This is a genomic window from Clavibacter sp. VKM Ac-2873, from assembly GCF_015351075.1.
In the GTDB taxonomy this organism is placed as follows: Bacteria; Actinomycetota; Actinomycetes; order Actinomycetales; family Microbacteriaceae; genus Clavibacter.
Window position 1 is genome coordinate 56,049 of sequence record NZ_JADKRS010000002.1, and the last position, 56,958, is coordinate 113,006.

General features: G+C 71.6%; 52 protein-coding genes and 3 tRNA genes (2 of these 55 running past the window's edge). 26 read left to right on the forward strand and 29 right to left on the reverse strand.

Features of this window, described 5'->3' with window-relative positions:
* Positions 1-187, forward strand: the 3' portion of a protein-coding gene (locus ITJ44_RS07400) for a hypothetical protein (RefSeq protein WP_194634206.1). 167 nt of this gene lie to the left of the window's left edge; the window shows 187 of its 354 coding nt (coding positions 168-354); the start codon falls outside the window, past its left edge; its stop codon occupies positions 185-187.
* Between the two features lie 10 nt (positions 188-197).
* On the opposite strand, the gene ITJ44_RS07405 is transcribed toward ITJ44_RS07400, so the two are convergent.
* Positions 198-947: a copper homeostasis protein CutC gene (locus ITJ44_RS07405; RefSeq protein ID WP_194634207.1), complete on the reverse strand. Its 750-nt coding sequence runs from the start codon at positions 945-947 to the stop codon at positions 198-200.
* Positions 948-1,105: 158 nt separating this feature from the next.
* Between ITJ44_RS07405 and ITJ44_RS07410 the strand changes: the two genes are divergently transcribed.
* From ITJ44_RS07410 to ITJ44_RS07430, 5 genes are read left to right on the forward strand one after another with little or no spacing between them, the layout of a single operon-like run.
* The gene (locus ITJ44_RS07410) at positions 1,106-2,392 is read left to right on the forward strand and encodes an extracellular solute-binding protein (RefSeq protein WP_194634208.1); all 1,287 of its coding nucleotides are present in this window, start codon (positions 1,106-1,108) and stop codon (positions 2,390-2,392) included.
* 7 nt (positions 2,393-2,399) lie between these two features.
* On the forward strand, positions 2,400-3,362 hold the full coding sequence (locus ITJ44_RS16145; RefSeq protein ID WP_194634210.1) for a carbohydrate ABC transporter permease: 963 nt from the start codon (positions 2,400-2,402) through the stop codon (positions 3,360-3,362).
* Positions 3,359-4,297, forward strand: coding sequence for a carbohydrate ABC transporter permease (locus ITJ44_RS07420; RefSeq protein ID WP_194634212.1), 939 nt, complete (start codon positions 3,359-3,361; stop codon positions 4,295-4,297). The genes ITJ44_RS16145 and ITJ44_RS07420 overlap by 4 nt, the downstream gene beginning before the upstream one ends.
* A complete protein-coding gene (locus ITJ44_RS07425; RefSeq protein ID WP_370551649.1) occupies positions 4,294-5,304 on the forward strand; it encodes an ROK family protein in 1,011 nt (336 codons plus the stop codon). Before ITJ44_RS07420 ends, ITJ44_RS07425 begins: the two co-directional genes overlap by 4 nt.
* Positions 5,301-6,575 (forward strand): ROK family transcriptional regulator, encoded by a 1,275-nt coding sequence (locus ITJ44_RS07430; RefSeq protein WP_194634214.1) that lies wholly within the window; start codon positions 5,301-5,303, stop codon positions 6,573-6,575. The genes ITJ44_RS07425 and ITJ44_RS07430 overlap by 4 nt, the downstream gene beginning before the upstream one ends.
* 31 nt (positions 6,576-6,606) lie before the next feature.
* Here the strand turns inward: ITJ44_RS07430 and ITJ44_RS07435 are convergent, their stop codons facing one another.
* Positions 6,607-8,103: a M81 family metallopeptidase gene (locus tag ITJ44_RS07435; protein ID WP_194634216.1), complete on the reverse strand. Its 1,497-nt coding sequence runs from the start codon at positions 8,101-8,103 to the stop codon at positions 6,607-6,609.
* A 212-nt stretch (positions 8,104-8,315) separates the two neighbouring features.
* Between ITJ44_RS07435 and ITJ44_RS07440 the strand changes: the two genes are divergently transcribed.
* On the forward strand, positions 8,316-9,176 hold the full coding sequence (locus tag ITJ44_RS07440) for a sugar phosphate isomerase/epimerase (protein ID WP_194634218.1): 861 nt from the start codon (positions 8,316-8,318) through the stop codon (positions 9,174-9,176).
* Complete coding sequence (locus ITJ44_RS07445; protein WP_194634220.1) at positions 9,173-10,249, forward strand: Gfo/Idh/MocA family protein; 1,077 nt, start codon at positions 9,173-9,175, stop codon at positions 10,247-10,249. The genes ITJ44_RS07440 and ITJ44_RS07445 overlap by 4 nt, the downstream gene beginning before the upstream one ends.
* Positions 10,250-10,267: 18 nt before the next feature.
* Here the strand turns inward: ITJ44_RS07445 and ITJ44_RS07450 are convergent, their stop codons facing one another.
* A complete protein-coding gene (locus ITJ44_RS07450; RefSeq protein WP_194634222.1) occupies positions 10,268-12,112 on the reverse strand; it encodes a RecQ family ATP-dependent DNA helicase in 1,845 nt (614 codons plus the stop codon).
* Between the two features lie 127 nt (positions 12,113-12,239).
* On the reverse strand, positions 12,240-13,310 hold the full coding sequence (locus tag ITJ44_RS07455; RefSeq protein ID WP_194634224.1) for a GTP-binding protein: 1,071 nt from the start codon (positions 13,308-13,310) through the stop codon (positions 12,240-12,242).
* Positions 13,311-13,354: 44 nt separating this feature from the next.
* Here ITJ44_RS07455 and ykgO point away from each other — a divergent pair, with 44 nt between their 5' ends.
* On the forward strand, positions 13,355-13,477 hold the full coding sequence (gene ykgO / locus ITJ44_RS07460; protein WP_011931244.1) for a type B 50S ribosomal protein L36: 123 nt from the start codon (positions 13,355-13,357) through the stop codon (positions 13,475-13,477).
* A 25-nt stretch (positions 13,478-13,502) separates the two neighbouring features.
* Here the strand turns inward: ykgO and ITJ44_RS07465 are convergent, their stop codons facing one another.
* The 4 genes from ITJ44_RS07465 to ITJ44_RS07480 all read right to left on the reverse strand — a co-directional run bounded on the left by ITJ44_RS07465 (position 13,503) and on the right by ITJ44_RS07480 (position 17,879).
* The gene (locus ITJ44_RS07465) at positions 13,503-14,669 is read right to left on the reverse strand and encodes a sensor histidine kinase (protein WP_194634226.1); all 1,167 of its coding nucleotides are present in this window, start codon (positions 14,667-14,669) and stop codon (positions 13,503-13,505) included.
* Positions 14,670-14,676: 7 nt separating this feature from the next.
* The gene (locus tag ITJ44_RS16150; protein ID WP_194634228.1) at positions 14,677-15,363 is read right to left on the reverse strand and encodes a response regulator transcription factor; all 687 of its coding nucleotides are present in this window, start codon (positions 15,361-15,363) and stop codon (positions 14,677-14,679) included.
* Positions 15,360-17,606 (reverse strand): DUF2156 domain-containing protein, encoded by a 2,247-nt coding sequence (locus ITJ44_RS07475; protein ID WP_194634230.1) that lies wholly within the window; start codon positions 17,604-17,606, stop codon positions 15,360-15,362. Before ITJ44_RS07475 ends, ITJ44_RS16150 begins: the two co-directional genes overlap by 4 nt.
* A gap of 186 nt (positions 17,607-17,792) precedes the next feature.
* Positions 17,793-17,879, reverse strand: a tRNA-Leu gene (locus tag ITJ44_RS07480).
* A gap of 191 nt (positions 17,880-18,070) precedes the next feature.
* Between ITJ44_RS07480 and ITJ44_RS07485 the strand changes: the two genes are divergently transcribed.
* From ITJ44_RS07485 to pknB, 7 genes are all read left to right on the forward strand, one after another.
* On the forward strand, positions 18,071-18,793 hold the full coding sequence (locus ITJ44_RS07485) for a DUF3662 and FHA domain-containing protein (RefSeq protein WP_194634231.1): 723 nt from the start codon (positions 18,071-18,073) through the stop codon (positions 18,791-18,793).
* Positions 18,790-19,374 carry an FHA domain-containing protein gene (locus tag ITJ44_RS07490; protein WP_194634233.1) on the forward strand — a complete coding sequence of 195 codons (585 nt, stop codon included), beginning with the start codon at positions 18,790-18,792 and terminating at the stop codon, positions 19,372-19,374. The genes ITJ44_RS07485 and ITJ44_RS07490 overlap by 4 nt, the downstream gene beginning before the upstream one ends.
* Positions 19,375-19,378: 4 nt before the next feature.
* A complete protein-coding gene (locus tag ITJ44_RS07495) occupies positions 19,379-20,641 on the forward strand; it encodes a PP2C family serine/threonine-protein phosphatase (protein ID WP_194634235.1) in 1,263 nt (420 codons plus the stop codon).
* Positions 20,634-22,031, forward strand: coding sequence for an FtsW/RodA/SpoVE family cell cycle protein (locus tag ITJ44_RS07500; RefSeq protein ID WP_194634237.1), 1,398 nt, complete (start codon positions 20,634-20,636; stop codon positions 22,029-22,031). Before ITJ44_RS07495 ends, ITJ44_RS07500 begins: the two co-directional genes overlap by 8 nt.
* On the forward strand, positions 22,028-23,479 hold the full coding sequence (locus ITJ44_RS07505) for a penicillin-binding transpeptidase domain-containing protein (protein WP_194634238.1): 1,452 nt from the start codon (positions 22,028-22,030) through the stop codon (positions 23,477-23,479). Before ITJ44_RS07500 ends, ITJ44_RS07505 begins: the two co-directional genes overlap by 4 nt.
* Positions 23,476-25,374 carry a protein kinase gene (locus ITJ44_RS07510; protein ID WP_194634240.1) on the forward strand — a complete coding sequence of 633 codons (1,899 nt, stop codon included), beginning with the start codon at positions 23,476-23,478 and terminating at the stop codon, positions 25,372-25,374. Before ITJ44_RS07505 ends, ITJ44_RS07510 begins: the two co-directional genes overlap by 4 nt.
* Before the next feature lie 134 nt (positions 25,375-25,508).
* Complete coding sequence (pknB, locus tag ITJ44_RS07515) at positions 25,509-27,257, forward strand: Stk1 family PASTA domain-containing Ser/Thr kinase (RefSeq protein WP_194634242.1); 1,749 nt, start codon at positions 25,509-25,511, stop codon at positions 27,255-27,257.
* An 88-nt stretch (positions 27,258-27,345) separates the two neighbouring features.
* Here the strand turns inward: pknB and ITJ44_RS07520 are convergent, their stop codons facing one another.
* Genes ITJ44_RS07520 through ITJ44_RS07530 form a run of 3 tightly spaced genes read right to left on the reverse strand, consistent with a single transcriptional unit; the run spans position 27,346 to position 28,942 of the window.
* Positions 27,346-27,984 (reverse strand): gamma-glutamyl-gamma-aminobutyrate hydrolase family protein, encoded by a 639-nt coding sequence (locus ITJ44_RS07520; RefSeq protein ID WP_194634244.1) that lies wholly within the window; start codon positions 27,982-27,984, stop codon positions 27,346-27,348.
* A complete protein-coding gene (locus ITJ44_RS07525) occupies positions 27,981-28,139 on the reverse strand; it encodes a hypothetical protein (RefSeq protein ID WP_194634246.1) in 159 nt (52 codons plus the stop codon). Before ITJ44_RS07525 ends, ITJ44_RS07520 begins: the two co-directional genes overlap by 4 nt.
* 2 nt (positions 28,140-28,141) lie before the next feature.
* Positions 28,142-28,942: a class E sortase gene (locus ITJ44_RS07530; protein WP_194634248.1), complete on the reverse strand. Its 801-nt coding sequence runs from the start codon at positions 28,940-28,942 to the stop codon at positions 28,142-28,144.
* Between the two features lie 106 nt (positions 28,943-29,048).
* On the opposite strand from ITJ44_RS07530, the gene ITJ44_RS07535 reads away from it, so the two are divergent.
* Positions 29,049-29,288: a cell division protein CrgA gene (locus ITJ44_RS07535; RefSeq protein ID WP_015488825.1), complete on the forward strand. Its 240-nt coding sequence runs from the start codon at positions 29,049-29,051 to the stop codon at positions 29,286-29,288.
* Positions 29,289-29,681: 393 nt separating this feature from the next.
* On the opposite strand, the gene ITJ44_RS07540 is transcribed toward ITJ44_RS07535, so the two are convergent.
* Positions 29,682-30,545 carry a rhomboid family intramembrane serine protease gene (locus tag ITJ44_RS07540; RefSeq protein WP_194634250.1) on the reverse strand — a complete coding sequence of 288 codons (864 nt, stop codon included), beginning with the start codon at positions 30,543-30,545 and terminating at the stop codon, positions 29,682-29,684.
* On the reverse strand, positions 30,545-31,084 hold the full coding sequence (locus ITJ44_RS07545; RefSeq protein ID WP_194634251.1) for a peptidylprolyl isomerase: 540 nt from the start codon (positions 31,082-31,084) through the stop codon (positions 30,545-30,547). Before ITJ44_RS07545 ends, ITJ44_RS07540 begins: the two co-directional genes overlap by 1 nt.
* 122 nt (positions 31,085-31,206) lie before the next feature.
* Here ITJ44_RS07545 and ITJ44_RS07550 point away from each other — a divergent pair, with 122 nt between their 5' ends.
* Positions 31,207-31,833 carry a hypothetical protein gene (locus ITJ44_RS07550; protein ID WP_228494839.1) on the forward strand — a complete coding sequence of 209 codons (627 nt, stop codon included), beginning with the start codon at positions 31,207-31,209 and terminating at the stop codon, positions 31,831-31,833.
* Between the two features lie 172 nt (positions 31,834-32,005).
* Here the strand turns inward: ITJ44_RS07550 and ITJ44_RS07555 are convergent.
* From ITJ44_RS07555 to dnaA, 10 genes are all read right to left on the reverse strand, one after another.
* A tRNA-Ala gene (locus ITJ44_RS07555) sits at positions 32,006-32,078 on the reverse strand.
* A gap of 79 nt (positions 32,079-32,157) precedes the next feature.
* A tRNA-Ile gene (locus tag ITJ44_RS07560) sits at positions 32,158-32,234 on the reverse strand.
* Positions 32,235-32,282: 48 nt separating this feature from the next.
* Complete coding sequence (locus ITJ44_RS07565; RefSeq protein WP_011931227.1) at positions 32,283-32,690, reverse strand: DUF3566 domain-containing protein; 408 nt, start codon at positions 32,688-32,690, stop codon at positions 32,283-32,285.
* Positions 32,683-35,370: a DNA gyrase subunit A gene (gene gyrA, locus ITJ44_RS07570; protein WP_194634254.1), complete on the reverse strand. Its 2,688-nt coding sequence runs from the start codon at positions 35,368-35,370 to the stop codon at positions 32,683-32,685. The genes ITJ44_RS07565 and gyrA overlap by 8 nt, the downstream gene beginning before the upstream one ends.
* 82 nt (positions 35,371-35,452) lie before the next feature.
* Positions 35,453-37,498, reverse strand: a complete 2,046-nt coding sequence (gene gyrB / locus ITJ44_RS07575) for a DNA topoisomerase (ATP-hydrolyzing) subunit B (RefSeq protein WP_228494840.1) — start codon at positions 37,496-37,498, stop codon at positions 35,453-35,455.
* A 188-nt stretch (positions 37,499-37,686) separates the two neighbouring features.
* Complete coding sequence (locus tag ITJ44_RS16155; RefSeq protein ID WP_063070915.1) at positions 37,687-38,199, reverse strand: DUF721 domain-containing protein; 513 nt, start codon at positions 38,197-38,199, stop codon at positions 37,687-37,689.
* A complete protein-coding gene (gene recF, locus ITJ44_RS07585) occupies positions 38,196-39,398 on the reverse strand; it encodes a DNA replication/repair protein RecF (RefSeq protein WP_194634273.1) in 1,203 nt (400 codons plus the stop codon). The genes ITJ44_RS16155 and recF overlap by 4 nt, the downstream gene beginning before the upstream one ends.
* Before the next feature lie 7 nt (positions 39,399-39,405).
* The gene (gene gnd / locus ITJ44_RS07590; protein ID WP_194634275.1) at positions 39,406-40,293 is read right to left on the reverse strand and encodes a phosphogluconate dehydrogenase (NAD(+)-dependent, decarboxylating); all 888 of its coding nucleotides are present in this window, start codon (positions 40,291-40,293) and stop codon (positions 39,406-39,408) included.
* A 20-nt stretch (positions 40,294-40,313) separates the two neighbouring features.
* Positions 40,314-41,465 (reverse strand): DNA polymerase III subunit beta, encoded by a 1,152-nt coding sequence (dnaN, locus tag ITJ44_RS07595; RefSeq protein ID WP_194634277.1) that lies wholly within the window; start codon positions 41,463-41,465, stop codon positions 40,314-40,316.
* Between the two features lie 540 nt (positions 41,466-42,005).
* Positions 42,006-43,436, reverse strand: a complete 1,431-nt coding sequence (gene dnaA, locus ITJ44_RS07600) for a chromosomal replication initiator protein DnaA (protein WP_194634279.1) — start codon at positions 43,434-43,436, stop codon at positions 42,006-42,008.
* Between the two features lie 478 nt (positions 43,437-43,914).
* Between dnaA and rpmH the strand changes: the two genes are divergently transcribed.
* From rpmH to ITJ44_RS07640, 8 genes are all read left to right on the forward strand, one after another.
* The gene (gene rpmH / locus ITJ44_RS07605) at positions 43,915-44,052 is read left to right on the forward strand and encodes a 50S ribosomal protein L34 (RefSeq protein ID WP_012039665.1); all 138 of its coding nucleotides are present in this window, start codon (positions 43,915-43,917) and stop codon (positions 44,050-44,052) included.
* A gap of 3 nt (positions 44,053-44,055) precedes the next feature.
* Positions 44,056-44,397 carry a ribonuclease P protein component gene (rnpA, locus tag ITJ44_RS07610; protein ID WP_194634281.1) on the forward strand — a complete coding sequence of 114 codons (342 nt, stop codon included), beginning with the start codon at positions 44,056-44,058 and terminating at the stop codon, positions 44,395-44,397.
* A complete protein-coding gene (gene yidD, locus ITJ44_RS07615; protein WP_194634283.1) occupies positions 44,394-44,705 on the forward strand; it encodes a membrane protein insertion efficiency factor YidD in 312 nt (103 codons plus the stop codon). The genes rnpA and yidD overlap by 4 nt, the downstream gene beginning before the upstream one ends.
* A gap of 10 nt (positions 44,706-44,715) precedes the next feature.
* Complete coding sequence (gene yidC / locus ITJ44_RS07620) at positions 44,716-45,678, forward strand: membrane protein insertase YidC (RefSeq protein WP_194634285.1); 963 nt, start codon at positions 44,716-44,718, stop codon at positions 45,676-45,678.
* Positions 45,675-46,199 carry a R3H domain-containing nucleic acid-binding protein gene (locus ITJ44_RS07625; protein ID WP_194634287.1) on the forward strand — a complete coding sequence of 175 codons (525 nt, stop codon included), beginning with the start codon at positions 45,675-45,677 and terminating at the stop codon, positions 46,197-46,199. The genes yidC and ITJ44_RS07625 overlap by 4 nt, the downstream gene beginning before the upstream one ends.
* Before the next feature lie 542 nt (positions 46,200-46,741).
* Positions 46,742-47,377 carry a 16S rRNA (guanine(527)-N(7))-methyltransferase RsmG gene (gene rsmG, locus ITJ44_RS07630; protein WP_194634289.1) on the forward strand — a complete coding sequence of 212 codons (636 nt, stop codon included), beginning with the start codon at positions 46,742-46,744 and terminating at the stop codon, positions 47,375-47,377.
* 145 nt (positions 47,378-47,522) lie between these two features.
* On the forward strand, positions 47,523-48,404 hold the full coding sequence (locus ITJ44_RS07635; RefSeq protein WP_228494842.1) for a ParA family protein: 882 nt from the start codon (positions 47,523-47,525) through the stop codon (positions 48,402-48,404).
* Positions 48,404-49,405 (forward strand): ParB/RepB/Spo0J family partition protein, encoded by a 1,002-nt coding sequence (locus ITJ44_RS07640; protein WP_194634291.1) that lies wholly within the window; start codon positions 48,404-48,406, stop codon positions 49,403-49,405. Before ITJ44_RS07635 ends, ITJ44_RS07640 begins: the two co-directional genes overlap by 1 nt.
* Positions 49,406-49,459: 54 nt before the next feature.
* Here the strand turns inward: ITJ44_RS07640 and ITJ44_RS07645 are convergent, their stop codons facing one another.
* The 6 genes from ITJ44_RS07645 to ITJ44_RS07670 form a co-directional block, all read right to left on the reverse strand.
* A complete protein-coding gene (locus tag ITJ44_RS07645; RefSeq protein ID WP_194634293.1) occupies positions 49,460-50,425 on the reverse strand; it encodes a D-alanine--D-alanine ligase in 966 nt (321 codons plus the stop codon).
* 43 nt (positions 50,426-50,468) lie between these two features.
* Positions 50,469-51,791 carry a PLP-dependent aminotransferase family protein gene (locus tag ITJ44_RS07650; protein ID WP_194634294.1) on the reverse strand — a complete coding sequence of 441 codons (1,323 nt, stop codon included), beginning with the start codon at positions 51,789-51,791 and terminating at the stop codon, positions 50,469-50,471.
* Between the two features lie 170 nt (positions 51,792-51,961).
* Positions 51,962-52,285: a thioredoxin gene (gene trxA, locus ITJ44_RS07655; RefSeq protein WP_043667755.1), complete on the reverse strand. Its 324-nt coding sequence runs from the start codon at positions 52,283-52,285 to the stop codon at positions 51,962-51,964.
* 81 nt (positions 52,286-52,366) lie between these two features.
* Positions 52,367-53,404, reverse strand: coding sequence for a thioredoxin-disulfide reductase (trxB, locus tag ITJ44_RS07660; RefSeq protein ID WP_194634296.1), 1,038 nt, complete (start codon positions 53,402-53,404; stop codon positions 52,367-52,369).
* 156 nt (positions 53,405-53,560) lie between these two features.
* Positions 53,561-55,192, reverse strand: a complete 1,632-nt coding sequence (gene murJ, locus ITJ44_RS07665) for a murein biosynthesis integral membrane protein MurJ (RefSeq protein ID WP_194634298.1) — start codon at positions 55,190-55,192, stop codon at positions 53,561-53,563.
* Positions 55,193-55,228: 36 nt separating this feature from the next.
* A protein-coding gene (locus ITJ44_RS07670; protein WP_194634300.1) for a DUF6049 family protein crosses the window boundary here: on the reverse strand, positions 55,229-56,958 show its 3' portion. It continues 562 nt past the right edge of the window; only the last 1,730 of its 2,292 coding nucleotides appear in the window; its start codon lies off the right edge, out of view; the stop codon is at positions 55,229-55,231.

A 56,958-nucleotide genomic window follows, 5' to 3' on the forward strand; every position in this document is an offset into this window, starting at 1 on the left:
GGTGCCCATCGAGCTGCTGTCGCTGGTGAGCGCCGCGTTCGCGATCGTCGCCCTCGCGCTGCGGCAGGGCAGGACGGCCGGAACCGTCGCGATCCTGGTCGCCGACGTCATGTTCGTCGTGATCTCGCTCCCGACTCTCTGGTACGGCGAGGTCCCGCTCTACCTCCTCGCGCCGGGCTCCGCCTGACGGGACGGCGTCACCGCGTGGACGCGCGCACCGCGGCGACCGCCGCCGCGACGAGCGCTCCGTCGGCCACGTCGTGCGCGGCCTCGCCGCCGCCCGGGCCCACGCGCGACGCGGCCACGCGCCGCCGGGCCGAGAGGTGGATCGCGTCGACGCCCGCGCGCACGAGCCCCGGGATCGCGTCGACCGTCACTCCCCCGCCGGCCTGGATCTCGAGCCGCGCCTCCGCGCGCGCCACCAGCTCGGCGAGCGCCGAGACCCCGTCACCGGCCCGCGCGGCGCCGCCGGACGTGAGCACGCGGCCGACCCCCGCGTCGAGCAGCGCGTCGAGCGCCGCGAGCCGGTCGTCGACGGCGTCGATCGCGCGGTGGAACGTGAGGACGGCGTCGCCGGTCGCGTCGACGAGCCGCGCGAGGAGGTCCTGATCCACCCGCCCGTCCTCCGTGAGTCCGCCGGAGACGACGCCCGCGGCCCCCGCGGCGAGCGCCGCCCGCACGTCGCGCAGCATGACGGCGCGCTCGTCCGCGTCGTGCACGAACCCGCCGGGACGCGGCCGGATCAGCACGTGCACGGGCAGTCCGACGGCGACCACGGCCTCCACCAGCCCGATGCTCGGGGTCACCCCGCCCGTCGCGGCGAGCGCGGAGCACAGCTCGACGCGGTCGGCGCCGGCATCCCGGGCGGTGCGCGCGGAGGCTGCGTCCTGCACGGCGATCTCCACCGCCACGCGTCGATCGCGGGACGGGTCGGCGGGGCGCGGCATGGGCCCATGGAAGCACGGGCGCGCGGATCCGCCGGCCCCGCAGATGAAGAACATGTTTATGCAGGCGCGATTTAACACACCGCGTGCCTGCGCGGCCTCTCGCGCTCGCACGATGGGGTCCACCCGACCCCGCACCGCGACCCCCAGGAGACACCGTCATGGCCGACATCACCCGCCGCACCGCCATCGGCCTCGGAGGGGCCTTCGGCCTCACCGCGCTCCTCGCCGCCTGCGCCTCCGGATCCAGCGGCGGCGGCGGCCCCGCCACCGCCGACCTCCGCGTCTGGATGATGACCGACTCGGTCTCCCAGGAGGCGCGCGACTGGCTGAAGAAGACGTTCGAGGAGCAGCACCCCGGATCCACGCTCACCATCGAGCTGCAGGTGTGGGACGGCATCGTCTCGAAGCTGCAGACCTCGCTCGCGAGCGCCGACTCCACCCCCGACATCATCGAGCTCGGCAACACCCAGGCGCCCACCTTCTGCGCGGTCGGGGCGCTCACCAGCCTCGAGGACATGAAGGAGGAGCTGGGCGGATCCAGCCTCACGCAGTCGCTCGTGGAGCTCGGCTCCCACGACGGGCAGATGTACGCGGCGCCGTTCTACGCGGGCAGCCGCCTGTTCTTCTACCGGAAGGACATGTTCGCCCAGGCCGGCGTCGCGATCCCCACGACCGTCGACGAGCTCACCGCGGCCGCCGCGAAGCTGCAGGCCGCGCACGCGAGCGACGCGGCGTTCTCGGGCCTGTACCTCCCCGGCATCTCGTGGCAGTCGGCGCTCGCGTGGCAGTTCACCGAGGGCGGCCGGCTCGCCGAGCAGGACGGCGACACCTGGAAGGGCTCGCTCTCGAGCCCCGAGAGCCAGAAGGCGTTCCAGACCCTGCAGGAGCTCTGGAAGACGGGATCCACCTCGGGCACCGTGACCGACAGCGAGGTCTCCGAGAAGCCGTGGGTGCCGTTCAACGCGGGCGAGACGGCGATGTTCTTCGGCTTCAACTGGCAGCTGGCCAACATCGACACGGCCCTCGTGGATGCGGGGAACGTGGGCTACTTCGGCTTCCCGGCCGCCGCGGGCGGCGACGCCGGGCACCCGTTCGCCGGCGGGTCCAACGTCGCCATCTCGGGCCGCTCGAAGAACCAGGACCTCGCCAAGGAGGCCATGCGGCTGATCTTCTCGCAGCCCTTCCAGGAGTACTTCGCCACCCAGGGCGGCTGGGTCCCCGGCAACCTCGACTACGCCCCCGCGCTCGGCAGCGACGAGCTCGCGACCCTCACCACGGAGGCCGTGCGGAACTCGGTCGGCACGCCCGCCGCCCAGAACTGGGCGCTCGTGGAGGGCGCGCGCGTGATCGACGACTTCTACGTCGCGGTCGCGGCCGGCGGCGACACCGTGGCGCTGGCCTCCGCCGCCGACGCCAAGCTCACCAGCCTCCTCGGCCAGGCGTGATCCGCCCGTGAGCGCCGTCCTCAGCACGTCCACCTCGACGCCGTCGCCCGCGCCGGCCCTCGAGGCGCCGCGGAGCCCGCGTGCCGAGCGCCGGCTCGCGTGGGCGCTCGTCCTTCCCGCGGTCGCGATCGTCGCGGTCGGCCTCGCCTACCCGCTGGCACGGCAGATCGTCATGTCGTTCCAGCGCTTCGGCCTCGCGCAGCAGTTCGGGCAGGCGCCGGACCTGGTGTGGTTCGACAACTACGCGCAGGTGCTCGGCGACCCGGCGTTCTGGGCGTCGCTCGGCCGGTCGGTGGGCTTCTGCCTGGCGTGCGCGGCGGCGACCGTGGTGGTCGGCACGGCGGGCGCGATGCTGCTGACGCAGGTGCGGCGGTCGATCGCCGTGGGCGTGCAGATCGTGATGCTCGTGGCATGGGCGATGCCCGTGCTCAGCTCGCTGCAGGTGTTCCAGCTGCTGTTCGACCCGCGCAGCGGCGTGGTCGGCTGGACGCTCGGCCAGCTCGGCGCCGAGGGGATGGTCGGCTACAACTGGCTGTCGGATCCGCTGACGTTCTTCGCGGTGGCCGGCCTCCTCATCACGTGGATGAGCGTGCCGCTCGTGGTCTTCATGGTCTACGCCTCGGTGACGCAGCTCGACGAGTCGATGATGGAGGCCGCCCAGCTCGACGGGGCCGACGCCCGGCAGCGCTTCGTGCACATCGTGGCACCCTCGGTCGCCCCGGTGCTCCTGCTCGTGAGCCTGCTGCAGGTGATCTGGGACCTGCGGGTGTTCACGCAGATCCACATCCTGCAGCAGAGCAGCGGCATCACCGACCAGACCAACGTGCTCGGCACGTTCGTCTACCAGATCGGGCTCTCCGGCGGGAACTACGGCGTCGCCTCGGCGGCCGCCATGGTGATGCTCGCGGTCAGCCTGCTGCTCACCTGGCGCTACATCCGGGCGCTCCTGACCGAGGGGGACGGCCGATGACCGCGACCATCGCACGCTCCGCGACGACGCCCACGACCGCGGCGTCCACCCCCTCCGCCTCCGCCTCCGCCGGGGCCCCTCCCGCCGCCCGCGCGCCCCGCGCCCGCCGCCGCCGCTCGCCCGGCCGCGTCGCGCTCGACCTGGTGGCGATCGCGTTCGGCCTCGTCTGGCTCTTCCCCGTCTACTGGATGGTCGACGCGGCGTTCCTCACGCCCGAGCAGCTGTCGTCGCGCACGCCCACCTGGCTGCCGATCGGCGGCACCGTCGAGCACTTCGCGCGCGTGCTGGGCGACGGCCGGTTCTGGTCGGCGCTGCGCATGAGCACGCTCATCGCGCTCGTCGTGGTGGCCGGGTCGCTCGCGTTCGGCGTGGTGGCGGCGTTCGCGCTCAGCCGGTTCCGCTTCCGCGGGCGCACCTCGATGATCGTCGCCGTGCTCGTGATCCAGATGATCCCCGCGGAGGCGCTCTTCATCTCGCAGTACCGGATGCTCGACGGCTGGGGGCTGCTCAACTCCGTGCTCGGCCTCAGCGTGCTGTACCTCGCCGCCAACGTGCCGTTCACGATCTGGGTGCTGAAGGGCTTCGTCGACGGGATCCCCGTGGAGCTCGAGGAGGCCGCCATGCTCGACGGCTGCAGCCGCGTCGGCGCGTTCCGCCGGGTGACCCTGCCGCTGCTCGGATCCGGCCTCGTCGCGTCCAGCATCTTCAGCTTCCTGGCCGCGTGGAACGAGTACACGCTCGCGCTCGTGACCCTCTCCGCGGACGACAGCCGCACGCTCCCGCTGTGGCTGGAGGGCTTCCGCGGCCAGATGCAGGAGACCGACTGGGGCGGCATCATGGCAGGATCGACGCTCATGGCGCTCCCCGTGGTGATCCTCTTCCTCATCGTGCAGAAGCGCATGGCGACGGGCCTCACCGCGGGCGCGGTCAAGTGACGGACCTCCCGCGGCTCGAGCTGCGGGTCCCCCGGCCGGTCATCGCGTTCGACATCGGCGGCACGGACGTCAAGATCGCGGTCGTGGACGCGCGCGGCGAGGTCGTCGAGGCCCGCTCGATGCCGACGCCCACGCACGACGCCGCCGCGCTGGTCGCCGCGCTCGCCTCCGCCGTCGCGGACGCCGCGCGCGACCACCCGCACGCCGCGCCCGAGGCCGTCGGCGTGCACGTGGCCGGCGTCGTCGACGACGAGCGCGGCGTGGTCGTGCTCGCCGAGCACGTGGGCCTCCGCGACGTGCCCATGCGCGACCTGCTGGCCGACGCCACCGGGCTGCCCGTCGCGTTCGGCAACGACGCGCGCGGCGCGGGCGTCGCCGAGTTCGAGATGGGCGCCGCGCGCGGGTGCCGGGACGCCGTCGTCGTCACCATCGGCACCGGGATCGGCGCGGCCGTCTTCGTGGACGGGCGGCTGTACACGGCGGGCGGGCGCGGCGCCGAGCTCGGGCACCTCCGCACGACGCCCGTGGGATCCGACGCCGGCGTGCGCTGCGCGTGCGGCGGATCCGGCTGCCTCGAGACCGTCGCGTCGGCCCAGGGCGTGGCGGACGCCTACGCCCGGGCGACCGGGAGCGCGACGACCGAGGGCGGGTCCGCGCGCGTGTTCCGGGCCGCGGCCGACGGGGATCCCGTGGCGCAGCGGGTCGTCGACGCGTGCATCGACGCGCTGGCGCTCGCCTTCGCGCAGCTGACGGCGATCCTCTCCCCCGAGGTCGTGGTCGTGGCCGGCGGCCTGTCGCGCGCCGGCGAGCAGCTGCTCGGGCCGCTGCGCGAGCGGCTCGACTCGCTGCTCACCTTCCAGCGCCGCCCGGTCGTGGTGGCGGCGCGCTTCGGCGGGCAGGCCGGGGTCATCGCGTCGGCGCTCATCGCCGGGCGCCTGCCGGAGGCGGGCGGCGGCGCGGGTGCCGTGGGTCCCGCCCGCGCGACCGCCGGGGTCGTGGGCGCGTGATCGTCCCGGCGCCGGCGGGTCCCTCGGGCCCGCCCGCCGCGCGCCCGCCGGAGCGCCTGCTCGGCGGAGGCCGCCTGCCCCCGCCGCCGCGGATCCGTCGCCAGGTCCCCGACAGCGAGATCGCCGGGGAGACCGCGTCGGCGCTGCTCTACATGATCGCGACGGGCTCGGCCACGAACCGCGCGGACCTCGCCCGCACGCTCGGCCTGCCGCCGTCGACGATCACCGGCAAGATCACGCAGCTGCTGCGCGCCGGCCTCGTCGAGGAGCGCGGATCCGGCGACCCGACGGGCGGCCGCCGCCCGCGCGTGCTGCACCTGCGCGACGACGCGGGCGTCATGCTCGCGGCCGACCTCGGGCGCAGCCACGCGCGGCTCGCGCTGCTCAGCATGTCGGGCACCATCGTCGACGCGCGCACCATCCCCATCGACATCGGCGCCGGACCGCTCGGCGTGCTCGCGCTGGTCGCCACGGCGCTGCGCGCGCTCGTCGCGGAGAGCGGTGATCCCGTCGTCCGCGGCGTGGGCATGTGCCTGCCCGGCCCCGTCGACACCGCGCGCGGCATGGTCGAGTCGCCCGCGTCGATGCCCGGCTGGCACCGCTTCGACGTCGTCGGCTGGCTCGCCGACGAGTTCGACGCCGTCGCCGTGGTCGACAACGACGCCAACATGATGGGCCTCGGCGAGCACGCGACCCTCGACCGTCGGGCCGCCGGATCCCGCGTGCGGGTGGGCAGCATGCTCTTCCTCAAGGCGGGCGCGTCCGTCGGCTGCGGCATCGTGATCAACGGGCACGTGTACCGCGGCGCCACCGCGCTGGCGGGCGACATCGCGCACGTGCGGGTCGCGGCGGCCGCGGGGATCCCGTGCAACTGCGGCAACAGCGGGTGCCTGGAGACGGTCATCGGCGCGAGCGGGATCGTCGCGGGCCTGCGCGCCGCGGGCGCCCCCGTGCGCGACCTGCCGGACGCCGTGCGGCTCGCGCACGACGGCGACGCGCGCGCCACCACGCAGCTGCGCCAGGCGGGGCGCACGGTCGGCGACACCCTCGCGGCCGTCGTCAACTTCTTCAACCCCGAGGTGGTGGTCATCGGCGGGATGCTGTCGACGGTCGAGCCGTTCGTCGCCGCCATCCGCTCGCAGCTCTACGAGAGCTGCCACCCGCTCGCGACGACGACCCTCCGGATCCAGCAGAGCGAGGCGGGCGTGGACGCGGGCGTGCTCGGCATCGGGCAGCTGTGCCTGCGGCGGGCGCTGGCGCGGCTGTACTGAGCGCCGCCGGCGCCGGCGACGGGCGCCGCCCTCAGATCGCGCGCGTCATCATCCGGGCCGAGAGGTCCGGCGTCTCCGTCACCTCGTCGAAGGGCACCATGGGCCGGACGATCCGGTGGTGCGGCAGCCGCGCGAGGTCCTGGTCGACGCCGCCCGGCGTGAGCGCCATCATCCAGTCGGCCGCCATCGCGTGCAGCTCGGGCTCGAGGTAGCCGATCTTCACCACCACGAGGTCGGCCGCGCGCGCGTCGATGCCGTTCCGCTGGAAGTCCCGCTCCAGGTGGTACGGCTTCCGGCGGCCCGTGAGGATCACGCGGAGCCCGCCCACGCGCACGACGACCTCGACGTCGGCGGCCGGATCCCCGTGCGCGATGTGCTCGACCGTGCCGCGGATCTCCGCGGGCGGCGCCACCGTGTCGTCCACGAGCGCGCCGGCCCGCAGGTCGACCCGGCCGCCGACGCCGGCCTGGACGCACGCGGCGACGGCGCCCGGATCCGGGATGGACGCGTACACGGCCTCGACGGCGCCCGACGCGATCTCGGGCCGCGCGAGCAGGGCACGCAGGGTCCCCGTCGCGTCGCCCGCGCCGCCGGCCGTCGGGTTGTCGCCCGAGTCGCTGAGGAAGAAGGGGCGGGCGTCGCTCGCGACCGCGCGGTCGAGGCACGCGTCGAGCGTCCCGACGGGCGCCACGAAGGCGAAGTCGTCGCGCACGCGCCAGAGCTCGGCGGCCAGCTCCTCGGCCGACGCCGCGACGACCTCCGCGTCGTCGCCCGTGACCACGACGGCCGCGTGGTTCCGCGGCTCGTCGGCCCACGCGTAGCCGATCCAGATCCCGGCGTCGATCACGCCGTCGCGCGCCGTGATCCCCGGGATGCGCCCGTACAGGCCCTTCGCCGGCTCGTCGCGCGTGCTCGTCTTCTCGCCCGGCAGCAGGATCGGCACGGGCACCCACGCGGTCGCCACCGGATCCCGACGCCTCGGCCCCGTGAGCCGGTCGACGAGGTTCCGCACCGCGCGCTCCACGGTCTCGAGCGCGTCCTCGTGCGGGGCGAGGCGGTAGCAGGTGATGAGGTCCACCGACGTCGCGAGCAGCGGCGTCACGTTGCCGTGCAGGTCCATGGTCGCGGAGACGATCGCGTCGGGGCCGACGAGCGCGCGGATGCGGGCGGCGAGCACGCCCTCGGGGTCGTCCGTGCCGATCACGCTCATGGCGCCGTGGACGTCGTAGAGCACGCCGTCGACCGGGCCGTCCTCCCGGAGCGTGCGCTCGAGCGCGCCCAGCATGTCGTCGACGATCGCGCGGTGGTCCTCGGCCGGGACGGGGCCGCCGGGGATCGCGCGGAAGTGCGGCAGCGCCGTCCACGCCGTGCGCTCCCGGAGCGGGGTGCCGGGCGCGAGGAACGGGCGGCCGGCGAGGTACGCGTCGCCCTCGGTGCGGACGAACTGGTCGATGCGCGTCACGGCGGGCGAGTACACGCTCGCCTCGAGCGACATGCCGAGCGAGACGATCCGGGGGCGGTGCGGCATGGGATCCCTTCCGTGCGGCGCGGGCCGGCGAGCGCCGCCCTCCTGCCGGGTGCTCCCACCATATGGACGCCGCTCCCGCGTCCCGTCGGCGGGCGGTTACGTCTCCGTTAAACCGGTCGCGTCCGAACCGCGGCCTTGGGACGCCGCCGCGCCCCACGCCTACCGTGGGAGCACGGCCGACCCGCGGCCGCCGGATGACGGAAAGGCCGCCCATGCGCTTAGGCGTCAGCTCCTACACGTTCGCCCCGGCCCTGGAGGCCGGCACCATGACCGTCCCCGACGTGGTCGACCTCGTCGCCGACTCCGACGCCAGCCACCTGGAGATCTCGATCGCCGGCCTCGGCAGCGAGCTCGTCGACGACCCCGCGCTGGTCGCGGCCATCCGCGCCCGCGCCGACGCGCGCGGCGTCGAGCTCGCCAACTACGCGGTCGGCGCCGACCTCCTCGACCCCGATCTCGACGGCCAGGTCGCCCGGCTGCACGAGCACCTCCGGGTCGCGCACGAGCTCGGGATCCCGCTGCTGCGCCACGACGTCTTCGCGTGGCCCTGGCGCGAGGCCGACGACGCCGAGTTCGAGCGCGCCTTCGCGACGATCGTCCCCGTCTGCCGCGCCCTCGCCGACCACGCCGCGACGCTCGGCATCGCCACCACGGTGGAGAACCACGGCATGAGCATGAACGCGAGCGACCGGATCCTGCGCCTCGTCGAGGCCGTCGAACGGCCCGCCTTCCGGGTCACGCTCGACGTGGGCAACTCCCTGTGCGTCGACGAGGATCCGCTCGCCGCCGTGCCCCGCCTCCTCCCCCACGCCGCGGTCGTGCACCTCAAGGACTTCGACGTGGGCGAGGTGCCGCCGGACGACACGTGGATGACGACGCTCGGCGGCCGGGGCATCCGCGGCTCGGTCGTCGGCGCGGGTGACCTGCCCATCGGCCGCCTGCTCGCGCTCGTGGCGGAGTCGGGCTTCGACGGCCCGGTGTCCCTCGAGTTCGAGGGGCTCGAGGATCCGATCACGGGCTTCACGCAGGGCCTCGCCGCCGCCCGGCGCCTCGCCGCGGAGGTCGCGCGATGAGCGGGCCCGCCGCCGCCGCGCCCGTCCGCATCGGGGTCGTCGGCGCCGGCACCATCGCGGGCCTCCACCTCGCCGCGTATGCCCGGAACCCCGACGTGGTCGTCGCCGGCATCTGCGACATCGACGGCGACCGGGCCGCGGCCCGCGCCGCCGAGCACGGCGCGACCCTCGTGTCCACCGACTTCCGGGCGTTCGTCGCGGACCCCGGCATCGACGCCGTGAGCGTCTGCACCCGCAACGACACGCACGCCGAGGTGGCGATCGCCGCGCTCGAGGCCGGGAAGAGCGTCCTGCTGGAGAAGCCCATGGCCGTGACGGTCGCGCAGGCCGGGGCCATCGTCGCGGCCGAGGCGGCGAGCGCCGGATCCGTGCAGGTCGGCTACGTGCGCCGCCACTCCTCGAACGCCGTCACCCTCAAGCGCTTCGTGGACGCGGGCGACCTCGGCCCCCTGTACTACGCGAAGGCCGTGTTCCTCCGCCAGGCGGGGGATCCGGGCGGCTGGTTCTCGAACCGCTCCGTCTCCGGCGGCGGCCCGCTCATCGACCTCGGCGTGCACTTCCTCGACATGGCGCTGTGGCTCATGGACTTCCCCGAGCCCGTCGCGGTGACGGGCTACACGTTCTCCCGCCTCGGCAGCCGCACGAACCTCCGCGGCCTCACGCGCTACCTCAGCGCCGACCAGACGCCGTCGGACGACCCGGTCGAGGACCTCGCGGGCGCGGTCGTGCGCCTCGCGTCCGGCGCCGTGCTCGCGATCGAGACCTCGTACTCGCTGCACGGCCGCGACAGCCAGTCGTTCGAGGTGTTCGGCGAGAAGGGCGGCGCGACGCTGGAGCCCGAGCTGCGGATCACGACGGAGCTGCACGACACGGCGGTGGAGATCACACCGAACATCGACGCGCTCTCCTTCGACCTCGACGAGGCCTTCCAGGTCGAGATCGACACGTTCGTGCGCACGGTGCGGGGGGACATCGCGCCCGTCGCGCCCGCGGCGCACGGCCTGCACCTCGCGCGGATCCTCGAGGCCGTCTACGCGTCGGCCGCGAGCGGGCGCGAGGTGCGGCTGGACTGAGGCGCGCGGCGGCGGGCGTCATCCCGCCTGCAGCAGCCGCCCCTCCTCCACCAGCTTCCGGGACAGCACGCGGTAGCCCTCCCTCTCGAAGAAGACCGTGATCCGGTCGTCCTCCGCGCTCATGACGGTGCCGGGGCCCCACTCGACGTGGGTGACCTGGGACTGCACGGCGAACGGCTCGTCGGGCGAGACGGCGGCACCGGCGGCGACGACGACGTCGCCGGCGTCCGCCGCGCCCATCGCCTCCTCGTGCGCGTCCTCCGCCTCGAGCCGGTCGCACGCGTCGCAGTTGCCGCATCTCTCCGGCGACTCCTCGCCGAAGTAGCCCAGCAGGAACTGGCGGCGGCACTGCGGCGCCTCCGCGTAGCCGCGCATCATCTCCAGCCGCGACACCTCGATGCGCTCGCGCTCCTGCGCGACGTGCTTCGCGCGGGCGGCGGCCTCGCGCGGATCCAGCTCCTCGCGCACGAAGGCGCCGTCCCGGTCGGATCCGAGCACGCCCGCGTCCACGAGCAGGTTGAGCACGCCGCCGACCGTGCGCGCCGACATCCCCGCCCGCTCGGCGACCGCCGCAGGCGGCACCGGGCCGTCGACGCCCGCCACCGCGACCGCCGCGTACACGTCGCGGAGGCTCGCCGGCCGGGGCGTGCGCGCCGCGAAGAAGCGGCGGAGGCCGAGGTCCTCGGATCGGTAGTGCAGGATCCCGACGGCCGGCTCCCCGTCCCGGCCCGCCCGTCCGACCTCCTGGTAGTACGCGTCCACCGACTCGGGCGGCGCCGCGTGGATCACGTAGCGCACGGTCGGCTTGTCGATCCCCATGCCGAACGCGCTGGTCGCGACCACCACGTCCACATCGTCCTCGTGGAACGCGGTCTGCACGCGTTCGCGCTCGGCCGCCGGGAGGCCCGCGTGGTACGCGTCGACGCGGAGGCCGGCCGCGCGGATCTCGTCGGCGTAGTCCTCGGCGTCCTGGCGCGTCGCGACGTAGACGAGGCCCGGCTGCGTCTGCTCCACGACGTGCGCGACGATCGCGCGCCGCTTCTCCGCCTCCTCGGTGTGCCGCCGCACCTCGAGCCGGATGTTCGGCCGGTCGAAGCCGCTGGAGAGCACGAACGGGTCGCGCAGCCCCAGCCGCTCCTCGATCTCGGTCCGGATGGGCGTGGACCCGGTCGCCGTCATCGCGACGGTCGGCGGGTGCCCGAGCGCGTCGATCACGCCGCCGAGCCCCAGGTAGTCGGGCCGGAAGTCGTGGCCCCACGACGCGACGCAGTGCGCCTCGTCGATCACCACGAGCGACACCCCGCGTGCCACGAGCCGTTCGACGACCGCGTCGCGCGCCAGCTGCTCGGGCGTGAGGAACACGATCCGGGCGCCCGGCTCCTCCACGGTCGCCCACGCCTCCTCGAGCGCCTTCCCGCGGATCGTGCTGTTGATCACGCGCGCGGGCGGGGCGGCCGGCGCGTCCTCGAGGTTCTGCACCTGGTCGGCCTGCAGCGCGATGAGCGGCGAGACGACGACGGTCAGGCCGTCCATCAGCACGGTGGCGACCTGGTAGATCGCCGACTTGCCGTAGCCCGTGGGCATCACGACGAGGGCGTCCCGGCCCCGCACGAGCGGGCCGATCGTGCGCACCTGGCCGTCGTGCAGCGCGTCCCAGCCGAAGGACTCGCGGGCGACGCGCAGGGCGTCCTCCGGCTCGGGGCCGGGCGCGGGCTCCGGGACGATGGCCGGATCCTCGGCGACGGGCCCGACGTCCGCGGGCCGGTCGGCGGCGGTGCGGTCGTCCGACGGACGGTCATGCGCGGTGCGGGTGGTCGTGCGGGGGGTGCGGGTCGTGCCCGCCGCGGTGCGGTTCTGCTTCACCTCCCCACTGAACGCCGGGCGTCGAGCAGTGACCAGGCGCGCGGATCCGCTCTCGGCGGGCCGTCACGCTCGCCGGCCGCCGGGCGCGCCGCGCACGGGACGTCCGCGCCGGGAGCCCGCGCCGGCCTCAGCCCGCGTCCACCCGGGGGAACGGATCCGCGTACCCGGCCCACGCCGCCGGCCCCGCCGCGAGCTCCTCCCCCGTGAGCACGGCCCGCCCGATCGCCCGCCGCAGCACGGCCGGCCGCAGCCCCACGCCGAAGAACGCGATCTCCGTTCCGTGCGGCGCGCCCTCCTGCCACGGGTCGATCCCGGTCGGCTGCAGCGTCAGCATGGATCCCACGCTCGACCACCCGCCCAGCTCCCCCGGCCGCGACGCGAGCGACACGAAGCCCTTCGAGCGCAGCACGAGGCCCGCGCGGTCGGGCCGCAGCTCCTCCTCCACGGCCCGCGCGAGCCGCTCGGGATGCAGCGGCCGCGGGTCGCCCACGACGACGGATCCCACGGGCCCGTCTCGCCGATCGGCCTCCCCCGGCCGCGTCGCGGCGCCCGCCGCGGTGAGCTCGCGCATCCACCCGGCCGACGCCGTGAGCCCGGACACGTCGCCCCAGCGCGGCAGCCGGTCGAGCGCGAGCGGCCGGCGGGCGTCGAGCACGGCGGCGCGCGGCGCGAGCCGGCGCACGAGCGCGAGCAGCGTGCTGCGCGACTCCGGCGGCACGCGCGCCATGCCCGTCAGCACCACGACGGTGGCGTACTCGACGAGGTCGGCGAGCGTCTCGGCCTCGTCGAACGCGTCCTCGATCCGGCCGAAGGCGATCGCCTGCAGCCGGTCGGCGGGCACGACCGACACGACGTGGCGCAGCCCGAACCCGGATCCCGTCCCGCCGACCGAGCGCTGCAGCTCGTGCTCGCGGCGCAGCAGCAGGTCGAGCTGCATGCCGGTCGTGCGCGCGTCGGCCGTCGCGGGGATCCCGACCACGGCCTCCGTGCCCGGCCCGTGCGCGGCGAGGTCGTCGAGGAACCGCGCGATGGGCTCGACCGGATCCGCCTCCTCGGGCGGCAGCACGAGCACGGTCGCCGCGACGTCGTCGACCGCGTCGCGCAGGACCGCGCGGAGCCCCGGCCCCTCGCCCACCACGAGGACGACGCCCGACGGGGGCTGCGGATACACGGGGAGAGGGAGGTCGCGAGCGGGCATGGCGCTAGTCTATTGAGAACCGTTCTCGTGAAAGGACCATCCCCATGAAGGTGCGCAACTCGATCAAGGCCCTGAAGAAGCTCCCCGGCGCGCAGGTCGTGCGCCGCCGCGGCCGCGTCTTCGTCATCAACAAGCAGAACCCGCGGAACAAGGCGCGGCAGGGCTGACGCGCCGTCCGGCCGGCGCCCCGCCTCAGAGCGGGAACCGCAGCCGCAGCAGGTGGGATCCGTCGGGCCGCGTCTCGGCCGTGAGGCTCCCGCCGAGCAGCTGCGCGCGCTCGCGCAGCCCGGTGAGCCCGTGGCGCCCGCTCGGCAGGTCGAGGAGCGGGAGCGTCGCCCGGCCCGCCTCGACCTCGAGCAGCACCTGGCCCGCGTCGAGCCGCCCGGTGATCCGCACGGCCGCGCCCGTCGCGTGCTTCCGCGCGTTCGTCAGCCCCTCCTGCACCGTGCGGTAGACGGCGCGCTGGGCGGCCGCGGGCAGGTCGGCGGGGAGGTCGACGTAGGTCGTCGCGCGGATCCCGCTGGCCGCCACGAGCGCCGGCACGTCCGCCAGCGTCGGCTGCGGCGCGAGCTCCCGCCGCTCGCCGCCCGCCGCGCGGAGCACCTCCACCATGCCGCGCAGCTCCTCGAGCGTCACCGTGCTGAGCCCGCGGATCGTGCGCGCGGCCTCCCGCGACCTCTCGTCGGTCGCGCCGACCTGCATCGCCCCGGCCTGCACGGCTATGAGGCTGACCTGGTGCGAGACCACGTCGTGCATCTCGCGCGCCAGCACCGCGCGCTCACGGGCGAGCGCGACCTCCGCGGCCTGCCGCTGCCCGAGCGTCTGCGCCTCCCGCAGCTCGCGCAGCTGCGCCGCCGCCGTCCTCCGCTCGCGGAGGAACGCGCCGAGGAGCGCCGGTCCGACGGTGTAGATGGTCGCGTCCACGATCGGCCCGACGAGCGACTGCAGGTCGTCGGGCGGCGTGATGGGCAGCAGGTACGCGAGGACGGACACGCCGCTCGCGACGCCCACCCGCCAGCGCGCGGCGCGCGAGAGGCCGAGGTCGAAGAGGGCGACCACCAGCGGCACGTACGCGATGCCGATGTAGAAGGCCGGCATCGCCGCCAGGAAGGCGAGCCACGGCCAGCGCCGCCGCAGCAGCAGGCCGAGGCAGGCGACGACGCCGGCGACCGCGTCCCACGGCGACTCCGCGTTCGCGAGGAACGTGTAGGAGGCCGCCGCCGCGACACCGGCCACGAGCAGGTCGACGAGCGCCGCCCGGGCCCGGTCGCCGCGGGTCGCGTCGCCGGTCGCGCCGCCGGTCGCACCGCGGGCCACCCCGCCGCTCGCGGTCACCGCGTCGTCCGCCTCCACGCGCATCGCCCGCTCACCGCCGCGGGACGAGCCCGGCGCGGTCGGCGACGACGGCCGCCTCCACGCGCGAGCCGACGCCCAGCGCCTGGACGATCGAGCTGACCGTCTCCTTCACCGTGCCGAGCGTGAGCCCGCACTCCGCGACGATCTCCGCGTTCGACAGGCCGCGCGCGAGCGCCGTGAGCACGAGGGTCTCGCGGTCGCCGAGCCGGGCGACGCGCGCCCGCTCCGCGTCGTCCGCGAGGGAGCGGAAGAGCCGGCCGGGCCGCAGCCCGGGCGCGAGCACGATGCCGCCGGACGCGAGCGTGAGCACGTGCCGGGCGAGCTGCTCCGGATCCGTGTCCTTGAGCAGGAAGCCCGACGCCCCGCGGTGCAGGGCCTCGAGCACCTGGTCGTCGGTGTCGAACGTGGTGAGCATGGCGACCGCGGGCGGCCGGGGCTCGGCCATGAGCTCGGCGAGGATCGCGAGGCCGTCGGGCGCGGGCATCCGGATGTCGAGGAGCACCACGTCGGGCGCGTGCTCCCGCACGGTGGCGACGGCCGTGTCGCTCGAGACGGCCGCGCGCACGGCGATGCGCGGGCTGGCGCCGAGCACCATGGCGATGCCGGAGCGCACGAGCGACTCGTCGTCGACCACCACGACGCTCACGACGGGTGCGGCCTCGGAGGCGCCATCGCCCGCGTCAGGTAGCTCGCTCACGCGTCCCGCCTCCCGCCGGTGGATCCGCCGCCGGCCCCGGTCGCGGCGCCGCGGTCCCCCGCGTGGCCGAGGCTAGCGTCCCGTGCCGCGCGCCGGGCCGCCCGGGCCGCCCCGCGCCGGGCCCGGGCCTCGCCGCGCGCCGCCCGCAGCGCGCCCACCAGCTGCCGGATCCGCAGGGTGGGGACGTACGCGGCCGTCAGCGCGCGCCCGATCGGCGCGAGATCCGTCGCCGTGGGGCAGGCGAGCCAGAGCGTCTCGTAGCGCGGGTCGAACTTGGCCTTGAAGCGCAGCAGGGAGGTGAACCCGTAGGACGGCTCGAGCACGCGGCCGGTCGCCGCGAGCAGGCGGGCGACGACCCGGTCGACCAGGCCGGCCGGCCGCATGGCCCCGACGCCCGCGAGCGGCGTGCCGGAGAGGCTGAGCGTCTCGAGCCCCTCCTCCTGGAAGGCGCGCGCGGCGGTCGCGATGAGGAACTCCATCACGCCGGGCATCGGGTCGGCGCCGCGGCGCATCACGTCGAGCGTGCGGCCGACGAGGCGGCCGTCGCGGAAGACGGGCAGCCAGCTGGTGACGCCGTGCACTCGACCGGCCGCGTCGACCGCGAGCAGCATCCGCACCTCGGGGTCGTCGAGCTCGCGCAGGCCGCCGAGCGTGAAGCCCATCTCCGGCAGCGCCTTCGCGTCGGCCCAGTCTCCGCTCAGCGCGTCGACCGCGCGGCGGAGCGGCTCGGGCAGGCCGCGGTAGGTGCCCCACAGCGCGTCGACGCCGTCGCGGGCCGCGCGGTTGGCAGCCGTGCGCAGGTCCTGTCGGCGCTTGCCGGAGGTGGAGAAGCCGGGGAGGTCGATCACGGCCTCCTCCGCGACCGGCGTGATGCTCCAGCCGAGCTCCGCGAAGACCGGCAGGTGCCGGGAGTGGATGCTGTAGAAGGCGGGAACGAGGCCGCGGGCCGAGCAGTGCCGGGCGAAGGCGCGGATCGCCGCGGGCGCGTCGACCGCCGAGGCGAGCGGATCCGAGACCGTCAGCGCCACCCCGTGCGCGGCGCGGTAGGCGACGGCGCCGCGGAGGGCGGGGTCGCCGTCGTCGCCGGCGAACCAGTGGCTGCTGCCGGCCCACGTGCCCATGAAGCCGAGGGATCCGGCGTCCGCGCGCATCAGCTGCGCGAGGACGCGGTCACGCCCGGCCGAGCGCCCGTCGGCGACCGCGCGGGCGGCGAACGAGCGCCGCCGCAGCACGAGCACGACGAGCGCCGCCGCCGGCAGGAGCCACGTGGTCAGCACCAGCAGGGGCAGCTCGAGGTCGATCCAGGAGTCGAGGGGGAACGCGAACCAGTCCTCGGCGAGCGGGATGACCGTGTCGTACCAGGCGAGGAGCCCGGTGACGAGCAGCAGCGCGGCGGTCCCGAGCACGAGCCCGAGACGACGCCCGCGGAGGAGCAGCACGACGGCGACGATGAGCACGCACAGCACCGCGACCGTGGGGCCGGGATCCAGCAGCGACCCCATCGCCCCGAGGACGCCGATCGCGTCGCCCGAGACGGCGGCGATCCACCAGCTGAGCGTGACCGTGCCGAGCACGGTCGCGGCGACGACGCGGGCGCGGGACGCGGCCTCGTCCTGCCAGGCGGGACGGGCGGACAGCGGCACGAGGACGCGCCCGAGGCCGAGCCCGATGAGGAGCGCCACGCCGCGCGTGAGGTCGACGCCGTGACCGCCGGCGAGGAGCCCCGCGAGGACCGCCGCGAGCAGGGCCGCGCGCATGCCGTCGCGGTGCGCCGGGGCGAGCCCGCGGCTGGCGGCGGCGGCCACCGCCACGAGCACGACGGACGGCGCCCACAGCCGGTCGGCCGCGTCGATCTGCGAGTACAGGTCGCCGATCGCGACGCCCGCGGCGAGGAGGAGGGAGGCGACGGCGACCGGCGCCAGGGAGCCGAGGGCCGCGACGAGCGCCGTGCGGAGGATCCCGATGCGGCTCTCGGACCAGGCCAGCACCATCACGGTGACGGCGACGCCGATCGCGGTGGCGGCCGGGTGGGCGAGCTCGCCGAGGCCGGCCATGAGCCCGATCCACGCGCTGCCCCCGAGGACGGCGAGGATCGCGAGCGGGTGGCGGGCGACGCCGCGGCCCACGGCCCGGAGCGCGCCGGGCGCGGCATCGGCCGAGCCGGACGCGGCGCTCGTCGGCGGGGCGTCCGCGGGGTCGACGGGCAGCGGTCGGGCGGCGGGGGCGAGCGTCGGGTGCGTCACGTCCCCAGTGTGCGGAGCGCGGGGGCGCCCGGACATCGGCCGGGGGATCCGATCGGCCCGACCATCGGCTGATCCCGTCCGCCGATCGGCTGGGTGCCCGGGGCCCGCGCCCGTCGTCGTCGCGGCGCAGAAAGGAAAGAGGCCCCCGGGTGATCCCGGGGGCCTCTCGTGCTGCTGCTTCCCTGCTGGTGCGCGAGGGGGGACTTGAACCCCCACGTCCTCACGGACACACGGACCTGAACCGTGCGCGTCTACCAATTCCGCCACTCGCGCCAACCGGACGACATTATCACGCCCGCGAGCCGATCCCGCGCCTCCCGATCCCGCGCCGTCCGGCCCCGCATCCGCCCCTCTCCGAGGGCGATCCGCACGCGCCGCGGGGCCGGTGTCCAGGGCCCCGCCTCGCGAGTTGGCTACGATCTCCCTATTCATCCGCGGAAGGACCGCGCGAGGACGGATCACACGTGGGAATCCTGGACAACTTCGAGAAGGGCCTCGAGCGCGCCGTCAACGGCGCCTTCGTGAAGACCTTCAAGTCCGGCCTGCAGCCCGTGGAGATCGCCGCGCAGCTGCGTCGCGAGCTCGACACCCACGCCGCCGTGGTCGACCGCGACCTCATCCTCGTGCCCAACTCCTTCACCCTCCGGGTCTCCCGGGCCGACGCCGAGCGCATGGCGAGCATCGGCACCGCGCTCACCGACCAGCTGCGCCAGGCGGTCGAGAAGCACGCGTCATCGCAGGGCTACCAGTTCGCCGGCGTGGTGCAGGTCGGCTTCCGCGAGGACGACGCCATCTCCGAGGGCGTGCTCGAGATCGACAGCCGCACGGCCGAGGGCAGCGTCACGTGGATGCCCGTGGTCGACGTCGCGGGCACCCGCCACCCGCTCCCGGTCGGCCGCACGGTCATCGGCCGCGGCAGCGACGCCGACATCACGGTCGACGACCCGGGCACCTCGCGCCGGCACGTCGAGATCGCGTGGGACGGATCCCGCGCCCAGGTCCGCGACCTCGGCTCCACGAACGGCTCCGAGCTGAACGGCGCACCCGTCACGAAGGCGCCGCTGCCGCCCGAGTCGGTCATCCGCATCGGCCGCACCGCCATCACCTTCCGCGTCGTGCCGCAGGCCACCGAGGAGCGCGGCGGGCGGGGCCAGCGCCACGACGACGGGTTCTGGGGAGCGTCGTGACCGAGCTGACCCTCCTCGTCCTCCGCCTCGCGTTCCTCGCGGTGCTGTGGCTGTTCATCTTCGGCATCGTCTACGCCCTGCGCTCCGACCTCTTCGGCCAGCGGGTGCGGAAGCTCCGCGAGGAGACGGGCTCGGCCGGCGGATCCCCGTTCCCGCAGTCCCCGTACGCCGCGGCGGCCGCCGCCCCGCCGAGGTCCCCGCAGCCCGGCGTGCAGCCGCCGCCCATCTCCACGATGCCGTCCGGCGCCAACTCCGGCGCCGTCCCGTCGCGCGCGAAGGCCACCACGTCCACCGCCCGCCACCTCGTCATCACCTCGGGCGCGAAGGCCGGCACGGAGATCCCGCTCGGCACCGAGCCGCTCACCATCGGCCGCTCGAGCGAGTCGGGCCTGGTCATCCGCGACGACTACACGTCCACCCACCACGCGCGCCTGCTGCTCTGGAACGACGAGTGGATGATCCAGGACCTCGACTCGACCAACGGCACCTTCCTCGACGGCAAGCGCGTGAGCGTGCCGACGCAGGTGCCGCTCGACACGCCGATCCGCATCGGCGCGACCAGCTTCGAGCTCAGGCGGTAGCGGCGTGGCGACAGTGACGCAGGCCGCTGCCGTCTCCCACGTGGGCAAGGTCCGGTCGAACAACCAGGACTCGGGCTACGCGGGGCGGGACCTCTTCGTCGTCGCCGACGGCATGGGCGGGCACGCCGGTGGCGACGTCGCCTCCGCGGTCGCCCTCACGCGGATCATCGAGGCCGACAAGCCCTACGCCTCCGCGCACGACGCCGAGTTCGCGCTGCAGGCCGGCCTCGTCGCCGCCAACCAGCTCCTCGCCGAGACCGTGTTCGAGCACTCCGAGCTCACCGGGATGGGCACCACCGTCAGCGCGCTCGCCCGCGTCGGCCGTCACGTCGCCATCGCCCACATCGGCGACTCGCGCATCTACCTCTTCCGTCGCGGGGAGCTCAGCCAGATCTCCGCGGACCACACCTTCGTGCAGCGCCTCGTCGACAGCGGCCGGATCACGCCGGAGGAGGCGCTCGTCCACCCGCGCCGCTCCGTGCTCATGCGCGTGCTGGGCGACGTGGACGCGGCGCCCGAGGTCGACACGCAGGTGCTCGACACGCACACGGGCGACCGCTGGCTGATCTGCTCGGACGGCCTCAGCAGCTACGTCAGCGAGGAGCGGATCACCGAGATCCTCGCGACCGCGGGCACGCCCGACACCGTCGCCGACGCGCTCGTGAAGGAGTCGCTCGACCACGGCGCCCCCGACAACGTCACGGTCGTGGTGGTCGACGTGCTCGAGGAGGACGACGAGACCGCGGCCTCCCGTCCGGCGCCCGAGCCGGTGCTCGTCGGATCCGCGGCGCAGCCCCTCGCGTTCGGCGACGAGCCCGCGAAGCGCGCCGTCCGCATCCCCTCGCTCCTGCTGCACCCGCTGCGCGCCACCACGGCCGCCCGGGACGCCCAGTTCGAGCCGGAGTCGGACCAGTACCTCGAGGCCCTCATCGCGGAGGACCGGCGGCGGGCGCTCCGCCGCCGCGTCACCTGGCTGGTGGGCGTCGCGCTGATCCTCGCGGGCCTCGTGCTCGCCTGCGTCCTCGGCTACCGCTGGACCCAGTCGCGCTACTACGTGGGCGAGGCCGACGGCACCGTCGCGGTCTACAACGGCGTGCAGCAGACCATCGGCCCGATCGAGCTCTCGCACGTCTACGCCCGCACCGAGGTGCGGGTCGACGACCTCCAGCCGTTCTACCGGCAGCAGGTGGAGCAGACCATCAACGCGGACTCGCTCGCGGGCGCCGAGGAGATCGTCAACCGGCTGCAGGAGGCCGCGCGTGGCTAGCGCCGGCCTGGCGGACGCCCCGGCGCGCCCCCGCGAGCGCGCGCCCCGGATCCCGCGGATCCGCGTGCCGCGACGCCTCAGGGACCTCGAGCTGGCGCTGGTCGTGCTCGCGTCCGTCATCAACGGCGGCGCCCTGTACCTCGTGCAGCTCGGCGCCCTGGGCGCCTTCGACCAGAGCTTCTTCATCCCCGCCACCGGCCTCGCCGTCCTCGTGCTCGGCATGCACGTGGCGCTGCGCTGGCTCGCGCCCGACGCGGATCCGTTCATCCTCCCCATCGCGACCGTGCTCAACGGCCTCGGCATCGCCGCGATCTACCGGCTCGACCTCGCCGCGGGCCTCTCGGGCTGGGACAGCGTGGCCGTGCGGCAGATCGTCTGGTCGGGCCTCGCCATCGTGTGCGGTCTCGCGGTCATCGTGCTGCTGAAGAACCACCGCGTGCTGCAGCGCTACCGCTACATCGCCATGTTCGTGGGCCTCATCCTGCTGCTCCTGCCGATGCTCCCCGTGCTCGGCCAGAACATCAACGGCGCCCGCGTCTGGATCCACATCGGCGGCTTCTCGTTCCAGCCCGGCGAGATCGCGAAGATCTGCCTGGCGATCTTCTTCGCCGGCTACCTCGTCACGGCGCGCGACAGCCTGTCGATGGTGGGCGTCAAGGTTCTCGGCATGCGCTTCCCGCGCGTCCGCGACCTCGGCCCGATCCTCCTCGTCTGGGCCGTGTCGATGAGCGTCCTCGTGTTCCAGCGCGACCTCGGCACCTCGCTCCTGTACTTCGGCCTGTTCATCGTCATGACCTACGTGAGCACGGGGCGCATCGGCTGGGTCGTCCTCGGCCTCGTCCTGTTCCTCGGCGGCGCGTTCGGCGCGAGCACCCTGGGCTACGTCGGCGGCCGGGTCGACGCGTGGCTGAAGCCGTTCGACCCCGCCGTGTACGACGCGCAGGGCGGCAGCTACCAGCTCGTCACCGGCCTGTTCGGCATGGCCGACGGCGGGCTGTTCGGGCGCGGCCTCGGCAGCGGCATGCCCAACCTCACGCCGCTCGCCAACAGCGACTTCATCTTCGCGAGCCTCGGCGAGGAGCTCGGCCTCACGGGCGTCTTCGCGATCCTCGCCCTCTACCTGCTGCTCGTCTCCCGCGGCTTCCGCATCGGCTTCGCGGGCCAGGACGACTTCGGCAAGCTGCTCGGCATCGGGCTCTCGTTCGTCATCGCACTGCAGGTGTTCATCGTCATCGGCGGCGTCACGCGCGTCATCCCGCTCACGGGCCTGACGACGCCGTTCATGGCGGCGGGCGGCTCGTCGCTCCTGGCCAACTGGATCATCGCGGCCCTGCTCCTCCGCCTCTCCGACACCGTCCGCAACCAGCCCCGATTGGTGGTCGAGTCGTGAACCGCGAGCTGAAGCGCGTCTCCGTGTTCGTCCTGGCCATGTTCGTGGCCCTGTTCGTCGCGGCGTCGGTCATCCAGGTCATCCAGGCGCCCACCCTCCAGGCGGATGCGCGCAACAGCCGCACCATCATCGCGAGCTACTCGGCCGAGCGCGGCTCGATCCTCGTCGACGGCACGCCCATCGCCACCTCCGTCCCGGTCGACGACCGCTACAAGTTCCTCCGCACCTACGCGCAGCCCGACCTCTACAGCGCGGTCACCGGGTACTACACGCTCGGCCAGGGATCCACCGGCCTCGAGGACTCGATGAACGACGTCCTCAGCGGCACGAGCGGCACGCAGTTCTTCGACAGCCTCACGCGCACCTTCACCGGGCAGGATCCGAAGGGCGCGTCGGTCGAGCTCACGATCGACCCGAAGGTGCAGCAGGCGGCGTACGACGCGCTCGGGTCGCTGCAGGGCTCGGTCGTCGCGATCGAGCCGAAGACCGGCCGCATCCTCGCGATGGTCTCGAAGCCCGGCTACGACCCGAACGCGCTGGCCTCGCACGACCGCGCGGCCGTGAAGCAGAGCTACGCGTCGCTCCTGGCGGACCCGTCGAACCCGCTCATCGACCGGGCCGTGAACAGCCTCAACCCGCCCGGATCCACGTTCAAGCTCATCACCGCGGCCGCCGCCATCGAGTCCGGCCAGTACACGCCCGACTCGCTGCTCCCCAACCCGCCGACGTTCACGCTCCCCGGCACCGGCACGGTCATCACCAACGCCGGCGAGGGCGCGTGCGGCCCCGAGGCCGAGGTCAGCATCGCGACCGCGCTGCGCCTCAGCTGCAACATCCCGTTCGCGCAGCTCGGCATCGCGCTCGGCTCCGAGCGGATCGCGAAGATGGCCGACGCGTTCGGCTACGGCAAGTCGATCGACGTGCCCATGGCCAGCGCCAAGAGCGTCTTCTCCCCCGACCTCGACGACGCCCAGACCGCGCAGTCCGCGTTCGGGCAGCTCGACGTGCGCGCCACCCCGCTGCAGACCGCCATGGTCACGGCCGGCATCGCGAACGGCGGGGAGGTCATGAAGCCGAGCGTCGTCGACAGCGTCCTCAACCCCGACCTGAGCGAGCTCTCCGGCTTCTCCCCCAGCCGCTTCGCCGACCCGATCTCGAAGGAGACCGCCGCCACCATGACCCGGATGATGATCGACGACGTCCAGAGCGGCGTCGCGTCGAATGCGAGAATCAGTGGCGTCGACGTGGCCGGCAAGACGGGCACCGCCCAGAACGGCACCGACGACCCGTACACCCTGTGGTTCACCGGCTTCGCGCCGGCGGATTCGCCGAAGGTGGCGGTGGCGGTCCTGGTCGAGGACGGCGGCGGACGAGGACGATCGGGCTCGGGGAACACCCTCGCCGCCCCCGTGGCGAAGAAAGTGATTGAGGCGGTGCTGGACAGATGAGACCCACGAGCGGACTGACCTTCGGAGGGCGTTACCAGCTGGGCGATCGCATCGCCATCGGCGGCATGGGCGAGGTGTGGGAGGCCACCGACCTCGTCATCGGCCGCAAGGTCGCGATCAAGATCCTCAAGGACGAGTACCTCGGCGACCCCGGTTTCCTCGAGCGCTTCCGCGCCGAGGCCCGCCACGCCGCGCTCGTCAACCACGAGGGCATCGCCAACGTCTTCGACTACGGCGAGGAGGACGGCAGCGCGTTCCTCGTGATGGAGCTGGTGCCCGGCGAGGCGCTCTCCACCATCCTCGAGCGCGAGCGCGTGCTGTCCACCGACAAGGTGCTCGACATCATCAGCCAGACCGCGCTGGCGCTCCACGCCGCGCACCAGGCCGGGCTCGTCCACCGCGACATCAAGCCGGGCAACCTGCTCATCACGCCCGACGGCCGCGTGAAGATCACCGACTTCGGCATCGCGCGCATCGCCGACCAGGTGCCCCTCACCGCCACGGGCCAGGTCATGGGCACGGTCCAGTACCTCTCGCCCGAGCAGGCGAGCGGGCACCCGGCGTCGCCGTCCACCGACGTCTACTCGATGGGCATCGTCGCGTACGAGTGCCTGGCCGGCCGCCGGCCCTTCACGGGCGAGTCGCAGGTCGCCATCGCCATGGCGCAGATCAACGAGCTGCCGCCCGAGCTGCCGGTCACCGTCGCCGAGCCCGTGCGCAACCTCGTGATGTCGTGCATCGCCAAGAAGCCGGCCGACCGGCCACAGAGCGCCGCGCACCTCGCGCGCGCCGCGCAGGCGCTCCGCCGGGGCGACGTCGCCACCGCGACCATCGCCGTCGCGGCGGTCGCCGGCGCGGCCGCGGCGGCGGACCCGGGCACGCCCACGCAGGCGACGCAGCTCATGCCGTCCGGCCGCCGCGCCGCCGACACGGGTGCGACCACGGTCCTGGCCTCGTCCGCGCCGCGTGCCGGCGCGGCGGATCCCTTCCTCCTCGACGAGGCCGACGACGACGAGCCCGAGGAGCCGCGCGCCCGCAAGCGCGCCATCTGGATCTTCGTCGTGGTCGCGATCCTCGTCATCGGCGCCATCGTGGCCGGGGCGATCGCCCTCACCGCGGCCCAGCGCCGCGACGGCGCGGCCCCGGCGCCGGTCGAGACCACCGCCACGCCGAGCGCGAGCCCCTCGCCGAGCCCGTCCCCCACCCCCTCACCCACGGCGAGCACGGTGGACGTGAACCGCGACGACTACATCGGCCGCGACCAGAAGACGGTCACGGGAGAGCTCACCGCCCTCGGCCTGAAGGTCACCGTCGTCACGGGCAGCGCCGCGCCGTCGGGCGAGGAGGAGGGCCGCGTCACGGCGATCACCCCCACCGGCACCGTGGCGAAGGGCGCCACCATCCAGATCACGGCCTACGGACCGCCCACCCTGCCCACCGCGGCGCCGGGCACGCCCACCGTCAACCCGACCACCGTCCGCGCCGGCCAGGCGGCGGACATCTCCTGGCCCGCGTACTCCTGCCCCGCCGGCCAGACGCTCAACGGGTACCAGATCCAGGCCGACTCCCTCTCCGGGGGCGCCACGGGCACCTGGGGCGGCAGCACGAACCCGACGAACGCGCAGACCACCTCGGGCGAGATCAAGGTGGGCACGAGCCCGGGCACGTTCACCGTCAAGTACCTCGCCATCTGCGGCACCAACGAGTCGCCGTACAGCAGCACCGTGACGGTCACCGTCGACGCCGCCCCGGGCGGCACCGGCACGGGCGGCACCGGCACGGGCGGCGGCACCGGCGGGGGCACGGGCGGCGGCACGACGGGCATGGCCCCTACCCCCGCTCCGGGTCGCACGGACGAGCGGTCGCTCGTCTCCAGCACCCATCGGAACCCCTGACCGGCGCTCCTCCCGGGGGCGGACGGCGACTGCTCGTCCGCCCCCGTCCGCCTGTCCCGGGCCCGCCCGCATCCCCAGCGGACCCCCGGTAAGCTCATCCCCGTCCTGAACCCGATCCCGACGAGAGGCAGTCCGTGACCGACACCCGTGTGCTGGGCGGCCGCTACGAGGTCGGGGCGCTGCTGGGTCGCGGGGGCATGGCCGACGTCTTCGAGGGCGTCGACTCCCGTCTCGGTCGCCGGGTCGCCGTCAAGGTTCTCCGCCGCGGCCTCGCCGAGGATCCCGCCTTCCGCAGCCGCTTCCGCCAGGAGGCCCAGGCGGCCGCGCGCATGTCGCACCCCACCATCGTGCGGGTCTTCGACGCGGGCGAGGACGTCGTCACGGACCAGGACGGCGCATCGCACACGGTCCCCTTCATCGTCATGGAGCGCGTCGAGGGCCGCCTGCTGAAGGACGTGATCACGGACGGCCCGATCGACCCGGACGAGGCCGTCCGCATCATGGGCCAGGTGCTCACCGCCCTCGAGTACTCGCACCGGGCGGGAGTCGTCCACCGCGACATCAAGCCCGGCAACATCATGGTCACGCCCACCGGCCAGGTGAAGGTCATGGACTTCGGGATCGCGCGCGCCGTGTCCGACACGTCCGCCACCATCGCCCAGACCACCGCCATCCTCGGCACGGCCCGCTACTTCTCCCCCGAGCAGGCCAAGGGCGAGTCGGTGGACGCGCGCACCGACCTCTACTCCGCCGGCGTCGTCCTCTTCGAGATGCTCACCGGCCAGGCGCCCTTCCGCGCCGACACGGCCGTCGCGGTCGCCTACCAGCACGTCAGCGAGACGCCCGTCGCCCCGAGCACCGTCCAGGCCGCCGTCTCCCCGCAGCTCGACCAGGTCGTCCTGCAGGCCATGGCGAAGGACCGCTACGCGCGCTTCCAGACGGCGGGCGACTTCCGCACCGACCTCGATCGGGCCGCCGCGGGCACCCTCGCGCCCCGCGAGGCGCCGACCAACGACGTGGGTGCCACGCTCTTCGGCGCCCCTGCCGGCCCCTCCTCCTCCCAGCAGGCGCTCCGCCAGCTCGGCGTCGACGACGACCGCACCGTGCGCACGCAGAGCCGACCGCCGGTCCCCTGGATCTGGGCCGGCGTCACCGTGGTCGTCGTGATCCTCATCGCCGTCGTGATCTGGGTCACCAGCCTCAGCTCCATCGCGCCGCCCGACATCAGCCCCAGCGTCCCGGACGTCGCGGGCTCCACCTACGCGAGCGCGGCGGCAGCCCTCGAAGAGGTGGACCTCGTCCCCCTCGAACGCGAGGAGGCCAGCACCTCGGTGGCCGAGGGCATCGTGCTGCGCACCAACCCGGACCCGGGCGAGAACGTCGCCGCCAAGACCGAGGTCGACGTCTTCGTCTCCTCCGGCCCGCCGAAGGTCCAGGTGCCGAACGTGATGAACATGGACGAGGGAACCGCCACCTCCAGCCTCGAGGCGGCCGGGCTCAAGGTGGGCGAGGTGGTCCGCCAGTCGTCGCCGACCGTCCCCGACGGCGTGGTCATGCAGACGGACCCGGCGTCCTCGCAGCAGGTCGACCAGGGATCCGCGATCAAGCTCATCCTCTCCAACGGCAAGGTGACCCTGCCTGACGTGCTCGGCCAGCCGCTCGCCGATGCGCAGAAGCTCCTCGAGGCGTCGGATCTGGTCGTGACCACCCGGCGCGATCCGTCCTGCGGTCGAGCCGACGGATCGCCGGTGAGCCAGCAGTCCGTGCAGCCGGGAGATGTCGCCCAGCGCTCCACGGTCGCCCTCACGTACTGCACGGGCACGGTGCGCGGCACGCCGGCTCCCACCACGGGCACGCCGACCCCGGATCCCTCACGCGGCTGACCCGCTCCCGGCGCCCCAGCTGACGACGGCCGGCGGATCGTCAGGTCCGATCCGACCGATCCCCCGCGGGGTCTCGCGGAAGGACGTGTCAGGCCACGCGGACGAGCGGCGACAGCCGCGAGGCGGTGTCCCGCGCACCGGCCAGCCCGGCGCCCTCCAACCAGTTGCCGAGCATGCGGTAGCCGCCCTCCGTGAGGACCGACTCCGGGTGGAACTGCACGCCCACGATGGGCGCCGCCTCGTGACGCAGGCCCATGATCACGCCGCCCTCGGTGCGGGAGGTGACGACCAGGTCCGACGGCACGGTCCCGTCGACGACCGCCAGCGAGTGATAGCGCGTGGCCGTGAACGGCTGCGGCACGCCGAGGTAGAACTCCCCCTCGTCGTGCGTGACCAGCGAGGTCTTGCCGTGCATGAGCTCCTCGGCGTTGGTGACCGTGGCGCCGAAGGCCTCCGCGATCGCCTGGTGCCCGAGGCACACCCCGAGCAGCGGCGTCCCGGCCGCGAGCGCAGCGGTCACCGTGGGGATCGAGACGCCGGCCTCTGAGGGCTTGCCCGGCCCCGGCGACACGAGCACCGCGTCGTACTCGGAGATGACCCCGGCCATGTCGGCGTCGGCGTGGTCGTCGTTGCGCATCACCACGGTCTCGGCACCGAGCTGCTGCAGGTACCCGTTGAGCGTGTAGACGAAGCTGTCGTAGTTGTCGATGACGAGGACGCGTGTCACTGATGCACCGTGACTTCCTGGGTGTTGACGATGGAGTCGACCCAGGGGAAGACCCAGGTGACGAGGGAGAAGAGGACGACCGCGACGAGCACGAGCACGATCAGCAGCCGGATCCACACCGGTCCGGGCAGGAGACGCCAGAACGCCGCGTACACGCTCAGCCCGCCTTCGCGAACGACGTGCCGGCCAGCGCCGCGGGCGTCGACGCGTCCGACCGCGGCTGGTAGGAGTCGAAGACGCTGTACGCGATGACGCGCTCGGCGGCGGAGAAGAGCGGGTTGCAGCTCGTCATCGTGAGGATGCGATCACCGGGTTGCGCGTCCGGGGCCTGGGGCACCTCGTCGAGCACGTCGACTCCGGTGGGCTTCACGTACTCGAGTGTACGGAAGCGGTAGGTGTACCAGCCGTCCTGCGTCTCGACCACGATGGCGTCCCCCACCCGCAGGTCGGTGATCTGGTTGAACGGCTTGCCGTAGGTGGTGCGGTGCGCCGCGACGGCGAAGTTCCCGACCTCCCCGGGCATCTGCGTCTCGCGGTAGTGCCCGATCTTGCCGTGGTTGAGCACGCTGGCGAGCCCCACCCCCGTCGCGACCGGCACGACGTAGTCGGACCCGAAGCGCGGGATGTAGATGTTGCCGAAGTCGGTGGCATCGGTGGAGGGCGCCTGCGTGATGACCGGGTCCCCTGGTGCCGCGGGCGAGGCGGACGGGTCGGGGGTGGCCGCCGCGTCGGGCGCTGCGGTGGCCCAGCTCCTGCTGTTCTCCAGCGCCTGGTCGCGCTGGCCGTTGCTCACCACGATGTCGTTGAACCACAGCTGCCATCCGAGGAACAGCATGATGAGCACGCCGGCCGTGAGGAGCAGCTCGCCGAGCACGCCGACCGTGCCGAGCAGGGCATCCCCCCGCCTGCCGCGGCGCCGCGTCGCGCGGCGGGAGGGGGCGGGATCCTGAGCGCTCATGTGCCGATTGTAGGCGGCGTACCTGCGGGGGACGCCCTCGCCGGGCGGACCGTGGAGCCGGGCATCCTCCCGGCCCCGGGGAGGAGGGTACGGCTAGAATCACCGCATGGCCCGCGACAAGACGACGAGACCCTCCCGCCAGGAACGCGTGCGCGATGAGGACGCCCCGAACCCCGTGTGGTTCAAGCCCATCATGTTCGGGTTCATGCTCGTCGGACTGGCCTGGCTCATCGTGTACTACGTCAGCCTCAACGCGTTCCCCATCCCCGACCTCGGCGTCGGCAACATCCTCATCGGCTTCGGCCTCATCCTGGTCGGGTTCCTCATGACCACCAGGTGGCGCTGACAGCAGCACGAACACGAGAGCCCGTCGCCATCCGCTGGTGACGGGCTCTTCGTCGTCTCCCCGAGGGACGGCCGTCGTCCCGCCGCTGTCCACACCCCCGCTGTGCACACCGCTCCACACATGTGGAGAACTCCGCGGCTGTCCCGACGGGGATCGCCCGCCTGCACGGGTTACGTGCGGAAGCCCATTCCCGTGGCGATCGACCTCCCGGCCTCGAACCCACGTCACCCGCGGACCCGCGTCCGGCCGGCCGCTAATCACACGCGTGTAACTATCCCCACTGTGGACTGGCCTGTGGATAACTCGGCTTGGTGCCGCGGGCATGCGGATCGGTCGTCGGAGGGCATGACGACGCGCGCCGCCCCATCCGGGCGGCGCGCTCGTCGAGGGCGATCAGAGGGTGACGGGGAAGACGGCAGCCGCGACGAGGATCGCCGCCGCGAGGCCCGCGAGGGAGCCGATCTGCGCACCACGCTGCCGGGCGTCCCGGGTCCGCAGGAGCACCAGCGCCACGAGCGCGCCCGTCACCAGGCCGCCCACGTGGGCCTGCCACGAGACGCCCTGCACGACGAAGCCGAGCAGCAGGTTCAGCACGATGATCCCGAGCAGCGGACCGACGTTGCCGCCGAGCTTGCGGGCGAGCACGAAGTACCCGCCCATGAGCCCGAAGATCGCCCCGGAGGCGCCGACGACGGCCTGCAGCGGCTCGCCCATGGCGGCGCCGATCACCTCGACGCCGAGGGATCCGCCGAGCGCCGAGATGAGGAAGAGGGCCAGGAAGCGGGCGCGTCCGAGCATGGGCTCGAGGACGCGTCCGAAGACGTAGACGGACACCATGTTGAGCACGATGTGCAGGATGCTCGACGGCGAGTGCGTGAAGGCGCTCGTGAGCATCCGCCACGGCTCGTAGTCACCCGAGGCGAGGCTGCCGTAGACGGGGGCGAACCACAGCGACGTCGTGACGTAGTCGCCGACGACGGGCAGCACCTGCAGGATCCAGACCACGGCGCAGACCGCCATGATCGCGAACGTCACGACGGGCGCGGAGCTCCGCGTCATCCGCGTGACGAACGACGCCCGGGAGCGGGGAGCGCTGCGACGCTGCTCCTTCATGTCCTCCGGGCAGATCACCCCGACGGCGGCCGGCGTCTGGCACTCGGGGCAGATGGTCCGCCCGCATCGCTGGCACAGCACGAAGCTCTGCCGGTCGGGGTGCCGGTAGCAGCGGTCGGCCGCCGTACGGGGTGAGTCGGTCATCAGACCTTCTCGACGGTGACGCTCTCGATCACGACGTCCTCGCGGGGACGGTCACGACCGTCGGTCGGGACCGCGTTGAGCGCGTCGACGACCTTCTTGGACGCGTCGTCGGCGACCTCGCCGAAGATCGTGTGCTTGCCCTGGAGCCACGTGGTGGGCGCCGTGGTGATGAAGAACTGCGAGCCGTTCGTGCCGCGGCCACCCTGGGTGCCGGCGTTCGCCATCGCCAGGATGTACGGCTTCGAGAAGTCGAGGTCGCGGCTGATCTCGTCGTCGAACTGGTAGCCGGGGCCGCCGGTGCCCTGGCCGAGCGGGTCGCCGCCCTGGAGCATGAAGTCCTTGATGATCCGGTGGAAGACGACGCCGTCGTAGAGCGGGGCGGTCGACTTCGTGCCGGTCTGGGGGTGGGTCCACTCCTTCTCGCCGGTGGCGAGGCCGACGAAGTTCTCGACGGTCTGGGGCGCGTGGGACCCGAAGAGGTTGAGGACGATGGTGCCGTGGTTGGTCGTCATGGTGGCGACGTGAGTGTGCGCAGACATGGAGCAATGGTCTCATGGCGGAGCTGGGACTCGGCGGACGCACAGGCTCCGTCGTGTTTGCCCGCAGAGGCACCCGTGCCAGACTGGGGATTCCTGGCGATATCACACCGATGGAGGTCCCCTTGGGTCTGTCACGCAAGAACAAGAAGGAGTTGGCGAAGCTCCGCACCCACGCGGCCGCCGTCCTCAAGGAGCAGCGCGAGGTCCTCGATCGGGCCAATGTCGTCGTGGCCGAGGCCGCGCACACCGCCCGCAAGCTCTCCGACCAGCACGTCGTCCCCGCTGTCAAGCGCGGTGTCGACGACCACATCCGACCGGGCTACGAGGCCGGCGCCGAGCGCGTCCGCAGCGCGGCCGACTCCGCGTACAAGGGCTTCACCCACACGGTCCTCCCGGCCGTCGCCGGTGCTGCGGGATCCGCGGTCGCCGCGACCGAGGGCATCCGCAACAGCAAGCAGGTCAAGGACGCGGTCAAGAAGGCCGGCAAGGTGTCCTCCAAGGCGCAGGAGTTCGGCAAGCACTACGTCGACAACGGCCGCTCGTACGTGGGCCGCTACGTCCCCCAGGTCGCGCCCGCGAAGAAGGGCCTCGGCTTCGGTGGAGTCGCCCTCATCGCGCTCGGCGTCGTCGTGGTCGGCGGCGTCGGCTACGCGCTGTACCAGACGTTCCGCGCGGATGACGACCTGTGGATCGCCGACGACGAGCCCGAGGCCGTCGACGCGACCTCCAAGGGCCAGCCCACCAGCTGATCCTCGCTCCTCGATCGCCCCGCGATCCCCCGAAGGCCCGGACACCGAGAGGTGGCCGGGCCTTCCTCGTGCGGACGTCGTCGCGGTGTCGGATGCCGATGACGACGCATCACGGAGACGCGATGCCGACGACGGCCGGCGACCAGGGAGGCGCCCGATGACGGGCGGTATGTGGAGTCACGGGGAATCGAACCCCGGACCTCCTGCTTGCAAAGCAGGCGCTCTACCAATTGAGCTATGACCCCGATCGGCGAGCCTCGGACCGCCGTGCGGCCTGCCGACTCGATTCCCGCCACGCCCCCGGATCGAGCGGATCCGGGGTGTTGGTGGGGATACCAGGATTTGAACCTGGGACCTCTTCATTATCAGTGAAGCGCTCTAACCAACTGAGCTATATCCCCATCGGGCAGGTACACGTTACCGTACGCCTGCCCGTTTCTCCCAATCGGCTACGCGTTGGTGAAGCCGACGAGGACGCCGCCCGTGATGCGCACGCTCAGGTTGTAGAGCAGCGCGGCCACGGCGCCGAGCACGGTGCCGACGACGATGTTGAGCACGGCCACGACGATCGCGAAGCCGAGCACCTGGCCCAGGCCGAAGACGTCCTGGAGGGAGAAGTCCGCGGATCCGGATACCTCCTGGAACAGCTGGTCGACCGTGCCGAAGACGTTCGTGGTCTGGAGCACGACGTAGATGAGGAACGTCGCGACCACGGTGATGATGCCGAGCACCACGGAGAAGAGGAACGCGAGCTTCAGCGCCGACCAGAAGTCGACGTACACGAGCTTGAGACGCACCTGCTTGGTGGTGGTGGCCCGCGACGACTTCTTCGCGAGCTTCTCGGCGACACTACTCATCAGGTGTTCCCTTTCCAGCAGCGGTACCGTCGGACGCGTCGGGCGCAGCTTCGGGGACCACCAGGTTGCGTTCGGAGTTCTTGGCCAGTGAGATGATCCTGTCGTCGTCCGCGAACCGGGCGAACACGACACCCATGGTGTCGCGGCCCTTAGCCGGGACCTCGGCCACGACAGACCGTACCACCTTGCCGCTGGCGAGCACGACAAGGATCTCGTCCTCCTCGCCCACGATGAGCGCGCCGGCCAGATCGCCTCGCGCGTCCTGCAGCTTGGCCACCTTGATGCCCATGCCGCCGCGGTTCTGCACTCGGTACTGGTCCGCGGCGGTGCGCTTCGCGAAGCCGCCCTCGGTGACGACGAACACGTAGCCCTGCTCGCCGACCACGGATGCGCTGAGCAGCGTGTCGTCCCCGCGGAACGTCATGCCCTTCACGCCGGACGTCGACCGGCCCATCGGACGGAGCGCCTGGTTGTCGGCGGAGAACCGCAGCGACATGCCCTTGCGCGACACGAGGAGCAGATCGTCGTCCTCGTCCACGAGGAGCGCCGAGACGAGCGCGTCGCCGTCGCGGAGGTTGATCGCGATGATGCCGCCGGTGCGGTTCGTGTCGTACTCCGTGAGGGCCGTCTTCTTCATCAGGCCGTCGCGGGTGGCGAGCACGAGGTACTGCGCCACCTGGTAGTCGCGGATGTCGAGGACCTGCTGGATCTCCTCGTCCGGCTGCATGGCGAGCAGGTTTGCCACGTGCTGGCCCTTGGCGTCGCGGCCGGCCTCCTGCAGCTCGTACGCCTTGGCGCGGTAGACGCGGCCCTTGTCCGTGAGGAAGAGGAGCCAGTGGTGCGTGGTCGTGACGAAGAAGTGCTCGACCACGTCGTCCGCACGGAGCTGCGCGCCGCGGACGCCCTTGCCGCCACGGTGCTGGCTCCGGTAGTTGTCGATGCGCGTGCGCTTGATGTACCCGCCGCGGGTGACGGTGACCACCATCTCCTCCTCGGGGATGAGGTCCTCCATGCTCATGTCGCCGTCGAAGCCGAGCATGATCTCCGTGCGCCGGTCGTCGCCGTACTTGTCGGTGATCTCCTGCAGCTCGGTGCTGATGATCTCCCGCTGCACGGTGGGCGTGGCCAGGATGTGCTTGTACTCGGCGATGCGCTCCTCGAGCTCGGCCGCCTGGTCCTGGATCTTCTGGCGCTCGAGCGCGGCGAGGCGGCGGAGCTGCATCTCGAGGATCGCGTTGGCCTGGAGCTCGTCGATGTCGAGCAGCTTCATCAGGCCGCTGCGGGCGACCTCGACGGTCTCGGACCGGCGGATCAGGGCGATGACGTCGTCCAGGGCGTCGAGCGCCTTGAGGTAGCCGCGCAGGATGTGGGCACGCGCCTCCGCCTCGTTGAGCCGGTACTGCGTGCGGCGGACGATGACGTCGATCTGGTGGTCGACCCACGCGGAGATGAAGCCGTCGAGCGCGAGCGTGCGGGGGATCCCGTCGACGATCGCGAGCATGTTCGCGCCGAAGTTCTCCTGCAGCTGCGTGTGCTTGTAGAGGTTGTTCAGCACGACCTTCGCGACGGCGTCGCGCTTGAGCACGATCACGAGGCGCTGGCCGGTGCGGCCGGAGGTCTCGTCGCGGATGTCGGCGACGCCGCCGAGCTTGCCGTCCTTCACGAGCTCGGCGATCTTGATCGCGAGGTTGTCGGGGTTCACCTGGTACGGGAGCTCGGTGACCACGAGGCACACACGGCCCTGGATCTCCTCGACCGCGACGACCGCGCGCATCGTGATGGAGCCGCGGCCCGTCCGGTACGCGTCGATGATGCCCTTGGTGCCGAGCACCTGGGCGCCGGTCGGGAAGTCGGGTCCCTTGATCCGCTCGAGCAGCGCCTCGAGGAGCTCCTCCCGGTTCGCGTCCGGGTGCGCGAGCAGCCACTGCGCGCCGGCCGCGACCTCACGGAGGTTGTGCGGCGGGATGTTGGTGGCCATGCCGACCGCGATGCCGACGGATCCGTTCACCAGCAGGTTCGGGAAGCGCGACGGCAGGATCTTCGGCTCGAGCGTGCGGCCGTCGTAGTTGTCCTGGAAGTCGACCGTGTCCTCGGTGATGTCCCGGACCATCTCCATGGCGAGCGGGGCCATCTTGGTCTCGGTGTAGCGAGGGGCCGCGGCGCCGTCGTTGCCGGCGGACCCGAAGTTGCCCTGGCCGAGCGCGAGCGGGTAGCGCAGGCTCCACGGCTGGACGAGGCGCACCAGCGCGTCGTAGATGGACGAGTCGCCGTGCGGGTGGAACTGCCCCATGACCTCGCCGACCACGCGGGCCGACTTGAAGAAGGAGCGGTCCGGGCGGTAGCCGCCGTCGTACATGGCGTAGATCACGCGACGGTGCACGGGCTTCAGGCCGTCGCGCACCTCGGGGAGCGCGCGCTGCACGATGACGCTCATCGCGTAGTCGAGGAAGGAGCGCTGCATCTCGAGCTGGAGGTCGACCTGCTCGATGCGGTCGTGCGTGACGACGACCGTGGCGTCGGGGTCGATGATGGCGCCCGGCAGGGAGTCGGACGCCGCGGAGGCGGAGGACGCCGGCGTCACGCCTTCCTGCGGGAGAGCGTCGTCGATCGACGATGCCTGCTCGTCGTCCGGGGTCGCCCCCGTGCCCTGCTCGTCGTCCGGAGTGTTGTCGTCGGCCATGGAGGTCCCGTTCAGAGGTCGGTGGATCGTGGGGTCGGCATGGGGCGGCGGTCGGCATGGGGCCGTACCGCCGCCCGGTCGATCAGATGTCGAGGAACCTGACGTCCTTGGCGTTGCGCTGGATGAAGCTGCGACGGGACTCGACGTCCTCGCCCATCAGCGTCGAGAAGACCTCGTCGGCACCCGCGGCGTCGTCGAGCGTCACCTGCATGAGCGTGCGGGTGGCCGGATCCATGGTGGTCTCCCACAGCTCCTTGTAGTCCATCTCGCCGAGGCCCTTGTAGCGCTGGATGCCGTTGTCCTTCGGGATCCGCTTGCCGTTGGCCTGCCCGTGCGCGAGGAGCGCGTCGCGCTCGGCGTCCGTGTAGACGTACTGGTGGTCGGCGTTCGACCACTTGAGCCGGTACAGCGGCGGCTGCGCGAGGTACACGTAGCCCAGCTCGATGAGCGGCCGCATGTAGCGGAAGAGCAGCGTGAGCAGCAGCGTCGTGATGTGCTGGCCGTCGACGTCCGCGTCGGCCATCAGCACGATCTTGTGGTACCTGACCTTCTCGGCGTTGAAGTCCTCGCCGATGCCCGCACCGAAGGCGGTGATCATCGACTGGACCTCGTTGTTCTGCAGCGCACGGTCGAGCCGGGCCTTCTCGACGTTGAGGATCTTGCCTCGAAGCGGCAGGATCGCCTGGGTCGTGGGGTTGCGGCCCTGCACCGCGGATCCGCCGGCCGAGTCGCCCTCGACCAGGAACACCTCGCTGAGCGCCGGGTCCTTGCTCTGGCAGTCCTTGAGCTTGCCGGGCATGCCGCCGGACTCGAGCAGGCCCTTGCGTCGGGTCTGCTCGCGCGCCTTGCGCGCAGCCAGCCGTGCCTGCGACGCCTGCATCCCCTTGCGGATGATGTCCTTCGCCTGCGACGGGTTCTTCTCGAGCCAGTCGCCGAGCTGCTGGCCGACGATGCGCTGCACGTAGGCCTTCGCCTCGGTGTTGCCGAGCTTCGTCTTGGTCTGGCCCTCGAACTGCGGCTCGCCGAGCTTCACGGAGATGACGGCCGTGAGACCCTCGCGCACGTCGTCGCCCGTGAGGTTCTCGTCCTTCTCGCGGAGCAGCTTGTTCTCGCGCGCGTAGCGGTTCACCAGCGTGGTGAGCGCCGCGCGGAAGCCCTCCTCGTGCGTGCCGCCCTCGTGCGTGTTGATGGTGTTCGCGTAGGTGTGGACGCTCTCCGTGTAGGAGGTGGTCCACTGCATCGCGACCTCGAGGCTGATCTTCTTGACCGTGTCCTCGGACTCGAAGGCGATGACGTCGGCGTTGACGACCTCGGTCTTCTTGGCCTTCACCAGGTGCTCGACGTAGTCGACGAGACCGCGCTCGTAGAGGAACTTCTCGGTGCGGTGCTCGGCGCCGTCCTCCTCGCGCTCGTCGTGCAGCGTGAGGGCGAGGCCCTTGTTGAGGAAGGCCATCTGCTGGAAGCGCGCGCGGAGCGTGTCGTAGTCGAACTCGACGGTCTCGAAGATCTCGCGGCTCGGCCAGAAGGTGATCGTGGTGCCGGTCTCCGTGGAGCCCTCGCCCTTCTGGAGGGGCGCATCCGGCACGCCGATGGTGAAGCTCTGGCGCCAGACGGCACCCTGGCGGCGGACCTCGACGTCGAGGCGCTCCGACAGCGCGTTCACGACGGAGCTGCCGACGCCGTGCAGGCCGCCGGACACCGCGTATCCGCCGCCGCCGAACTTGCCGCCGGCGTGCAGCTTGGTGAGGACGAGCTCGACCGTCGAGATGCCCTCGACCGGGTGGATGTCCACCGGGATCCCGCGGCCGTCGTCGACGACGCGGATGCCGCCGTCCTTCCGCATGGTGATCTGGATGTCGCTGGCGAACCCGGCGAGGGCCTCGTCGACGGAGTTGTCGACGATCTCGCTCACCAGGTGGTGCAGGCCGCGCGGTCCGGTGGACCCGATGTACATGCCGGGTCGCTTGCGGACGGCCTCGAGGCCCTCGAGCACCTGGATCTCGTTGGCGCCGTAGTCGTTGCTCACCTGCTGGCGGGTGATGTGGTCGGAGTCGTTGTGCGTCTCCTCGACCTCCACCTCGTCGGGGGTGGAGTCGTCGGGGAGGTCCTGTGAGGCATCCGATGTCATGAAGTGGTGGCTCCTGCCGCGTCGACGCGCCCCTGCCCGACGGCGGACGCGCGCGGATCACGTGGTGATCCGGGGACCGTCGTCCCTGGACTGCGGGCGACCCCTCATTCTATCGCAGGAGTACGCTTCGCACCGCCTATCCGGCCGTCTGACGCGTTTTCGTGGCGGGGGTGACCTGATTCGCCTCCCTAGCCGTAGGTATCGCGCGGGCCCCGCCCTGGGATCGACCTGGGACCCTTTTTCCAGGACGGGGCGTTGGGCCCCTGGAAGCGGATCGACCGGATGCCGGCGTCCGGGAAGCGCTCGGCGATGCGCGTGGTGATCTCCACGCGCATCAGCCGCAGCTGCGTCGCCCACGCCGTCGACTCGCACTCGACCGTGAGGAGGCCGTCCTCGATGCCGACGGGGGACGAGTGCACGGCGGTCTCCTCGCCGGCGATCGTCGTCCACGCCGCCATGAGCTCGGCCTGCGACAGCGAGGAGGTCCACCCCATCCGCGAGGTCAGGGAGTCCATGACGTTCCCGAGGGAATCGGGATCCCGTCCGGGCTGGAACGGCGAGCTGCCCGCCTTCTGCTCCCGTCGCTTGCGTGCGGACGGCGACCGCACGGACGCGTCGCCGAACACACGACGGAAGCGACGGTAGACGGCGACCGCCTCGGACTCGGGGAGCGGTCCGCCGTCGGCCGCGCGGGGGATCACGCGTCTCCCCCGTCGTCGTCGCCCGGCCGCGGCGCCGCCACGATCTCGCCCGCCCGGATGTGCACGGCGTTCGCGGCCAGGTGCTCCGGCACGTCCTCGAACACCGCGGCCGTGATGAGCACCTGCTCGAACCCGGTGACCGCGTCCGCGAGGCGCCCGCGTCTGGCCTGGTCGAGCTCGGCGAAGACGTCATCGAGGATCAGCACCGGATCCCCCGTCTGCGAGTCACGGCGCAGCAGCTCGGCCGACGCGAGCTTGAGCGCCAGCGCGAACGACCACGACTCCCCGTGGCTGGCGTAGCCCTTCGCCGGTAACCTGTTGAGCCGGAACAGGAGGTCGTCGCGGTGCGGTCCGACCAGGGTCAGCCCCCGCTCGAGCTCGCGGGGCCGCATCCGGGCGATGGCGGACGCGAACACGGGGACGACGTCCTCCGTCCGGGTGAAGCTCCCGCCGTCGCGTGCTCCCGACTCGTCCACGACGTCGTCCTCGCCCGGGTCGTCCGCCAGGATGCTCAGCTCCGGGCGCGCCGACGGGCCGTGGTCGGATCCCGCCACCGCCAGGTACGCGCGCGCGAGCTCCGGCTGGAGCGCCTCGACCAGGGCGCCGCGCGCCGCGATGATCTGCGAGCCGATCGTGACGAGCCGCTCGTCCCAGATGTCGAGGGTGCCGAGCTGGTCGGCCTTCATCCCCCGCGCCCGAGCGGACTTGAGCAGGGTGTTCCGCTGCTTCAACGCCCGGTCGTAGTCCGACAGCACGCCGGAGAGCCGTGGTGCGCGCAGCACGAGCAGCTGGTCGAGCAACCGTCGCCGTCCCGACGGATCCCCGCGCACGAGAGCCAGGTCCTCCGGCGCGAAGAGCACGCTCGAGAAGTACCGCGGGAGCTCCCGCGGCTTGGTCGGGGTGCTGTTCACCTGCGCCCGGTTCGCCGACGAGCGGTTGATCTGCACCTCCACCCGGAGCTCCCGGCCCGCGTGCTGCAGCAGCGCCCGGATGACGGCCGAGTCCGCGCCCTGCCGGATGAGCGCCTGGTCGGTGGAGACGCGGTGCGACCCGAGCGTGCTCAGGAAGCCCAGCGCCTCCACCAGGTTCGTCTTACCCTGCCCGTTGCTCCCCACGAAGAGGGTGGCGCCGGGCAGGAGCGCGACGTCCGCGCGGGTGTAGTTGCGGAAGTCACCCAGGGAGAGGTGACGGACGATCATCCGGTGGTCAGGACTTCTTCTGCACCGAGTGGCCGCCGAACTGGTTGCGCAGCGCCGCGACGGCCTTCATGGCCGGGGAGTCCTCCTGGCGGGAGGAGAAGCGCGCGAAGATCGACGCGCTGATGGCGGGCATCGGGACGGCGTTGTCGAGCGCCTCCTCGATCGTCCACCGGCCCTCGCCGGAGTCCTGCACGAAGCCCTCGATGTCCTCGAAGCCCGGGTCCTCCTTGAGCGCCTTGACCAGGAGCTCGAGCAGCCATGAGCGGACGACCGTGCCGCGCTGCCACGCCTCGAACGTGCCCGTGACGTCCTTGATGATGTCCGTGCGCGCCGCGAGGAGCTCGTAGCCCTCGGCGAAGGACTGCATCATGGCGTACTCGATGCCGTTGTGGACCATCTTCGCGTAGTGACCCGCGCCGGAGTCGCCCACGTGCACGAAGCCCTCCTCGCGGGGACCCTCCGGACGCAGCGCGTCGAAGACGGGCATCGCGCGCTGGACCTGCTCGACGGGGCCGCCGACCATGAGGCCATAGCCGTTCTCGAGGCCCCACACACCGCCGGAGACGCCGGCGTCGACGAAGTCGATGCCCTTCTCCTTCAGCAGGCCCGCGTGGGCGAAGTCGTCCGTGAACTTGGAGTTGCCGCCATCGATCACGAGATCGCCCGGCTGCAGGATGCGGGCGAGGTCGCCGACGACGTTCTGCGTGACCTTGCCGGCCGGGACCATGACCCAGACGAGGCGCGGGGCGGGCAGAGCGGCGGCGAGGTCGTCGAGGGTGGCCACGTCGGAGACGTCGGGATTGGTGTCGTATCCGGTCACCTCGATGCCGTTCGCCTCGAGGCGCGCGCGCATGCGGGCGCCCATCTTGCCGAGTCCGACGAGTCCGATGTGCATGTTCTCTCCTTGATCGCGGTCTAGCGCAGCAACAGGTTGGGCTGCAGCAGGTACCGGTAGTTGTCAGCACCGGCCTGGTCCTTGGAGGACTGGCTCGTGATGAGCACGGGGCCGGGCTTGTTGGGGTTGTCCGTCTTCGTGAACGAGAGGCGGACGAACTCGGAGTGGACGGCGCCGAGGCCGTCCAGCAGGAACTGGGGCTTCAGCGACACCACGGTGTCGACGCCGGTGAGGAGGGCGTCGATGTTCTCCGATGCCTGCGCGTGCTCGGAGCCGATCGCCTCGAGCGTCAGCCCGTCGATCGTGAAGGTGAAGCGCAGGGCCGCCTCGCGCTCCAGCACCAGCTGGACGCGGCGCGTCGCCTCGATGAGGTCGGCGGTGTTGATGACCGCGTAGTTGTCGACCGTCTCGGGGAACAGGCGCTTGACCGGGGGGAAGTTGCCGCGGATCAGCAGGGACGTGACGGTCTTCCTGTCCGCGCTGAAGGCGATGAGCTGGCGGTCGTCGGTGTCCGTGATGGCGACCGAGATGGTGCCGCTGTGGCCGAAGGTCTTCCCGATCTCCTGCAGCGTGCGGGCGGGGACGAGCGCGGTGCGGCTCGTGCCGTCGGTCGCGGAGTCTCCCCCGTCCCAGTCGATCTCGCGCACGGCGACCCGGTAGCGGTCGGTGGCGATGAGGCCGAGGCTGGTCTCCCCCACCTCGAGCTGCACGCCGGTGATCACGGGCGTCACGTCGTCGCGCGAGGCGGCGACGGCGACCTGCGAGACGGCTGCCGCGAACTGCTCTGCCGGCAGGAGGCCGGACTGCTCCGAGATCTGCGGCAGCGTCGGGTACTCCTCGACCGGCATGCTCAGCAGCGTGAAGTGCGCGGAGCCGCACGAGACGGTGATCTTCGACTCCTCGGTCGTGAAGCGGACCGGGGCGTTGGGGAGCCGGTTGGCGATGTCGGCGAGGAGACGGCCGGAGACCAGGACGCGCCCGGGCTCCTCGATGTCAGCCTGGATCTGCGTGCGCGCCGAGACCTCGTAGTCGAACGACGACAGCGTCAGTCCGTCCTCGGTCGCCTCGATGAGCACTCCGCTCAGGATCGGGAGGGTCGTGCGCTGCGGCAGGAGCTTGACGGCGAAGGACACCGCCTCGCTGAAGACGTCCCTGTTGACTTGGAACTTCACGTTGTGGACCCCTCGATGAGCGGAAGATTTGTCGGTCAATGCTAGCCGTGCCGACGGGGGACCCCACGACCGTCGATCCCTCCACACCCTGAGGTTCTTGGGCGACATCCAATGAAGGGTTTAAGGATCAATAGTCTTAACCGCTGTGGAATCTGTGGACAACTCCCGGAGTCCCGGTGATCGAGAGGGAACTACACGTCTGCAAGATGTGGGGCGGGTGTGGAGCTGCCTGGGGACTCGGCGGACTGCCGATGCAGCGAGGATCCCGGTTCCACAGGCCGGGTCCGCGAACCCACATCGGCTCCGGCGGTTCTCCACAGTTATCCACACTCTGTGCACACTGTGGGGAACGGCGGATCCTGCCCCTGTCGGCCCTCTCTCGGCGCCGGTGGGGGCACGGTCGGACGCCGCCGACGCCCTCAGCGGTGCGATGGGCTCTCGGCCGTCCCTCCGTGGACGCACAGAAGGGGTCGGACCACGTGGTCCGACCCCTTCGCTGCTCCATCCCTGCACGTGCTCCTGCCGCCCGTGCAGAGGGCGTCACATCTTGCCGTAGCGGTGGTTCTGCTTGATCCGGCTGGTCAGCTCCGTCACCTGGTTGTAGATGGAGCGGCGCTCCTTCATGAGCTCGGTGATCTTCTTGTTGGCGTACATCACCGTCGTGTGGTCGCGGTTGCCGAACAGCTGGCCGATCTTCGGCAGGGAGAGGTTCGTCAGCTCGCGGCAGAGGTACATGGCGATCTGGCGGGCGGTGGCGACGGCCTGCGAGCGGGAGGAGCCGTAGAGGTCGTCGACCGTGAGCTTGAAGTAGGCCGCGGTGTGGTTGATGATGTCGACCGGCGCGATGACGTTGTCCTCGTCGAGCGTGATGAGGTCCTTCAGCACGGTCTGAACGAGGGCCAGGTCGACGGGCGTCTTGTTCAAGCTCGCGAACGCCGTGACGCGGATGAGGGTGCCCTCGAGCTCGCGGATGTTCGACGTGACCTTGGTGGCCATGTACTCGAGGATGTCGTCCGGCACCTGGAGCTTCTCGCTCTGCGCCTTCTTGCGGAGGATCGCGATGCGCGTCTCGAGGTCGGGCGCCTGGACGTCCGTGATGAGGCCCCACTCGAAGCGCGAGCGCATGCGGTCCTCGAACCCCGTCAGGTGCTTCGGCGGCAGGTCGCTCGTGATGACCACCTGCTTGTTGTGGTCGTGGAGCGTGTTGAAGGTGTGGAAGAAGGCCTCCTGCGTGGAGTCCTTGCCCTGGAGGAACTGGATGTCGTCGATCAGGAGGATGTCGTTGTCGCGGTACCGCGACTGGAACAGCGACGACCGGTTGTTCGCGATCGAGTTGATGAAGTCGTTGGTGAACTCCTCGGAGCTCACGTACCTCACCCGGATCCCCGGGTACAGGCTGATGGCGTAGTGACCGATGGCGTGCAGCAGGTGCGTCTTGCCGAGGCCGGAGTCGCCGTAGATGAAGAGCGGGTTGTAGGCCTTGGCCGGGGCCTCGGCCACGGCGACGGCTGCGGCGTGCGCGAAGCGGTTGGACCCGCCGATCACGAAGGTGTCGAAGCCGTACTTCGGGTTGAGGCGCGAATCGCCGCGGGAGGGCGACGCCGGCAGACCCGGGTTGTCGGCGGGCGCGGTGATGGTGGGCGTCTCGATATAGGGCTGCTCCGCGGGCTCGGGGTGCTGGGCGAAGGCGTCCTGCGCGATCTCGGGGTTGACGACGATGGCGAAGTTGCTCACGCCGGCCGCCTCGTCGAGCGACCCGATGGCATTGAGGAGGGGCACCCGGATGCGCTGCTCGAGCATGCCCCGGGTGAGGTCGTTCGGCACCTCGAGGTAGAGCGTGCCGGTCATGACGCCCTTCGGCTCCACCAGGCTGATGAAGCCGTGCAGCTGCGGGGTGATCCGGTCGTCCGCGGTGAGGGCGGCGAGCACCTTCTGCCAGATCGCGTGCGTCGGGTCGGAGCGGTCGGACATGTTTCCCCATCTGCCGTCACCAGGCTCGGTCCCGCGGCTGGTGCCGGGGCCGCCACGCGGTGCGCGGACTGCTGTCGACGCTGGAAGGGCGTCGCGGTCGTGCGTGCGGCGTCCGTCCCCGGAGGCTCCGAGGGTGCGGACCATCCCGGTACCGCGACCGCGGACAGCATAGTTACTCACAGGGTTATGCACCCTGTGTGCGAACGGGCCGTCAGCACCGCGCGGGCGATCCCCGACGCGTCGCGGCCACGCCACACGGTAGCCACTGTCGGAGATCCGGACAAATCGACCCTATCGACGGCGGCATGTCGATACCGGCCGATGGCCGATCTGTGTGGATAATCACGATCCGCCCCGCGGGTTTGACCGGAGGCCCCCCGCCCCGTAGATTTAGGCAGTTGACCCAGCCCTTCGAGGCTGCCCCATCTTCCCAGCCGCACTCGTCGGCCCCGTGGACCAACCTGAGTGGAGACTCACCGTGAGCAAGCGCACCTTCCAGCCGAACAACCGCAAGAAGGCCAAGAAGCACGGCTTCCGCCTTCGCATGCGCACCCGCGCCGGTCGTGCCATCCTCGCCGCCCGCCGTGGCAAGGGGCGCACCGAGCTCTCCGCGTAGCACGTGCTCGCTCGGCGGAACCGCGTGACGAGCGGTGCGGACTACCGCACCATCGTCAGACGGGGTCGCCGGACGACCACGGGGACCGCGGTCGTGTCCGCGCTCGCCGGCCCAGCGGATGCGCCGACCCGATTCGGGTTCATCGTGTCGAAGAAGGTCGGCAACGCCGTCACCCGGAACCTGGTCCGCAGGCGGCTGAAGGCCGTGTCGGCCGGTCTCCTTCCCCGCGTCCCTCCGGGCACGTCCATCGTGATCCGCGTACTGCCAGGCATGGAGCGGACACCGTGGGATACCCTGCAGGAGGAGATGGCGTCAGCCGTGACGCGGGCCGTGAGGACGATATGAAGAGGGTACTGACCTCCGTCGTCCTAGCGCCCCGGAACGCCGCCATCGCTGTGATCGCGCTCTATCGACGCGTGGTCTCCCCGCTCTACGGGGACGTCTGCAGGTACTACCCGTCCTGTTCCGCCTACGGCCTCGAGGCCGTCCAGGAGCACGGGCTCCTCCACGGTGGTCTCCTGGCCGCATGGCGCGTGTGCAGGTGCAATCCCTGGGCGGAGGGCGGCATCGACGACGTCCCTGCTCGTGGGGTCCAGCAGTATCGGCGCACGAGGCTCGGATTCGTCGTCGCACCCAGCCACGGAAAGGGCTAACGACCACCTCATGGACTTCCTCGGAACCATCCTGTGGCCGATCAAGTGGGTCATCGAACTCATCCTGGTCGGCTTCCACACGCTCTGGACCAGCATCGGCCTGGATCCCAACAACGGCGCCACGTGGGTGCTCTCGATCGTCGGCCTCGTCCTCGTGGTCCGCGCGGCGCTCATCCCGATCTTCGTGCGCCAGATCAAGAACCAGCGCCGAATGATGGAGGTCGCTCCGCAGCTGAAGAAGATCCAGGACAAGTACAAGGGCAAGCGCGACCAGTTCTCGCGTGAGGCGATGTCCCGCGAGACCATGGCGCTGTACAAGGACACGGGCACCAACCCGCTCAGCAGCTGTCTCCCGCTGCTCCTGCAGATGCCGATCTTCTTCTCGCTCTACTCCGTGCTGCATCGTGCGGCCGTCGAAGAGCTCCCGGGCATCGGACTGCTCAACGCGGACCTGTCCCGTTCCTTCGGGGAGTCGTCGTTCCTCGGCGCTCCCCTGCAGTCGGCGATCTCCACGGCTGACGGCAACGCGAGGGTCATCGTCATCGCGACCACGATGGTCATCCTCATGACCGCGTCGCAGTTCATCACGCAGCTGCAGATCATGGCCAAGAACATGTCCGAGGAGACCAAGGCCAGCCCGATGTTCAAGCAGCAGCGCATCCTGCTGTACATCCTTCCCCTGGTGTTCGCCGTGTCCGGCATCGCCTTCCCGCTCGGCGTGATGTTCTACTGGCTCGTCTCGAACTTCTGGACGATGGGCCAGCAGTTCCTCGTCATCCGCAACATGCCCACGCCCGGCAGCGAAGCTGCACGCGCTCGCGAGGCGCGATTGGCGCGCAAGGGCAAGTTCGTCGCTCCTGAGACATCGACGGAGTCGTCGACCATCCTCGTCGAGGAGCGCAAGCCGGCGCAGCGTCAGCAGCCGGTCGGCAAGAACCGCTCGAAGAAGCAGTCGGGATCGAAGAGCCGATGACCGATGTGACCAACGACACCGAGCAGGTTGACGCTGCGGCGACCGGGGACGAGATCGAGGTCACGGCCGTCGGCGGAGACGAAGGCGACATCGCCGCGGACTACATCGAGGAGCTCCTCGACATCTGCGACCTGGACGGTGACATCGACATCGACCAGCGTGGGGGCCGCGCGTACGTCTCGGTGGATGCCGCTGACTCGGAGGACCTGCGCCTGCTGTCGAACCCGGAGACGGTCACGGCGCTCCAGGAGCTCACGCGTCTCGCGGTGCAGAACAAGACGGGGGTGTTCAGCCGTCTGATCCTCGACGTCGGGGGATCACGGGATGCGCGTCAGGTGGAGCTCGCGCAGCTGGTCGACCGGGCCATCGAGCGCATCTCCGCCGGGTCCTCGAGCGCGTCCCTGCCGCCGATGTCCTCCTACGAGCGGAAGCTCGTGCATGACATCGTGGCTGAGCGTGGTTACACCTCCGAGTCCGAGGGTGAGGGACGGGATCGTCACACGGTGATCACGAAGGCGTGAGAGCTGGAACGCGAGAGATGAGGCCCGGTCGTCCGACCGGGCCTCATCTGCGTCCTCCGTCCTGTCTTCAACTTCTTGGTTGCACGTGTGTGTTAGCAAAATACCGCTTGACAGCGGGATGACCGATGGTGTCCTCTCTGCCGGAGTGCCCGGTGGTGAGCCTGACGCCGGGAATCTGAAGCAGTCACCGGAGTCTCGTCTCCGGAACCCGGAAGGACCGGCTCGAACACCCTCGACCTCCGGAGCGTCTTAGCGGGGATGTTTCACGTGAAACGGACGCGCTGCGCACGCGTGTCGAGTCGTGAGATCAGGGCGGGCGGGACCTGCCGGAGTCGCTCTGATCCGCCAGGGGTTTCACGTGAAACATAGCCGGCGCTGATCCCGGTCGCGGAGTCGGGGCATCGGAAGGCACGTGACGGGACCCCTGCGGATCGACGCTAAACTCTCCGTGCGGCACGTGCGCGCCTCAGCCCTCAGGGGTGATCGTTCGGCTTCATGCCCGGCGCGTTGCCGCAGCGCCTCACGACCAGGATGGACACACGATGCCCGAGCACACGAGTGTGGAGCAAGAGCCTCTGGTAGCCGCGCCTCTATTTGGAGATCGTGTCCTCATCGCCCGAGAATTCGCATCTCAACTAGGGAGCAGGGGAGAGGAACTCGGTCTCATCGGACCACTCGAACCGCCTCGGCTGTGGACGAGGCACATCATCAACTCCGCGCTGGTCGCGCCGCTCCTGAGGCCGGGACTGGTAGGGGACATCGGCACGGGGGCAGGGCTTCCCGGACTGGTACTGGCGATAGTCCGCCCGGATGTGGATTTCGTCCTCATCGAACCCATGGAGAGGCGCGTCGCCTGGCTTGACGAACAGGTGGTCCACTTGGGGCTGGGCAACGTCCAGGTACGACGTGCACGCGCTGAGGATGTCGCATCGGAATTCAGCCTGGACCAGGTCACCGCCCGCGCGGTCAGCGCATTCTCGAAACTGATCCCGCTCACGGTTCCGCTGGTGAAGACCGGGGGTGAACTCGTGCTCATGAAGGGCGCCAACGCCGAACGAGAGGTCGAGGCGGCGAGCAAGGCCATTCGCAAGCATCACCTCGAGGACGTCGAGGTCATCACGCTCGGTACAGGACAGGTCGATGAGGTGACACGGGTGATCCGTGCTCGCGTCGCGTGAATCCGCGTGCCTCCGGCATGAGGAGGTGCTGATCATGCCTGTATTCAGTCCGAGATTGCCGCGCACAGGACCGACATGTTCCACGTGAAACATCCGCACCATCGAAACGCATTGCCGACAGCGATCCCCCGACGGAGTGACACGCATGGATGACGACCTCAGCCCCATCGCACGAGAGCTTTCCGAGACCAGTCGCCGGCGCAAGGCTCTTGTCGGGCTCGTCCTGCCCCGACCGACACGCACGCGCGTCTTCACGATCGCCAACCAGAAGGGCGGCGTGGGGAAGACGACCTCCACGGTCAATCTGGCCGCCGCCCTCGCGAAGTCCGGGTCGCGCACTCTCGTCATCGACCTGGATCCGCAGGGGAACGCGTCGACGGCGCTGGGCGCAGACCGCTCCAGTGAATTGATGAGCGTCTACGACGTGCTCGTGAACGACGTGCCGATGGAGGATGCGCTGCAGCGAAGCCCTGAATTCGACACGCTCTTCTGCGTCCCGGCCACGATCCACCTCGCTGGCGCGGAGATCGAACTCGTCACACTGCAACAGAGGGAACGGCGACTGCGAATGGCGTTGGACGCCTTCCTGTCGTCGGACACCGGTCGCGTCCTCGACTACGTGCTGATCGACTGCCCCCCTTCGCTCGGGCTGCTCACCATCAATGCGTTCGGTGCCGCTAGGGAGGTGCTGATCCCGATCCAGTGCGAGTACTACGCACTGGAGGGGCTCAGTCAGCTGCTCGCCAACATCGAGCTCATCTCACAGCACCTGAACCCGGATCTCGCCATGTCCACGATCCTCCTGACCATGTACGACGGACGGACGAACCTCGCGCAGCAAGTCGCCGCGGAGGTACGAGAGCACTTCCCGCGGGAGACGCTCACGACGCTCATCCCGAGATCCGTACGCATCAGCGAGGCGCCCAGCTACGGCCAGAGCGTCATCAGCTACGACCCCAACTCACCTGGCGCGCTGTCCTACCTGGAGGCGGCAGCCGAGATCGCACACCGAGGAGCCCCGAAGTAATGGCAACCAAGAGAACCGGACTGGGTCGCGGCATCGGCGCCCTCATTCCCACGTCCGACGAGCGAAGCCGTCCCGTGGATGTCTTCTTCCCCGACAGCATCGGCGCAGGAGCGCCGTCCGGAGTGCAGGGCGGTACGTCCGCCAGTGCCGACGACCAGGGCGGACCAGAGCTCGTCGCCGTTCCCGGGGCACGACTGGCCAACCTCAATCCGGCGGACATCACGCCCAACGCCCAGCAGCCGCGTACGGACTTCCGCCAGGAGGAGCTCCAGGAGCTGATCGTCTCCATCCGCGAGTACGGTGTGCTGCAGCCGATCGTCGTCCGCCCCCTGGGCACCGACGGGGACGGCCGAGCCAAGTACGAGCTGGTGATGGGGGAGCGCCGCCTGCGCGCGACCAAGGAGCTGGGGTTGGACACCATCCCGGCTGTCATCAAGGACACCGCGGATGAGTCGATGCTGCGGGACGCGTTGCTCGAGAACCTGCACCGCTCCGAGCTGAATCCGCTCGAGGAGGCGAGCGCGTACCAGCAGCTCCTCGCCGACTTCGCCATCACCCAGGACGAGCTGGCCCAGCGACTCGGGCGGTCACGGCCGCAGATCACCAACACGATCCGGCTGCTGCGCCTCCCCGAGGACGTCCAGCACCGCGTCGCCGCGGGGGTGCTGTCCGCGGGGCATGCACGCGCGATCCTGTCATCCGGGGATGAGGACGCCATGCGCCACCTCGCGGACAAGATCGTCAACGAGGATCTCTCCGTGCGTGCGGCGGAAGCGGCCGCGCAGCGGGGGCAGCGCACCACCACGCCGCGCAAGAGCGCGACATCGGCGCGCAACGCCCATCTGGACGAGACCGCGCAGCGCATCGGCGATCATCTCAACACGCGCGTGCGGGTGACGATGTCGGCGCAGAAGGGCCAGATCGTCATCGACTTCGCGACGCTGGGGGACTTGACGCGGATCGCCCAGGAGATGGGTGCCCCGGATTCCGACGCGAGTTGACGCCGGGGGAGGCGGCCGTGCGGTGACCGTCTCCCGTGACGCGGTGAACGGGCGTCAGGCGCCGGGAGACGTCCTGCGCGCCGCCTCGGCGAGGCGACGGTAGAGGTCGCCCACCTCGACGCCCGCGGCAGCCAGGCCCTGCGGGAGCAACGACGTCTCCGTCAGGCCGGGGATCACGTTCACCTCGATGAACCAGGGCTCGCCCGCCACATCGATGATGACGTCCACGCGCGACATCTGGCCGATGCCCAGCGCGCGGTGGATGCCGACCGCCGCCGCGGACGCCGCATCCGCAGCCTCGGGGGAGATGCGCGCGGGGGTGTAGAACCGTGTGAGACCCGCGTTGTAGCGGGCCTCGTAGCCGTACACGCCTGATGTGGGGACGATCTCGGTCGCCGGCAGGGCCGCGGGTCCGTCGCCCGTGTCGAGGACGCCGATCGCGACCTCGGTCCCGGAGACGAGCTCCTCGATCAGGGCGACGTCGCCGTAGGTGTACGCATCCACCATGGCCCGCGGGAGGGCGCGCGCATCATCCACGATCGTGACGCCCTGAGCCGACCCACCACGGGCCGGCTTCACGGCGTAGGGAGCGGGCACGGTCTCGGCGACGAGGCGCAAGACGGCCGCGGCGCCGAGCTCACGGAAGGTGTCCTTCGGGAGGGTCACGGAACGCGGCGTGCGGATGCCGGCGGACTCCGCGATGGCCTTCGCGGTCGGCTTGTCCCACGCGAGCCGCGCCGCCTTCGCGGAGGAGCCGACGTAGGGCACGCCGGCGAGCTCGAGGAGCCCCAGGAGCGCACCGTCCTCACCGCTCGCGCCGTGGAGGACCGGCCAGACGACGGCGGGAGGGGTGTCGCGGAGGAAGTCGAGGAGGGTGGCGTCGGGATCGCGGAGGGAGACCGGGACACCGGCTCCCCGCAGGGCGTCCGCGACGCGGCGACCGCTGCGGAGCGAGACGTCGCGTTCGTGGGAGATGCCACCGGCCAGGACGAGGACGGACAGGGGCTCGTGTGCGGTCATGATGCTCGATCCGGTTGCGGTCGGTGGTCGTGGACGCGGAGGGTCAGTCGAGGTCCGGCGGCGGGGTGACGACGGACGTCGTGGGCCGCGACGTGAGGGCGCCTGTGCCGGAGAACGTGGTCAGGAGGTCCATCTCGTCGTCGATCACGCCAGCCATGCGCCGGATGCCCTCGCGGATGCGCTCGGGCGTCGGATAGCAGAACGAGAGGCGGATGGCGTCGCGTCCGCGCCCGTCGGCGTAGAACGCGGTCCCGGGCGTGTACGCGACGAGCGCGGTGACGGCCCGGGGCAGCATCTGCTTGGAGTCGAGTTGCTCGGGGAGCTTCAGCCACACGTAGAAGCCGCCGTTCGGCACGGTCCACGAGAGGCTCGGCAGGTGCTCGTGCAGCGCGGAGAGCGTCGCGTCCCGCCGCTCGCGGTACACCCCGCGGAAGGTGTCGATCTGGCCCTTCCAATCCGAGGCGTGCAGGTACTCGGAGATGATCAGCTGGCTGAAGGAGCTGGGGGAGAGCACCGCCGACTCCTGGGCGAGGATCAGCTTCTCGCGGATGGCATGCGGCGCGAGCGCCCAGCCGACGCGGAAGCCGGGGGCGAGCGTCTTGGAGAACGAGCCGAGGTAGATGACGCCCTCGTCGTCGAGACTGCGCATGGCATCCGGGGCCGGACGGTCGAACCAGAGCAGACCGTAGGGGTTGTCCTCGAGCACGAGGATGTCGTTCGAGCGGCAGATCTCGAGGATCTCCGGGCGGCGCGCGGCCGACATGGTGACGCCGGCCGGGTTGTGGAAGTTGGGGACCGTGTAGAGGAACTTGATGGTGCGCCCCTCGCCGCGGATCCGGGCGATGGCCTCGCGGAGCGCCTCGGGGACGAGCCCGTCGTCGTCCATGACGACGTGCTCGACGACGGCCTGGTAGCTGCGGAAGACGCCGATCGCGCCGACGTAGCTGGGCGCCTCGGCGAGGATCACGTCGCCCGGGTCGATGAAGAGCTTCGTGACGAGGTCGAGCGCCTGTTGCGAGCCCGTGGTGGTGACGATGTCGTCGACACTGCCCCGGATGCCCTCGAGGGCCATGATCTCGAGGATGTCCTCGCGGAGCTCCGGCGTGCCCTGGCCGCCGCCGTACTGCAGCGCGACGGGGCCGCGCTCGCGCATGACCTTCTCCATCGCGGTGACGATGAGCTCCTGCGGGAGGGCCGAGACGAACGGCATGCCGCCGGCGAGCGACACGACCTCGGGGCGGGAGGCCACGGCGAAGAGGGCGCGCACCTCGGAGGCGCTGAGCCCGGACGTCCTCTCCGCGTAGTGGGGGAACCAGGGGTCGAGGTTGGTGCCCGCGGATTCACGGGGGCTGCCTGCAGGTGTCACGTCACGTCTCTCACTGTCCGATTGCCGTCCAGCCTAACGGGCGGCGGTCCGCGATCCCGGTGTCCAGCGGCCCCGGCGGCGGAGCGGGCCGAGAGGACGACGGAGGGCCCGGCACCTCGCGGTGCCGGGCCCTCCGGTGACGCTCGTCGCCGGTGCGGCGGGAGCGGCGGCTACTTGAGGAAGTCCGCGAACTCCTGCTCGAGGGCCGGCTTCGGCTTCGCGCCGATGACGGTCTTGACGACCTCGCCCTTCTGGAAGACCTTCATGGCCGGGATCGACGTGATCTTGTACTTCATGGCGACCTCGGGGTTGTCGTCCACGTCGATCTTGACGAGCTCGATGCCGGGGTTCTCGGCGGCGATCTGGTCGAGCACGGGGGAGACGGCCTTGCACGGGCCGCACCAGGGCGCCCAGAAGTCGACGATGACGGTCTTCTCGGCGTCGAGGACGTCGGCCTGGAAGCTGGCGTCGGTGACGTCGCGGGAGTGGGACATGAGTGCTCCTTCGTGTGGTTCTGCGGGTCCGGGCGGTTCCCGGATCCTCCGGTGAGGGTGGGCGCGGCGTCGCGCCGGGGACTACGGGAGGTCGGCGCCGACGAGCTCGCCGTCGGGATCCACCGCGCTGCCGGCGGCCGGCGCACCGTGGCCCGCGGGGCCGTCCGGTCCGTCGGATGCCGCGTCGAGCAGCGCATCGGGAAGGGACGCGAGGAAGTGCTCCGCGTCGAGCGCCGCGACGGTGCCCGAAGCGGCCGCGGTGACGGCCTGGCGATAGGTGGGGTCGATGACGTCGCCGGCGGCGAAGACGCCCGGCAGGTTCGTGCGCGACGACCGGCCGTCGACGGCGATGGTGCCCTCGGAGGTCAGCTCCAGCTGCTGGTGGAAGAGGTGCGTGCGCGGGTCGTTGCCGATGGCGATGAAGAGGCCTTCGAGCGCGAGCGGTCGCTGCTCGCCCGTGACGGTGTCCTCGAGGACGACGCCCTCGACCTTCTCGCCACCCGTGATGTCGACCACCTGCGCGTTCCAGACGAACTCGATCTTGGGGTTCTCGAACGCGCGCTCCTGCATGATCTTGGAGGCGCGCAGCGAGTCCTTGCGGTGGATCACGTAGACCTTCTCCGCGAAGCGCGTGAGGAAGGTGGCCTCCTCCATGGCGCTGTCGCCGCCGCCGACGACCGCGATGGTCTTCTGGCGGAAGAAGAAGCCGTCGCACGTCGCGCACCAGGAGACGCCGTGTCCGCTGAAGCGATCCTCCGCGGGGAGGCCGAGCTTGCGGTACGCGGATCCGGTGGCGGCGATGACCGAGAGCGCCTCGTGCACGTCGCCGTTGCCGAGGGTGACGCGCTTGACGTCGCCCGTGAGCTCGACGGAGGTGACGTCGTCGAGGACGACCTCGGTGCCGAAGCGCTCGGCCTGCGCCTGCATCGCCATCATGAGGTCGGGGCCCTGGATGCCGTCGGTGAAGCCGGGGTAGTTCTCGACCTCGGTGGTGTTCATGAGCTCGCCGCCGGCCTCGACCGAGCTCGCGATGAGGAGGGGCGTGAGGTTCGCGCGCGCGGCGTAGATGGCGGCCGTGTATCCGGCCGGACCCGAACCGATGATGATGATCTGACGCACGACGGCTTCTCCTCCACTGCTCGGCGGGGCGCCTCGCCGGCGCCCGCTCACCTCTGCAACAGACCCACGCTAGCGGCTATTCCTCCGCCTCCACCGGGCGGGGGCGCGGGGACATGCAGGCATCCGCGCCCGCCCGGCCGGCGGCGGCGCGAGGGGTCAGCGGCGGCGGATGCGGCGCAGCACGGGCCCGGCGAGCTGCTGCAGCTCCGAGGAGCGCATGGCGGCCAGGGCGGCCAGGTAGACGGCCGTCATGACGGCGGCCAGGGGGATCCCGACGAGGAGCGCCTGCCCCTTCGACGCGACGCCCACGCCCTCGAACGCGCCGCCCGAGATGAGGGCGAGCAGAGCGATGCCCACGAGCGCGGCCGGCACGGCGGCGACGACGAAGCGGACGGCGCTGCGGAGGATGCGGCGCCCGTCGATGCGCCCGATGCGCCGGCGGAGGAGCACAGCGGCCAGCACGGCCTGCCCGGTGACCGTGACGGTCTGCAGCACCGCGAGGCCGACGCCGATCCGCTCGACGGGCTGCTGCGAGATGACGAGCGCGCCGGCGATGAACAGCACGACCTGCGCGCTCTGGATGAGGAACGGCGTGCGCGTGTCCGAGAGGGCGTAGAAGGCGCGCTGCAGCACGAACAGGGTGCTGAACGCTGGCAGGCCGAGGATGAACGCGATGAGGACGTCGCCGTAGCCGCGGACCTCGCCGATGTCGCCCGAGACCATCACGCGCGCCACCGGTCCGGCCAGCACGGCGATGAGCGCGGTGGAGAGCACGGTCATGAGGCCGACGAGCCGGACGGCCGAGGAGAGATCGGCGCGCATGCTGTCGTGATCCCCTTCGCCCGCGTGCGTGCTCATCCGCGTGAAGTAGGCGGTGGCGATGGAGACCGCGAAGATCGAGTGCGGCAGCATGAAGAAGAGCCACGCGTTGAGCAGGATCGTGCTCGACGGGCTGTCCGAGGTGGCCGCGATGTTCGCCACGTTCGACTGCGCGATGCCGGCCAGCTGCGTGACGACGAGCATGCCGAAGGTCCACCCGGCGAGGCGACCCGCGGTGCCGAGGCCGACACCGCGCCACGCGAAGTCGAAGCGGAACCGCAGGCCCACGCGCCGCCAGAAGACGAAGAGGATGAGCGCCTGGGCCACGACGCCGAGGGTCGCGGATCCGGCCAGCACGACGATCTTGTCGATGCTCCAGTCGTCGACCGGACGGCTGCCGGAGCCGAACATGGCCTGGAACACCAGGAGGCCGGCGATGGCGACCACGTTGTTGAGGACCGGCGCCCACGTGAACGGCCCGAAGGACCCCCGGGCGTTCAGCACCTCGCCGAGCACCGCGTAGAGCCCGTAGAAGAGGATCTGCGGCAGGCACCAGTAGGCGAACGCGACGACGAGCGCGAACACGTCCGGCGGCAGGGTGGCGGCGTAGAGGCGCGAGACGACCGGGGCGCCGACGGTCGCGAGGATCGTGACGCCGCCGAGCACGACGATCGCGATGGTGACGAGCTTGTTGATGTAGCCGGCGCCGCCGTCGGCGTGCTTCGCGGCCCGCACGACCTGCGGCACCAGCACGGCGTTGAGGACGCCGCCGGCGATGATCACGTAGATGTTGTTGGGCAGCTGGTTCGCGTTGGAGAACGCGTTGGAGCTGCCGAGGGTGGCGCCGATGGTCTGCAGCAGCACGATGGCCTTGACGAAGCCGAGGATGCGCGACACGAACGTGCCCGACGCGAGCAGGGCGGACGCGCGGCCGATGCCGCCTCCGCGCGGGGCCGGCGTGCCGGTCATGAGGCGCCCGCTCCGGGGGTGCGGGGCGCGATCCGGTCAGTCATCGATCTCCTCGGGCAGGCCGGCGAGCTGCCGGGCGCGGGCGCGACGGCGCTTGCGGATGCTGCGGAACAGGCCGAAGCCGAACAGGAGGGCGACGGCGGTGACGAACAGCGTGGTCACGACGGCCTCGAACCCGGCGCGGATGAAGAGCTCGACGGGCGCGCTGTCGCCGATCTGGACGGAGCCGTCCTCGGTCGTGAGCCGCGCGGTGACGACGATGTCGCCGTTCGAGATGGAGGTGATGGGCGGGCGGGCCGACGCGCTGCCGTGCGCGGGGACCGTGACGAGCGCGGAGTCGTCGACGCGGATCCGGCCGCTGCCCGCGATGATCGACAGGCGCACGGTGACGGGCTGGTCCAGCTCGTTGCTCACGTTGATCAGGAGGCTCGTGGTGTCGCTGATGACGGTGTTCTGGCGGGTGGTGATGGCGACCGAACCCAGCAGCGCGTCGGCCTGGGCGCTGTAACCGTCTTGGACGGTCAGCAGCCCATCCGGATCCTCGCGCCAGCGGTTCGCGAGCGTGGCGAGGAGGAGCATCCGCTGCTGGCCGGTGATGAGCTCGGGACGCTCGACCGCCTTCGTGAAGGCGTCCACCTGGGCCTCGAGCGACATCGCGTCGGCGACGCGCTGGACGCGGGTGGGATCCTCCGGGTGGTCGACGACCTGGAGGGGCACGGGCGTGGTCGCGAACGCCGCACCCAGCGCCGCCGTGTCGGTGAAGGGCAGGGCCTGGATCGCGTCGAGCAGCTGCCCCAGTCGGCCGCCGGATGCCGCCCAGCCGCGCTCCAGTCCCGCGACCACGACGTGGCCGTCGGCCGCACGCGCGTCCGCCGCCAGGGTCGCCGAGAGCTGCGCCAGCGCGATCCCGAACTCCTCGTCCGTCACCGCGGAGAGGGCGCGGTCGACGAGCGCGGAGACCCGGGCGTCCGTCACGAGCACGGAGGTGCCGCCGATCGTCCCGGTGGCGGCCACCGCCGTGGAGCCCGTGGACCGCACGTCGCCGCTCCCGAGGATGGCGGTCGTGGTGCCGCTCGCGGCCAGGACGCCCAGGTCACCCGACGTCACGGTTCCCGCGGCGGGCCAGGAGACGCCGGAGATCGTGTAGTCCCAGGCGGTGAGGTCGGCGAGGCTCGGCACGGGAGCGAGCGCCGGTGCCGTGGGCGTGGGGCTCGGCGCGGGACCGGAGGAGGCGGTGGGCGTCTCGGTGGGGGTCGCGGTCGCGGAACCGGCGACGGACGATCCGCCGTCCGTGTCGCCCGCCGCGGGCGACTGCGTGGCCGAGGGCGTCTGGTTGGGCGTCGAGCTCGGCGCGGGGGTCGACCCCGGGGTGGCGAACCGGCTCGCCCGCACGGCGTAGGTGGCGTCCGTGGGTGCGAGGAGGGTCGCGGCGCCGGCCTGCGCCTGCACGGCGACGTCGGCGTCCGCCCAGGCCAGCGCGAACGTCTCGTTCGGCATCTCGTCGAGCCGTTGCAGCCACTCGACGGCGGATGCGGGCGCCTCGGCGCCGAGGATCCGGATGGACGCGATGATCCTCGGGTCGATGCCCACCGCGACGGGTCGGCCGTAGACGGCGTCGAGCTGGCGCGTGAGCGTCCCCTGCGGGGACGTGTAGGTCGCGAGGGCCTGGGCGTCGACGAAGTCCGAGGCGCTCGGCGGGACGGTGAGCGGCATCACCGCCGTGACGGGCGTGGGCGCCGGATCCGCTCCCGGGCTCCAGACGACCG

Excerpts from the sequence above, each read along its gene's own strand:
- ITJ44_RS07535 (WP_015488825.1), top strand. The coding sequence starts at position 29,049 with ATGGCCCGCGACAAGACGACGAGACCCTCCCGCCAGGAACGCGTGCGC.
- gyrA (WP_194634254.1), bottom strand. The coding sequence starts at position 35,370 with ATGGCCGACGACAACACTCCGGACGACGAGCAGGGCACGGGGGCGACC.
- ITJ44_RS07420 (WP_194634212.1), top strand. The coding sequence starts at position 3,359 with ATGACCGCGACCATCGCACGCTCCGCGACGACGCCCACGACCGCGGCG.
- ITJ44_RS07510 (WP_194634240.1), top strand. The coding sequence starts at position 23,476 with ATGAGACCCACGAGCGGACTGACCTTCGGAGGGCGTTACCAGCTGGGC.
- yidC (WP_194634285.1), top strand. The coding sequence starts at position 44,716 with ATGGACTTCCTCGGAACCATCCTGTGGCCGATCAAGTGGGTCATCGAA.
- dnaA (WP_194634279.1), bottom strand. The coding sequence starts at position 43,436 with ATGTCCGACCGCTCCGACCCGACGCACGCGATCTGGCAGAAGGTGCTC.
- ITJ44_RS07530 (WP_194634248.1), bottom strand. The coding sequence starts at position 28,942 with ATGAGCGCTCAGGATCCCGCCCCCTCCCGCCGCGCGACGCGGCGCCGC.
- trxA (WP_043667755.1), bottom strand. The coding sequence starts at position 52,285 with ATGTCCCACTCCCGCGACGTCACCGACGCCAGCTTCCAGGCCGACGTC.
- murJ (WP_194634298.1), bottom strand. The coding sequence starts at position 55,192 with ATGACCGGCACGCCGGCCCCGCGCGGAGGCGGCATCGGCCGCGCGTCC.
- ITJ44_RS07545 (WP_194634251.1), bottom strand. The coding sequence starts at position 31,084 with ATGTCTGCGCACACTCACGTCGCCACCATGACGACCAACCACGGCACC.
- ITJ44_RS07625 (WP_194634287.1), top strand. The coding sequence starts at position 45,675 with ATGACCGATGTGACCAACGACACCGAGCAGGTTGACGCTGCGGCGACC.
- ITJ44_RS07405 (WP_194634207.1), bottom strand. The coding sequence starts at position 947 with ATGCCGCGCCCCGCCGACCCGTCCCGCGATCGACGCGTGGCGGTGGAG.
- recF (WP_194634273.1), bottom strand. The coding sequence starts at position 39,398 with ATGATCGTCCGTCACCTCTCCCTGGGTGACTTCCGCAACTACACCCGC.
- ITJ44_RS07565 (WP_011931227.1), bottom strand. The coding sequence starts at position 32,690 with ATGAGTAGTGTCGCCGAGAAGCTCGCGAAGAAGTCGTCGCGGGCCACC.
- gyrB (WP_228494840.1), bottom strand. The coding sequence starts at position 37,498 with ATGACATCGGATGCCTCACAGGACCTCCCCGACGACTCCACCCCCGAC.
- ITJ44_RS07465 (WP_194634226.1), bottom strand. The coding sequence starts at position 14,669 with ATGCGCGTGGAGGCGGACGACGCGGTGACCGCGAGCGGCGGGGTGGCC.
- ITJ44_RS07645 (WP_194634293.1), bottom strand. The coding sequence starts at position 50,425 with ATGACCGCACACGAGCCCCTGTCCGTCCTCGTCCTGGCCGGTGGCATC.
- rsmG (WP_194634289.1), top strand. The coding sequence starts at position 46,742 with ATGCCCGAGCACACGAGTGTGGAGCAAGAGCCTCTGGTAGCCGCGCCT.
- ITJ44_RS07445 (WP_194634220.1), top strand. The coding sequence starts at position 9,173 with ATGAGCGGGCCCGCCGCCGCCGCGCCCGTCCGCATCGGGGTCGTCGGC.
- yidD (WP_194634283.1), top strand. The coding sequence starts at position 44,394 with ATGAAGAGGGTACTGACCTCCGTCGTCCTAGCGCCCCGGAACGCCGCC.
- ITJ44_RS07410 (WP_194634208.1), top strand. The coding sequence starts at position 1,106 with ATGGCCGACATCACCCGCCGCACCGCCATCGGCCTCGGAGGGGCCTTC.
- ITJ44_RS07435 (WP_194634216.1), bottom strand. The coding sequence starts at position 8,103 with ATGCCGCACCGCCCCCGGATCGTCTCGCTCGGCATGTCGCTCGAGGCG.
- ykgO (WP_011931244.1), top strand. The coding sequence starts at position 13,355 with ATGAAGGTGCGCAACTCGATCAAGGCCCTGAAGAAGCTCCCCGGCGCG.
- ITJ44_RS07640 (WP_194634291.1), top strand. The coding sequence starts at position 48,404 with ATGGCAACCAAGAGAACCGGACTGGGTCGCGGCATCGGCGCCCTCATT.
- gnd (WP_194634275.1), bottom strand. The coding sequence starts at position 40,293 with ATGCACATCGGACTCGTCGGACTCGGCAAGATGGGCGCCCGCATGCGC.
- ITJ44_RS07440 (WP_194634218.1), top strand. The coding sequence starts at position 8,316 with ATGCGCTTAGGCGTCAGCTCCTACACGTTCGCCCCGGCCCTGGAGGCC.
- ITJ44_RS07540 (WP_194634250.1), bottom strand. The coding sequence starts at position 30,545 with ATGACCGACTCACCCCGTACGGCGGCCGACCGCTGCTACCGGCACCCC.
- ITJ44_RS07635 (WP_228494842.1), top strand. The coding sequence starts at position 47,523 with ATGGATGACGACCTCAGCCCCATCGCACGAGAGCTTTCCGAGACCAGT.
- ITJ44_RS07455 (WP_194634224.1), bottom strand. The coding sequence starts at position 13,310 with ATGCCCGCTCGCGACCTCCCTCTCCCCGTGTATCCGCAGCCCCCGTCG.